This is a genomic window from Planctomyces sp. SH-PL14, assembly GCF_001610835.1.
Lineage (GTDB): Bacteria > Planctomycetota > Planctomycetia > Planctomycetales > Planctomycetaceae > Planctomyces_A.
The window spans coordinates 5847143-5904240 of record NZ_CP011270.1; the positions used below are offsets into that span (position 1 = coordinate 5847143).

Annotated in this window: 48 protein-coding genes (2 of these 48 running past the window's edge); 21 read left to right on the forward strand and 27 right to left on the reverse strand. The window is 66.2% G+C overall.

The genetic code is table 11. The features are described 5' to 3' along the window. The 3 genes from VT03_RS22480 to VT03_RS22490 form a co-directional block, all read right to left on the reverse strand. Positions 1 to 1169: the start of a M56 family metallopeptidase gene (locus VT03_RS22480; RefSeq protein WP_075095079.1), read on the reverse strand. The gene continues 2131 nt to the left of window position 1, outside the view; 1169 of the gene's 3300 nt are visible here — the first part of the coding sequence; it begins with the start codon at positions 1167 to 1169; its stop codon lies off the left edge, out of view. Continuing rightward, entirely contained in the window at positions 1166 to 1579 is a 414-nt protein-coding gene (locus tag VT03_RS22485) for a BlaI/MecI/CopY family transcriptional regulator (RefSeq protein ID WP_075095080.1), read from the reverse strand. Before VT03_RS22485 ends, VT03_RS22480 begins: the two co-directional genes overlap by 4 nt. A 483-nt stretch (positions 1580 to 2062) precedes the next feature. Continuing rightward, the gene (locus tag VT03_RS22490; RefSeq protein WP_075095081.1) at positions 2063 to 2890 is read right to left on the reverse strand and encodes a hypothetical protein; all 828 of its coding nucleotides are present in this window, start codon (positions 2888 to 2890) and stop codon (positions 2063 to 2065) included. A gap of 577 nt (positions 2891 to 3467) precedes the next feature. Here VT03_RS22490 and VT03_RS22495 point away from each other — a divergent pair. Further along, positions 3468 to 4901, forward strand: a complete 1434-nt coding sequence (locus VT03_RS22495) for a neutral/alkaline non-lysosomal ceramidase N-terminal domain-containing protein (protein ID WP_075097236.1) — start codon at positions 3468 to 3470, stop codon at positions 4899 to 4901. Positions 4902 to 5474: 573 nt separating this feature from the next. Beyond that, a complete protein-coding gene (locus VT03_RS22500; RefSeq protein WP_075097237.1) occupies positions 5475 to 7193 on the forward strand; it encodes an ABC transporter ATP-binding protein/permease in 1719 nt (572 codons plus the stop codon). Between the two features lie 111 nt (positions 7194 to 7304). Here the strand turns inward: VT03_RS22500 and VT03_RS22505 are convergent, their stop codons facing one another. From VT03_RS22505 to VT03_RS22515, 3 genes are all read right to left on the reverse strand, one after another. Further along, positions 7305 to 7781: an SRPBCC family protein gene (locus VT03_RS22505; protein ID WP_075095082.1), complete on the reverse strand. Its 477-nt coding sequence runs from the start codon at positions 7779 to 7781 to the stop codon at positions 7305 to 7307. Positions 7782 to 7914: 133 nt separating this feature from the next. After that, complete coding sequence (locus VT03_RS22510) at positions 7915 to 8811, reverse strand: hypothetical protein (protein WP_075095083.1); 897 nt, start codon at positions 8809 to 8811, stop codon at positions 7915 to 7917. Between the two features lie 665 nt (positions 8812 to 9476). After that, the gene (locus VT03_RS22515) at positions 9477 to 10082 is read right to left on the reverse strand and encodes a DUF3365 domain-containing protein (RefSeq protein WP_075095084.1); all 606 of its coding nucleotides are present in this window, start codon (positions 10080 to 10082) and stop codon (positions 9477 to 9479) included. 130 nt (positions 10083 to 10212) lie between these two features. Between VT03_RS22515 and VT03_RS22520 the strand changes: the two genes are divergently transcribed. Beyond that, the gene (locus VT03_RS22520) at positions 10213 to 10425 is read left to right on the forward strand and encodes a DUF542 domain-containing protein (protein WP_075095085.1); all 213 of its coding nucleotides are present in this window, start codon (positions 10213 to 10215) and stop codon (positions 10423 to 10425) included. A gap of 98 nt (positions 10426 to 10523) precedes the next feature. Here the strand turns inward: VT03_RS22520 and VT03_RS22525 are convergent, their stop codons facing one another. Then, the gene (locus tag VT03_RS22525; RefSeq protein WP_197489050.1) at positions 10524 to 11267 is read right to left on the reverse strand and encodes a type I restriction enzyme HsdR N-terminal domain-containing protein; all 744 of its coding nucleotides are present in this window, start codon (positions 11265 to 11267) and stop codon (positions 10524 to 10526) included. A 650-nt stretch (positions 11268 to 11917) separates the two neighbouring features. Between VT03_RS22525 and VT03_RS22530 the strand changes: the two genes are divergently transcribed. Beyond that, complete coding sequence (locus VT03_RS22530; RefSeq protein ID WP_075095087.1) at positions 11918 to 12775, forward strand: PD40 domain-containing protein; 858 nt, start codon at positions 11918 to 11920, stop codon at positions 12773 to 12775. A 13-nt stretch (positions 12776 to 12788) separates the two neighbouring features. Here VT03_RS22530 and VT03_RS22535 read toward each other — a convergent pair whose 3' ends face one another. The 10 genes from VT03_RS22535 to VT03_RS22580 all read right to left on the reverse strand — a co-directional run bounded on the left by VT03_RS22535 (position 12789) and on the right by VT03_RS22580 (position 22597). Next, positions 12789 to 13151, reverse strand: coding sequence for a hypothetical protein (locus VT03_RS22535; RefSeq protein WP_075095088.1), 363 nt, complete (start codon positions 13149 to 13151; stop codon positions 12789 to 12791). A gap of 163 nt (positions 13152 to 13314) precedes the next feature. Further along, complete coding sequence (locus tag VT03_RS22540) at positions 13315 to 15108, reverse strand: UvrD-helicase domain-containing protein (RefSeq protein WP_075095089.1); 1794 nt, start codon at positions 15106 to 15108, stop codon at positions 13315 to 13317. A 574-nt stretch (positions 15109 to 15682) separates the two neighbouring features. Further along, positions 15683 to 15910, reverse strand: coding sequence for a hypothetical protein (locus VT03_RS22545; RefSeq protein ID WP_075095090.1), 228 nt, complete (start codon positions 15908 to 15910; stop codon positions 15683 to 15685). Continuing rightward, the gene (locus tag VT03_RS22550) at positions 15907 to 17394 is read right to left on the reverse strand and encodes a bifunctional DNA primase/polymerase (RefSeq protein ID WP_197489051.1); all 1488 of its coding nucleotides are present in this window, start codon (positions 17392 to 17394) and stop codon (positions 15907 to 15909) included. The genes VT03_RS22545 and VT03_RS22550 overlap by 4 nt, the downstream gene beginning before the upstream one ends. 351 nt (positions 17395 to 17745) lie before the next feature. Continuing rightward, on the reverse strand, positions 17746 to 18258 hold the full coding sequence (locus VT03_RS22555; protein WP_075095092.1) for a hypothetical protein: 513 nt from the start codon (positions 18256 to 18258) through the stop codon (positions 17746 to 17748). A gap of 75 nt (positions 18259 to 18333) precedes the next feature. Further along, complete coding sequence (locus tag VT03_RS22560; protein WP_075095093.1) at positions 18334 to 18579, reverse strand: hypothetical protein; 246 nt, start codon at positions 18577 to 18579, stop codon at positions 18334 to 18336. Beyond that, positions 18576 to 18809, reverse strand: a complete 234-nt coding sequence (locus tag VT03_RS22565; protein ID WP_075095094.1) for a hypothetical protein — start codon at positions 18807 to 18809, stop codon at positions 18576 to 18578. Before VT03_RS22565 ends, VT03_RS22560 begins: the two co-directional genes overlap by 4 nt. 725 nt (positions 18810 to 19534) lie before the next feature. Next, entirely contained in the window at positions 19535 to 20500 is a 966-nt protein-coding gene (locus VT03_RS22570) for an aldo/keto reductase (protein ID WP_075095095.1), read from the reverse strand. 59 nt (positions 20501 to 20559) lie between these two features. Next, entirely contained in the window at positions 20560 to 21582 is a 1023-nt protein-coding gene (locus VT03_RS22575; RefSeq protein WP_075095096.1) for a dihydrodipicolinate synthase family protein, read from the reverse strand. Continuing rightward, positions 21569 to 22597 carry an NAD-dependent epimerase/dehydratase family protein gene (locus VT03_RS22580; RefSeq protein WP_075095097.1) on the reverse strand — a complete coding sequence of 343 codons (1029 nt, stop codon included), beginning with the start codon at positions 22595 to 22597 and terminating at the stop codon, positions 21569 to 21571. The genes VT03_RS22575 and VT03_RS22580 overlap by 14 nt, the downstream gene beginning before the upstream one ends. A gap of 442 nt (positions 22598 to 23039) precedes the next feature. Here VT03_RS22580 and VT03_RS22585 point away from each other — a divergent pair, with 442 nt between their 5' ends. Together VT03_RS22585 and VT03_RS33725 are read left to right on the forward strand one after the other, a co-directional pair. Continuing rightward, positions 23040 to 24371 (forward strand): right-handed parallel beta-helix repeat-containing protein, encoded by a 1332-nt coding sequence (locus tag VT03_RS22585; RefSeq protein ID WP_075095098.1) that lies wholly within the window; start codon positions 23040 to 23042, stop codon positions 24369 to 24371. A gap of 89 nt (positions 24372 to 24460) precedes the next feature. Further along, positions 24461 to 25663, forward strand: coding sequence for a terpene cyclase/mutase family protein (locus tag VT03_RS33725; protein WP_075095099.1), 1203 nt, complete (start codon positions 24461 to 24463; stop codon positions 25661 to 25663). Positions 25664 to 25809: 146 nt separating this feature from the next. On the opposite strand, the gene VT03_RS22595 is transcribed toward VT03_RS33725, so the two are convergent. After that, positions 25810 to 26856, reverse strand: a complete 1047-nt coding sequence (locus tag VT03_RS22595) for an AraC family transcriptional regulator (protein ID WP_197489052.1) — start codon at positions 26854 to 26856, stop codon at positions 25810 to 25812. A gap of 137 nt (positions 26857 to 26993) precedes the next feature. Between VT03_RS22595 and VT03_RS22600 the strand changes: the two genes are divergently transcribed. Continuing rightward, positions 26994 to 28052 carry an aldo/keto reductase gene (locus VT03_RS22600; protein WP_075097238.1) on the forward strand — a complete coding sequence of 353 codons (1059 nt, stop codon included), beginning with the start codon at positions 26994 to 26996 and terminating at the stop codon, positions 28050 to 28052. 513 nt (positions 28053 to 28565) lie between these two features. Further along, complete coding sequence (locus VT03_RS22605; protein ID WP_075095101.1) at positions 28566 to 29642, forward strand: NAD(P)-dependent alcohol dehydrogenase; 1077 nt, start codon at positions 28566 to 28568, stop codon at positions 29640 to 29642. Positions 29643 to 29750: 108 nt separating this feature from the next. Here the strand turns inward: VT03_RS22605 and VT03_RS22610 are convergent, their stop codons facing one another. After that, positions 29751 to 30605 carry a class I SAM-dependent methyltransferase gene (locus VT03_RS22610; protein ID WP_075095102.1) on the reverse strand — a complete coding sequence of 285 codons (855 nt, stop codon included), beginning with the start codon at positions 30603 to 30605 and terminating at the stop codon, positions 29751 to 29753. A gap of 408 nt (positions 30606 to 31013) precedes the next feature. Between VT03_RS22610 and VT03_RS22615 the strand changes: the two genes are divergently transcribed. The 4 genes from VT03_RS22615 to VT03_RS22630 are packed head-to-tail and all read left to right on the forward strand — an operon-like array spanning position 31014 to position 33455. Then, positions 31014 to 31649 carry a hypothetical protein gene (locus VT03_RS22615; protein WP_075095103.1) on the forward strand — a complete coding sequence of 212 codons (636 nt, stop codon included), beginning with the start codon at positions 31014 to 31016 and terminating at the stop codon, positions 31647 to 31649. A 9-nt stretch (positions 31650 to 31658) separates the two neighbouring features. Further along, the gene (locus VT03_RS22620; RefSeq protein ID WP_075095104.1) at positions 31659 to 32399 is read left to right on the forward strand and encodes a glycosyltransferase family 2 protein; all 741 of its coding nucleotides are present in this window, start codon (positions 31659 to 31661) and stop codon (positions 32397 to 32399) included. After that, positions 32396 to 32719 (forward strand): hypothetical protein, encoded by a 324-nt coding sequence (locus VT03_RS22625; protein ID WP_075095105.1) that lies wholly within the window; start codon positions 32396 to 32398, stop codon positions 32717 to 32719. Before VT03_RS22620 ends, VT03_RS22625 begins: the two co-directional genes overlap by 4 nt. Continuing rightward, positions 32706 to 33455 carry a glycosyltransferase family 2 protein gene (locus tag VT03_RS22630; protein WP_197489053.1) on the forward strand — a complete coding sequence of 250 codons (750 nt, stop codon included), beginning with the start codon at positions 32706 to 32708 and terminating at the stop codon, positions 33453 to 33455. The genes VT03_RS22625 and VT03_RS22630 overlap by 14 nt, the downstream gene beginning before the upstream one ends. 549 nt (positions 33456 to 34004) lie before the next feature. On the opposite strand, the gene VT03_RS33730 is transcribed toward VT03_RS22630, so the two are convergent. The 3 genes from VT03_RS33730 to VT03_RS22645 form a co-directional block, all read right to left on the reverse strand. Beyond that, positions 34005 to 34529 carry a hypothetical protein gene (locus tag VT03_RS33730; protein WP_156514696.1) on the reverse strand — a complete coding sequence of 175 codons (525 nt, stop codon included), beginning with the start codon at positions 34527 to 34529 and terminating at the stop codon, positions 34005 to 34007. 492 nt (positions 34530 to 35021) lie between these two features. Then, positions 35022 to 35648 (reverse strand): HAD family hydrolase, encoded by a 627-nt coding sequence (locus VT03_RS22640; RefSeq protein WP_075095107.1) that lies wholly within the window; start codon positions 35646 to 35648, stop codon positions 35022 to 35024. 201 nt (positions 35649 to 35849) lie between these two features. Then, positions 35850 to 36869, reverse strand: a complete 1020-nt coding sequence (locus VT03_RS22645) for a WavE lipopolysaccharide synthesis family protein (protein ID WP_075095108.1) — start codon at positions 36867 to 36869, stop codon at positions 35850 to 35852. A gap of 670 nt (positions 36870 to 37539) precedes the next feature. Between VT03_RS22645 and VT03_RS22650 the strand changes: the two genes are divergently transcribed. The 7 genes from VT03_RS22650 to VT03_RS22680 all read left to right on the forward strand — a co-directional run bounded on the left by VT03_RS22650 (position 37540) and on the right by VT03_RS22680 (position 47960). Beyond that, the gene (locus tag VT03_RS22650) at positions 37540 to 38412 is read left to right on the forward strand and encodes a sulfotransferase family 2 domain-containing protein (protein ID WP_075095109.1); all 873 of its coding nucleotides are present in this window, start codon (positions 37540 to 37542) and stop codon (positions 38410 to 38412) included. Positions 38413 to 38847: 435 nt separating this feature from the next. Further along, positions 38848 to 39390, forward strand: a complete 543-nt coding sequence (locus VT03_RS22655) for a sigma-70 family RNA polymerase sigma factor (protein WP_075095110.1) — start codon at positions 38848 to 38850, stop codon at positions 39388 to 39390. Beyond that, on the forward strand, positions 39387 to 41216 hold the full coding sequence (locus VT03_RS22660; protein ID WP_075095111.1) for a FecR domain-containing protein: 1830 nt from the start codon (positions 39387 to 39389) through the stop codon (positions 41214 to 41216). The genes VT03_RS22655 and VT03_RS22660 overlap by 4 nt, the downstream gene beginning before the upstream one ends. 56 nt (positions 41217 to 41272) lie before the next feature. Next, the gene (locus VT03_RS22665; RefSeq protein WP_075095112.1) at positions 41273 to 44494 is read left to right on the forward strand and encodes a DUF1549 domain-containing protein; all 3222 of its coding nucleotides are present in this window, start codon (positions 41273 to 41275) and stop codon (positions 44492 to 44494) included. A 113-nt stretch (positions 44495 to 44607) separates the two neighbouring features. After that, entirely contained in the window at positions 44608 to 46068 is a 1461-nt protein-coding gene (locus VT03_RS22670; RefSeq protein ID WP_075095113.1) for a DUF1501 domain-containing protein, read from the forward strand. Positions 46069 to 46366: 298 nt separating this feature from the next. After that, positions 46367 to 47416, forward strand: a complete 1050-nt coding sequence (locus VT03_RS22675) for a DUF1559 domain-containing protein (RefSeq protein ID WP_075095114.1) — start codon at positions 46367 to 46369, stop codon at positions 47414 to 47416. A 121-nt stretch (positions 47417 to 47537) separates the two neighbouring features. Beyond that, a complete protein-coding gene (locus VT03_RS22680; RefSeq protein ID WP_075097240.1) occupies positions 47538 to 47960 on the forward strand; it encodes a hypothetical protein in 423 nt (140 codons plus the stop codon). A 332-nt stretch (positions 47961 to 48292) separates the two neighbouring features. Here the strand turns inward: VT03_RS22680 and VT03_RS33735 are convergent, their stop codons facing one another. Then, complete coding sequence (locus VT03_RS33735; protein WP_075095115.1) at positions 48293 to 50095, reverse strand: HEAT repeat domain-containing protein; 1803 nt, start codon at positions 50093 to 50095, stop codon at positions 48293 to 48295. A gap of 433 nt (positions 50096 to 50528) precedes the next feature. Here VT03_RS33735 and VT03_RS22690 point away from each other — a divergent pair, with 433 nt between their 5' ends. Next, complete coding sequence (locus VT03_RS22690) at positions 50529 to 51305, forward strand: hypothetical protein (RefSeq protein ID WP_075095116.1); 777 nt, start codon at positions 50529 to 50531, stop codon at positions 51303 to 51305. A 22-nt stretch (positions 51306 to 51327) separates the two neighbouring features. On the opposite strand, the gene VT03_RS22695 is transcribed toward VT03_RS22690, so the two are convergent. Together VT03_RS22695 and VT03_RS22700 are read right to left on the reverse strand one after the other, a co-directional pair. Further along, positions 51328 to 51843, reverse strand: coding sequence for a hypothetical protein (locus VT03_RS22695; protein ID WP_082846445.1), 516 nt, complete (start codon positions 51841 to 51843; stop codon positions 51328 to 51330). 74 nt (positions 51844 to 51917) lie between these two features. Further along, entirely contained in the window at positions 51918 to 52979 is a 1062-nt protein-coding gene (locus VT03_RS22700) for a DUF1559 domain-containing protein (protein WP_075095117.1), read from the reverse strand. Between the two features lie 610 nt (positions 52980 to 53589). Between VT03_RS22700 and VT03_RS22705 the strand changes: the two genes are divergently transcribed. Continuing rightward, a complete protein-coding gene (locus VT03_RS22705; RefSeq protein ID WP_075095118.1) occupies positions 53590 to 54657 on the forward strand; it encodes an NAD(P)H-dependent flavin oxidoreductase in 1068 nt (355 codons plus the stop codon). Between the two features lie 389 nt (positions 54658 to 55046). Here VT03_RS22705 and VT03_RS22710 read toward each other — a convergent pair whose 3' ends face one another. Both VT03_RS22710 and VT03_RS22715 read right to left on the reverse strand, forming a co-directional pair. Then, the gene (locus VT03_RS22710) at positions 55047 to 55802 is read right to left on the reverse strand and encodes an SDR family oxidoreductase (protein ID WP_075095119.1); all 756 of its coding nucleotides are present in this window, start codon (positions 55800 to 55802) and stop codon (positions 55047 to 55049) included. A 123-nt stretch (positions 55803 to 55925) separates the two neighbouring features. Beyond that, positions 55926 to 57098: the 3' portion of a TAXI family TRAP transporter solute-binding subunit gene (locus VT03_RS22715; protein WP_197489054.1), read on the reverse strand. The gene runs 138 nt beyond the window's last position; only the last 1173 of its 1311 coding nucleotides appear in the window; its start codon lies beyond the right edge, outside the window; the stop codon is at positions 55926 to 55928.

The window sequence follows — 57098 nt, forward strand, 5'->3', positions numbered from 1 at the left end:
AAGGGGGAGATTCCGGCCGCGGCCAGTGCGGCCGCGGCGACGAGGATCCGTCCCCGGCGGCTGAGGCGCGCGGCTCGGTCGCGGCGGTGGTGGAGGAGTCCGGCGATCCGGTGTTCGAGCCGCCAGGGGGCGTCGAGGAAGCCGACCGTGGCCGGTTGCGGACGGGCGGTTGAGATCGACTGGGCGAGGTTCAGGAGCGTCCGGCTGTAGGAGACGGTATCGGTGGTGGTGAGGACCGCGTTGTCGCAGAGCTCTTCGCGAGCTCGGGACAGGGCGCGGTTCAGCACGTGCGTCAGGGGGTGGATCCACAGGAGAGCGGCCGCGACGTTCTGGAGCAGGACGATGGCCTGGTCTCTACGGCGGATGTGGGCAAGTTCGTGAACGAGAATGTTCCGGATCTCGTCGGGAGTGAGGCGGCCGACGAGGCGGGCCGGCCAGACGATCCGCGGCGTGGGCCAGCCGGCGGCGACGGGGCCGGCGACTCGGTTCGAGATCACGAGTTCGGCGTGCCGCGGGCCCTGGAGGGCGGCGAACGTTGTGGCGAGCGCGGTGTCTTCGTTGCTCGTGGCTTCGCGGAGCAGGGCGGCGAGGCGGGTGCAGGTCCACAGGAGCCGGGAGAGCAGGAGTGCCGTTCCGGCGCCCCACACGGCAAGGAGGCCGAGCAGGAGTGGGCGAAGGAGGGACGTGTTGCTTCCGGCCGCTCTGAAAGAAGCGGGTAGGCTCTGCATCGGTTGGGGCGAAGTGCCGTCGCTCGTTGTTGGAGTGAGGGGGGCGTCGACTGTGATGCCAGGTTGCGGCGCGGCGACGCGTGGCAGAGGGGGGCTGGTGGCGGCGCCGAAGGAGGCGGTCGGGGCAATGGCGGCTGCGGGTTCCGCGGGAGGGCTGGCGGTGGTAGCGGACTGCGATACCAGGGGCTCGGAATGAGCGGTCGCTAGCGTGGGGACCTTCAGCAGTCCGAGGTTCGAGCCGGGGATGAGAGCCGCGAGGGCGGGGCTGAGGAGCAGGAGGATCAGCCCGAGCAGGAGGGCCGCGTGCCGCGTGGCGGGTTGGCGACGGAAGGGAGCCGCGATGGCGAGGAGGGGCGTCGTCTGGACCGTGACGAGCAGGAGGATGTTGGCGGCCCATGTGAGAAGGGCTTCGAGACGGCCGGGGTCTGAGGTGATGCTCATAGCGCCTTCCTTCCGCGTTTGGGGGTGGGCTTAGGCGTGGCGTTGTCGATGAGGGCCCGGATGCGTTCTTTCTCGTCGTCGGAGAGGCCGCGGTATTCCATCATGGCCATGAGCATGTTTTCTGGAGAGCCGGCGAAGAGGTGGTCGATCATCCGGGCGACGCTGGCTCCCAGCGACGTGGTCCGGGGGCGGGCGGCGGAGTAGAGGAAGAGGCGGCCCTCTTCGCGGTGGGTGAGCCAGCCTTTCTCCTCGAGGCGGACGATGAGGGTCTGGACCGTGTTGCGGGCGACGTCCCGTTTTGGCGAGAGGGTGGTCCAGACCTGGCTGACGGTGACTTCCCGTTCGGCCCAGACGATTTCCATAATTTCACGCTGGGCGTCCGTGAGCGGCGGCGCGTCTTTCTTGGCCATGCGGCGATCCTGAGGATGGGTGCCTACAGAGTGTAGGTGACGATTACCTACAAGGTGTAGGTGAGTCAAGATCGTATGATTCGTCCTTGCCGGCGCGGCCGTTCGACGAGGATTCATGGCAGGGCACGGGCGGCCGTTTTGGTAGGCCGCCGTTGGAGAGACTTCTTTCGTCCCTGACGGGACTGCCCTGTCGGGGTGCGAGGCGTGGACCCACCCTTGAAAGGGTGGGCTATTTTCGGCCGTCCCTGCGGGACTTCCTGCGACGAGAACTTCCTCACACCGGACCGCTGGCTTTGGGAGCGCCGCCGGTTGATGTAGGGGCATCCGGCACGGCGTCCGCGTTTGGGCACGCGCTCCTACAGACATCTCTCGACGGCCAGGCCTCCGGCGGGCAAGGGGCATTCTGCCCCCTGCACCCCTGACCAGGGTACCCCTGGACCCGGTGAGGCGCTGAGCGTTGGATATCCGTTCGCCGAAGCGGCCCTAGTCGCCGGCAGCAGTCTCCGACGTCGTGCGGTAGACATACTCCGTCTTCGTCATCGCCTGCGGATGCGCCCAGTCCATCCTCTGCAGCGTGCTGAACAGCTTGCGGGCATTGCGCGAGAGCGGAGCCGTGAAGGATTCCTCGTTGTCGTCCGAATCACCGTCGTCATCCTTCTTCGCCGGGTAGCGAAACGAGAACTCGGTCACGAGCGGGCGGCCGGTCGGTCCGTTCGACCACAGGATCAACGCCACGTCGATCTTCTCACCGAGCAGGTTCAGCCCCTTCTCCTCCAGCACCCGCTCAAAGGCGCGGATGCCATTGACCGGGGTCAACCGCGTTGAGGATGGACAGATCATGCCGTCGCGACGGAGCTGCCCGAGCGCCGGGAACAGTTTGGCAGCCTTACCGAGCGAATCCGGCCCGGCCCCCGCCTGATCGATCTTGTTCGAATGCGAATACCGCGACCGGAACGGCGGTGCGATGTCCTCTTCGAACTTCACTTCGTCTCCGGCAGCGTTCGTCGAGACATCCGCGCCGGCCGCTTCATAACGGTCTTCCGTCCGGTACTTGAGCGTGTACTCCGCCTTGCCGTTCTTCTTCGTCCGTCGACGCAGCACGTACCCGTTGGCCCGGATCGTATGGTCCTCTGTATCGAGGAACTCGACCGTCCGCTCCTTGGGCTCGCCGAGCGAGCCGGTGAAGTTCAACCCGAGCGGGACGACGAACTCCTTGACCTCGCTCCAGAACCGCTCCGCCCCCTCCTTCCAGTCGCGGAATGAGCGCTGGTCCAGCATCAGCTTGTATTCGCGCGATTTGACGAGAAGCATGTCCGCCTCCTTCGTTGGCCCCGGCCCTTGACCCGATGAGAATGACCCGCGCGAGACGCGGGAACGTGGATGATGATCCTCAATCCCGGTGGGGAATGCATCTGCGGGCAAGACACGGGAGGGCCGCGAGCGTTGACCGCTGGGCCTGTCTCTCGGAGTCGAAGCCATCGCGCCGCAGACCGGGAGGGCGAAGCTCCTGCTGAGCCGCAAAGGTTCGTAAACGCAGTCTCCTGTCGCCCCGGCCCTCCCTGTCGGGCCTCCTTCTCCTTTGAGCAATGTCTTCAGCAACCACGGCTCGTTTCAGACGGGAGCCAGGGGCGATCGGGCGCGTTCTCCACCGCCGCGGCTCGGCTGGAGCCTCGCCCTCCCGGGGGCATCCTCTTTGGGACCGCGCACTCGATCGCTGGTGGACACACGGTGCTGATTTCAGATCAAACAACGTTGATGTAGGCTTCGGGGCGAGCTCGCCAACTTCGTTCCCCTTTGGCTCTGCGTGACAATGTTGTTTAAGACTGGCTCTCTCGTCCGCCTGGCGGCTGTCCTCTGTGTTGTTGTCGTGAGTGGGGCGTTCGTGCCCATGACTCATGCTGCGGACCCCGCACTCCGTGTCGGCGTGGCACAGGTGGAGATCACGCCGCCTGTCGGGTTCCCGATGGCCGGCTACTACCACGAACGACTCGCCCAGGGGACCGCCAATCCGCTGTGGGCCAAGGCGATCGTCTTCCAGGACGGACCCGTGCAGGGGGCGTGGGTGGTGTGCGACCTGACCGGCGTTTCGATCGACCTGGCGACGACCGTCCGTCGCCGCGCGGCGGAGAGGACCGGGATCCCCTTTGAGAACATCGTCGTCTCGGCTACGCACTCTCACACGGCGCCGGACTACTACCGTGCGCTGTATCGCCACCTGGGACCGGCCGAGGAGATCAAGACCGACACCGATCGCGAACGGGCCGCGTATACGGGGCGGCTCGTCGACGCGATCGCGCAGTCGATCGCCGATGCTCAGAAGGGGGCTATCGCCGCGAAACTGCGGAGCGGGTCGGCGACGCAGGAGACGCCGGTGTCGTTCAGCCGGCGGTTCGTCATGCGGGATGGCAGCCAACAGACGTGGGTGGGGCTCAAGCATCCGGAGGCGGTCCGGTGTGCCAACCCGATCGATCCGGAGATCGGGCTCCTTCAGATCCGCCGCGCTGAGGACGATGCGCCGACCGGGCTTGTCAGCAACTTTGCGCTGCACCTCGACACCGTTGGCGGGCACATGTGGCATGCGGACTATCCCTATGCCATTGAGCAGGCGGTGCGGAAGGAGTTGGGGGAGAAGGCGGTGTCACTGTTCGGGACCGGGTGCTGCGGGGACATCAATCATGCGGATCCGACCGGGGCGGCGCGGCGGACGGCGGAGGCGATTGGCTCGGCGTTGGGGACGACGATCTGTGGGGGGCTGGCGGGGCTGAAGGAGGTTGAGAAGCCGCGGTTGACGGTGGCGTCGCGGCGGGTGGATCTGCCGCTGGAGCCGGTGACGCCGGCGGAGGTGTTGCAGAGTCTGGAGCTGGTGAAGGCGGCTCAGGCGGGGCAGACGGTGCCGTTTCTGGAGCACGTGCTGGCGTATAAGCGGCTGATGCTGGATCAGTTGTTGCGGAAGGAGCCGACGGTGGATGGGACGGGGCTGGTGTCGTTGGGGTTGTCGCGGACGTGGCGGGGGGTGGGGGAGTCGTTGCCGATTGATGTGACTGTGTTTGGTGTGGGCGACGATGTGGCGATTGTGTTTTTGCCGGGTGAGGTGTTTGTGGAGTTGGGTTTGGCGATCAAGCAGGCGTCGCCGTATCGGACGACGATGGTGGTGGAGCTGTCGCAGTGTGTGGAGACGATTTACATCCCGACGCGGGCGGGTTCGGTGGGTGGTGGGTATGAGGTGACGAATTCGTTGGTGAAGCGTGGTTCGGGGGAGATGTTGGTGGAGGCGGCGGTGGGTTTGTTGCGTGAGTCGCGGGCGGGGGCTTTGAAGCCTTGAGGAGTGCTTCGCGAGAATGAGGCTCGGTGGTCGTTTGTGGCCGCCGGTTGCGGGCCCATCTTGCGGGAGCAAGATGGCTACATTGGGTCCAGGGGCACCCTGGTCAGGGAGTGCAGAGGGGAGAATCCCCTTTGCCCGCCGGAGGCTTGGCCGTCGGGAGATGTCTGAAAGAGGGTGTGTCCAAACGCGGACACCGTGCCGGATGCCCCCTCACTAACCCGCGGGGATGCAAAGCGAGCGGTGAGTTCTCGACGCCGGTTTCACAAAGCCGTCGCCCGTTATATTCGACTGTTCCTCATGGAAGCGCCTCCGGCGGCAAGGGGGCGAGGCCCCCTTGACCCCAGCTGCCATGGCACGTTGGGTTTGAGCGAATGGGTGCTGCGCCGGCCGGGATGCGGTCCGCGGAACAAGTCGCGCCGGTCACTTCTCTTACGGGCCGAACTCCCTTCGCTTCGCTGCTAACAACACGGATGCCATCAAATCGCATTCATCCATCGTCTGCGGCACAACTTTTGAAGCAGCTGGGAGATGCCGAACGCGACCAGAACGTTTCCATCCCAGGTTCCACGCCCCGTGAGCAGCCCGCGCGACAGTACCTTCAGCCGCCAATCCCTGTCGTGGCTGCGGCAATGCCTTTGGGATTTTCTCAAGTCGACCTCCGGTCCGCGGGCCCGGTCCTGGCTCATCGCACTGCTCGTCTGCATCCTGCTCATGAACGGGATGAACGTCCTCAACAGCTTCGTCCTCCGCGAATTCATGTCCGCGATCCAGGGACGGAACTGGCCCCACTTCCAGTGGTACGCCTGGACCTACGCCGTGGTCTTCGGCATCTCGACGCTGATCTCCGTCTCGATGCGGTTTGCCGAAGAACGCCTCGGCCTCCTGTGGCGGGACTGGATGACGCGGTCCCTCACCTCCACCTACATCGACGGCAAGATCTATCTCCAGCTGCACGCGGACACCGGACTGACGAACCCCGACCAGCGGATCTCCGAAGACGTCAGAGCCCTGACGGTGACGACGCTCTCGCTGGCGCTGATGATCTCGAACAGCACCGTGGCGGCCCTGTCATTTGCCGGGGTGCTGTGGGCCATCAGTCCGATGCTGTTCGTCGTCGCCGTCATTTACGCGCTCGTCGGCTCCGCCCTGACCGCGTATCTGGGGCGGCCGCTCGTTCAACTCAACTACCAGCAGTCCGACTTGGAGGCGAACTTCCGCGGCGAGCTGATCCACGTCCAGCGGTCCGCGGATGCGATCGCGCTGGCCGGCTACGAGGGGCGGAGCCGGCACAGCCTTCTCGACCGGATCGAGCGGCTGGTGGCGAACTACCGCAAGATCATCTCGGTCAACCGCAACGTCGGCTTCTTCACGACGGGTTACAACTACCTGATTCAGCTCGTGCCGATCGTGATTGCCGCGCCGCTGTTCATTGAGCGGGAGGCGGAGTTCGGCGTCATCGGACAGTCGACGATGGCGTTCTCGACGATGGTGACGGCGCTCTCCCTGATCGTGACGCAGATCCAGTCGATCTCCGCCTACGCGGCGGTGCTGAGACGGCTTGGGGAGTTCGCGAACAACGCCTCGCAGGCGATGGAGAAGCGGAAGGTGGGGTGCGTGGGCTGCAAGTCCGAGGCGGACTGCTTCCGGTTCCACGACGTGACGCTGCGGTCATCGCTCGAGGATGGGGAGGTGCTGGTCCGCGACCTCGACCTGACGATCGAGAAGGGGGACCGGCTGTTGATCTCCGGGAATCACGCGGCACAGCAGGCGCTGTTCCGGGCGGCGGCGGGGTTGCCGGTGATCGGGACCGGGAGCGTGGTCCGGCCGCCGGAGGGGCGGGTGGCGTACATCCCGGAGAACCCGTTCCTGCCAGTGGCGACGCTGCGGGACATGCTGATTTCACCCGACGACAAGACGACGACCGATGACGAGATGTGGGCCGTGCTGCGTCAGCTGGGGCTCGATACGGCGATTCGTCGGGACGAGGCTGGGGCGACGCGGAACTGGACGGATCTGTTGACGCTCAAGCAGGAGCAGCTGGTGGCGGTGGCGCGGGCGATCCTGGCTCGTCCGGACTTTGCGTTGATCGACAATCTGGCGTCGGCGCTGGATGGGGTGACGGAGCGGCGGGTGTTGAAGCTGCTGCAGCGGCGGGGGATCACGTGTGTTTCATTTGGTGTGCAGTTGCCGACGGTGGAGTTTCATGATCGGTATCTGGAGTTGGGGGACGGCGGGACGTGGCAGTTGACGGAGGTGACGCCGGAGTTGGCGGCGGAACGGGATCCGGTTTGAAGAGCCCCGGGTCCAGGGCGGTCAGCCCTGGCCGCCGGAGGCACTCCTGTGAGGAACGGTCCAAGCCGCAACGGACACGGTAGGTGCCGGGGAAAGTTTTCGAAGGGGCACTCACTCCGTCGTTGCAACGTACCCGGTGCGGATCTCAGCCAGGTTCCGGGCGATAGCGCGTCGCAGGAGCAGCGAAATCAGCCAGAGGACGGGCCTCGCCGCGGCGGACCTGGGATGCAGTGTGAAGGACCGCACAACGCGGGTTCCGACTGCGACGCGTTCGAAGGTCCAGGCTTCCTCGAAGCGGGTCGCGAGGCGGGAGAGGGGTGGGGAGAAGTCGACCATGTCGAGCCGGAGGCGCGTGGCGGGATTCCACTCGACGATCTCTTCAGTGTGCGTGGAGCCATCGGTGTTAGTGACGCGGATCCGGGAGCCGACGACCTGAGGCGTGCGGAGGGTGAATTCGGCGGACCGGATGCCCGGGAGCGGCCCGTAGCCATGGAAGTCCTTCCAGCGGTCGACATCGAGGATCTGGTCCGCGATCGCTTCGGGCGGCTGGGGGAGGGTGTCGGTGCAGGAGAAGGAGACGGGTTTCACGGAGGGTTGTTGTGGCGCCCCTTCTGGGCTTTGGACTGAGTGGTGGCGCCGATCCTGGGGCGTTGCCCTTAGCTCTGTTGTTTCACGCCGCTGGTGTGGACCCGGTGCCGATCATCCGGGACGTTTCCTTATCTCACTTCGGGCCGCCGGACGGGAAGGAGCCGCTCTCGTCGGTCAGCACAGCCGGCTGCTTCTCGACTCCGTAGAGGAAGTCGTAGGGGCGATCCCGCTGGTATTCCCAGGTCGGGCTTTCCCATACGGTTCGTTCGCCGCGGCGGAGGCGGAGGGCTGAGCCGGTGAGGCGGGCGGGGGCGAGCGTCCAGGAGGCTTCGCCGGTGCTTTCGTTGCGGCGAAGCTCGATGAGCACGAACAGCTCGGGGTCGGTCGCCATGACGAAGGCGAAGATCGCGCCGTCGACAGCGCCGGGGGTGTTCTCGGGGTAGCGGTAGAGGGGCTGTGAGAGGAGGCGGAGGTCGGTGTCGGGCTGGGGGTCGTCTCCGATGATCGAGGCCTGCAGCTCCGCGGCGAGATCGCGCATGTTGCGGAGGCGGGCCGTGCGGGAGGGGCCGGGTTTGGGGGTGTCGGCGAGGGGGAGCCATTCGACTCCCGCTTCTCTGGGGGACCACCACGGTTTGTCACCCAGCGTGGCGGAGACGGGGACCTGGGTGAGGCTGTGGAACTCGTAGCAGAGGGCCCGTTGGGAGCGGTCTTTGGGATCGAGGGCGGACCAGACGCTGCCGATGACGCTGGGGCGTCCGGCATTGGTCCAGAGGTGGATCGTGCCGTGCTGGGTGTCGCCGCGGATCGGGTTGGTCCACGTTTGCAGCGGGGTAGGGACGAGGGTGAGCGGGACGGTGTCGTTGTGGTGTTCCGCGACGGAGAACTCCGCGGCCCGCTCGCGGTAGAAGGTGTGCCAGCGGCGGACTTGAGCGACGTCGCCGGAGTCTTCGTCGCTGGAGGCCGGGTGGCCGAGCGTGATCGCGAGCAGCGCGGCGAGGAAGGGGACGCAGACCGTGAATTGTCGCCTCATCGTCCACCTTGGGGATTCGGTGCGGTGAATCGGCGACGGGTGAGGTCGGCCGGTCAGCGCACGGGACAAGTGGCCACGGAAGCAGTTGGGATGGCGTTAGCTTGGCAGAGTGAGTCGTGCCGGGCAACTCGGGCGTCGGGTGCTGCGTGGACCGTGTGGACGTCCTTGCCGGCAGGACTCTGATAGCTCAAACCCAACGTGCTGCGGCCGCTGGGGTCAAGGGGGTCTGTGTTGTTTCTTTGGCCCCCTTGCCGCCGGAGGCGCTTCCATGAGGAACCGTGGTAAGCAACGGATGTCCGTTTTGTGGAACCGGCCTCGAGTGGCTTGCCCGGTTAGATGGCGTTCCGCGGAAGGAGAGTTCTTTCGTCCCTGACGGGACTGCGCGGTCGGGACACGGCGTGGACCCACCCTTGAAAGGGTGGGCTATTTTCGGCCGTCCCTGCGGGACTTCCTTGGGGGAGAGGTCCTTCGCACCGCATCGCTGGCTTGGCGATCCCCGCGGGTTGGTGTGGGGGCATACGACACGGTGTCCGCGTTCGGACACTCACTCCTTCAGACATCTCTCGACGAGAGGGCCTCCGGCGGGCAAAGGGGCGTTGCCCCTCTGCACTCCCTACCAGGGGTTGCCCCCTGGACCCCGGTATGGGCTGCGACGGTGGATGAGGTCATGTGCCAGTGACCGGGATCGTGATCATTAGCGCGGCATGCCGTGTCCGCGTGCTGCGACGGTTCGGCAAATGGCACTTCAAACACTCCGACGTCAACGGCACAACACCGATCTGCCGGTAGACCCCCTCTGCCGTCTCCTCACGCATCAGCTCACCCATCGCCAACGCCTGTACGGCACTCTTCTCAAAATCCGTCTTCGCCTTGTGGTCGACATTCATCGCATCGGCGTCCACCGCCAGCCAGCGGAACTCGACCTGCCGCCGCGTCCCCAGCTCTTGAAAGACATCCCGCAAGAGGAGCGCCGGAATCGGCAGACCCTCGTCTTCCCGGTAGTACGCCTGGTGAATCGCCCGCAACATTTCGTTCGCCAGATCGTGGAGCAGCACCGCCCGATCCCGAGCCTCCTCAACCGTTGGCCGCCGCGGTGTCGGCTGCGACTTCGCGGGCTCCCGGGGCGGCGGTTGCCGCGGCGGCTCTGTCGGCACCGGGGCCGCCTCCGCCGGCGGCTGGGCTCCGACGGACTCGGCATCGGGCTTCATCGCCTCGTTCGCCACAACGACTCCGAGGGCAATCACGCAAAAGGCGGCTCGAAAGATTCGCATGGTGGGGCCTGCTCACGGACAGAATCCGCCGCAGCCTACCCGCTGACAACAAATGTGTAAACAATACTTGTTTAAACAAGTGAATGTCGGGGTGGAAAATTGCTGAGAGTCGCTGGAACCTGAGGACACGATGCCGACCGATGAGGACAACCTGGAGACCAGCGCGACGGACTGGGTCATCGACCACCCGCAGACGACGCCGCTGTTTGATCGGCACGGAGTCGACTACTCGTGCGCCGGGAAGTCGCTGCGGTATGCGTGCCGGCAGGCGGGCGTTGAGCCGGAGGCGTTCCTGGCGGAGCTTCTCGCGATGATCCGCGCCAATGGCCCCGGGACGAATTGATCCGTCGCAGGAATGCTAAGTGCCATCGCGCGGCGTGTCCGCACCGCGATCCAGAGCACCACGAAAGCCCGCCGACGTCGCCTCAAGGAAACAGTGACTCAGTTGTCCTCACCTGCGACGACAGACTCAGCCTTGGACTCGGCGTCGGCCTCTTGTCCGGACGTCGAATCCGATCGATCCGTCGCCGCCTCCGACCGTGCGGCTTTGGCCCGGGCGACTTTGGCGGCCACTCGGTTGATCTTGCGACGAGCTTCGTCCGCCTTGTCTCCTTCCATCACTTCGCGCTTGATGACTTCCGTGGTCAGGACCTGCCGGATCTCCTCGGATGTGATTCGGACATCGGGAGAGACTTTCCGCAGCTCCCGGCGGATCGTGTCGACGATAGTGTCGGAGACGACCATCGCTCCCAGGAAGAAGCGACTCAGGGCCTGCTTCTGGTTGTGATACTCGCCGAGAGCGGACTTCAACCAACCTTCCTTGGCAAACAGGTAGAGGGCTTCAATGTCCTTGTCGGACTTGGCATTCAGTCCGCAGAAGTCGATCGAGACCACGAGCTCGGCGTCGATCGGCTTTGCGAAGGTCAGCTTGTAGATCCGCCACTCGACGCCATTGGTGAGCAGGACCCAGTCGACGCCCTGGTTTGCCGCATAGTCGACCGCCTGTTTGACGTGCGGATCCTTGAGTTCGATTCCGACGGCTTTGACTTCAATGAGTGCCTGGAGATTCCCGTCCAGCTTGGTCGCCAGATCGCAGAACGTTCCGCGGATCGCGTGCTCGGACGTGATCTCGGAGTATTTGTCGTAGCCGAAGATCTCAGCCAGCATGTCGACGATGATCGTCACGGTGTCCGATTCGCCGACGTCACGAGACTTCGCCGAGGAGAGGATTGGCTGAAACCGTTTGATGCCCGCGGAAATACGGTCCGAGATGCGTGATGGGACTGGCATGAAAAGGGCCCCTTCTTGAGTAATTTGTCCCTCTTGGCCGTCTTGGGACGAGGAGTGACGAAATGGCCTCCGCGCTCCCCGGGGACGAATCCCCAAGGCGACCCCGAAACGACCGACACTCCCCCGCTCGGAGAGTCACATGATGCTGGCCGGCCGAAACACTCGCCGGACGAAACAGGGCCGTCTGTTGGTCCGGAGAGCGGAAGCGTTGCTTGCGGCCACTTTAGTCGTCGCGGCGTTCCTTCGCCAACCAACTGCGTGGTACCGTCAACAACGTCGTCGTGAGAGTGGGGGAACCGGCTCAGTTCGACGTCGTGTCCAGGACTGGCTGCTGGAAGCGATTGGAGGAACACTCGCTTGAGGGCTCTTTCGTTGGCCTGCCACGACCACAGTGGCTTGCACCGTTCCTGACTGGAATGCCTCCGGCGGGCAGGGTTCCACCCTGCACCCGGCTCTTCTGGCTGCCCGAGATGGCCTTCCCGGATTGGCGGAGTGCTTTATCGACGACGTAGAATCGCCCACCTCCATCACTCCGGGAGAACGACATGAGAACGCAAGTTCTTGGGGCCGTCGTACTGGGCTTCCTGCTGGCCAGCCGCGCCGTCGCCGACAACGCCGTCTACGTCCTCGAAAACGAAACCGTTCGCGAAGTCGGCAAGATCCCCGGCTACGCCACCATCTGCTCCCCGGAGCTCTCCCCCGACCAGAAGTGGATCGCCGTCGACGGCTGGAAGACGGGGCAGACCAATACCGACGCCCATCTCCTGCTGTTGAATGTGGTGACCGGCGAAACGAAGGACCTCGGGGTCGGCTGCATGCCCTCCTGGTCCGCGGACGGCGATCACCTCGCGTACTCGCGGTACGGTCAGGGAGTCTGGATCCGCTCGGTCGACGGGGAGGAGTCGCATGCGATCGACCGCCGGGGCTGGGGAGCGCAGTGGTCTCCCGACGGTACGAGTATCGCCTACAGCGTCGGAGGCCAGCTCGTGATTCTTGATGGCGCGACCGCCACCACCCGCGACATCTTTCCGCCGAAGGACCAGCCGTACTCGTACCTCTACTGGAACTGCACCTGGTCCCCCGACTCCCGCCGGGTCTGTTTCAAAGGACGGCGGAGCGACGATACGAATGAGTTTGCGATCGTGTCGGTGGACGGCGTCGAACCGGATCTGCGGGTCTGCTGCAGTGCCAAGGACTACAACGAGGACATCGCCTGGCATCCCGATGGAGAGTCGATCGTCATCCCGCGCGCGCCCCGCCCCGGCGAACCCGCGCGGCTCGACCGGTTCCAGCTGGATGATCCGAAGAAGATCGAGCCGGTCCGCGGCCTCCCCCTGGATCGGCACAACAGCGGCATGTGCTGGTCGCGCGACGGGAAGAAGCTGTACTACATCCAGCGGTGAGGGCCGATGCCGGCTAACTCACGGGCACTCCAAACTGCTCCCGCGCCATCCGCTGCGCCGTTGCGAAGAAGCGGCTAGCGTTTGACCAGTCGCTCGACGCACCGAGCGCCTTCCGGCCGGCGTCGGAGAAGACTTCGAGGAGATGGGAGCCCTCGTTTCCGCTGCGGGCCGCTTCCGACGCCGTCGCCGGGGGACTGGTCCGCGAGGTGACGAAGTAGATCGGTTCCTCGGTCTCCCGGTCGTAAACCGCAAGGATGAACAGGTACTCGGCCGGTGCCGGCGAGTGCGTGTTGTCGAACATCAGGATCGTGTGCTGCTCGTCGAGCGGAACGCCCGCGACGCGGTGGATCGGCAGAAGATGCGGCATCTCATCCATGGACTCTTTCTCCTCAATCGGTAGCCCTCAATCAGCCCGCGAGGCCCGTCGGCATGCGGCCGACTGCCCGGAGAACGTCCCTTGATGGAACCAAGTTGGCGCTCGATCGTCAAACCAGAACCCGTTGCGGGCGGGGGCCGGGACCGGTTGTGCGTTGCGTGATTCATGTCGGCAGGTCCATGGCATAGCGGGCGTCCCCTTCTTGGAGGAGCGTCAGGCGGTGTCGGGCTCGGGTGACGCCGACGTACTGGACACGCCGTTCTTCATCGGCCCCCGCGGTGGTCTCCATCCCCCGGATCACCTGGTGCGACAGTGTGGTCAGGAGGTAGACGTTGTCCGCCTCCATTCCCTTGGCGCTGTGGATCGTTCCGACGAGGACCCGCGGCGACTCGACCGCGTCCGGACCGTAGTCATCGATCGCCCGCAGGACCGCGGCCGCTCCGTCGATGAGCGAGACCCACTCACCGGACTGGATCCTGCGGATGAGGGCTTCCGTCGCTCCCCATTCGGTCAAGCGGCTGGTCTCGATGGAGAGCCATTCGTCGCCGCCGGGTGTCCCGGAGTCTTCCGCTGCGGCGATGCCCGAAGGGGTGGTCTCCTCGAAGCGGGCCTTGGTTCCTCGCACCAGGTTTCCTTCGGACGGGATCTGCCGCACGATCTGACGCCAGGGTCCGAGGGCCATGTAGCCGTCCTGCGCGATCCGGAAACCCATGATCGCCGCCTGCCGCACGGGGGCGTTCCAGCGGTTGGGTTGGCCGGTCGTCGGCAGCCAGGGGATGTGCAGCGCGTCGAGACGACGGGCGATCCGGCTGGCGTGGTAGTTGCTTCGGGCGAGGAGCATGTGGGTGGGGCGGCGGCTGGTCGCTCTGCTGGCCGTGGCCGTCGTGACTCTGTTGGCGTGTTGATCAGGGGGCTGACGCCCCCCGCTCGCCGTTGTGGAAGTGGGGTGGCGGATTTCGTCGCAGATCCGCTCCAGCCATTCGGCCTCCCGCCAGCCTGCGGCCGTGATCTCGCCTCGATGCGGCGCGGGGGCGATCTGCCGGTCCCAATAGTCCGTGCACGAACGCAGGATCCGCCCTCCCAACTGCTGTACCGGCGCGGGGCAGCGCCAGGTTCGCGGCATGACCTGCTGTTTCTTTGCGGGCCAGCCCATGGCGCACCGCGCGTCCGCTCCGTTCCAGCCGTAGATCGCCTGGAACGGGTCGAGGCACAGGTAGATCCATCGCGCCCGTGAGACGAGACGCCGGCTGACCCGGTCGAGGAGCGGCGAGGTGTCCTGCTGTTCGTCGAGAAACCAGACCGGGACGTCGGGGATGTCCCCCAGGGCCGTTGTCTCCCGCGGGCCGCGGGCGTCGCTCCAGCGGACTCCGGCGTACCGGCCCAGGAGGTCGACGAAATCGATCCGTCCGTCGATCCGCTTGGCCTGCTCGTACCTCGCGACGATCTCCCGGCAGCGTGCGAGGTCGGGGGTGCGTTCGTCGCAGTACCTTGCCGGCTCCCAGACCTTTTCCAGCGTGACCAGTCGACTTCTGGCCGTGGACCAGAGGGAGAGGATCCGGTCGGCGTCGGTCCTGGCCGCGAAGACGTCGTCGCCGTTGCCGTAGAGGAGGTCCGGGGTGGTTCCTGTTTCGGAGATCTCCTCCTGGAGCGCGGCGGTGAGCCACTCGCGGTCCTTCTTGTTTCCGGCGAGGAGCTGGTTTCCCTTGATGCCGACGAGTCGGTAGCAGCAGGCATGCAGGGTCTTGAACCAGCCGTGCTGGGCGAGGTCGGCGGGGTCGACGTCGAACTTCGCTCCGGCCCTCCGTGCCGCTTCCAGACAGGCGGCGCGAGTGAAGGAGCAGAAGCCGACATCGAAGGGGGTGTAGCCGCCTGTTGAGAGAGCGGCGTCCATGCGTTCGAGGAGGTAGGTCGTTTTGCCGGTGCCGGCTCCACCGATGATCCGGGCGACTTGAGGCATGGAGAAGACAAGGCGAGCGGGGGGCGTCAGCCCCCTGATCCCGCATTCAACCTAGGAATGGAGCCACAGATGCACACAGATGAGCACGGATCAGAACAGCCAGGAAAATGAGTCCCGGCAGGGACGAAAGAAAACAGCCCCCCGTTTCAACGGGGGGGACGCGACGCGATTTCGATCGAGTCCCGTGAGGGACGGAAGAACACAGCGATGCTCGACATCGATCGTCTCTTTCGTCCCTGCCGGGACTGCGCGTTCTCGGTGCGTCCCATCCCCACCACTGAAGTGGTGGGCTATTTTGGGCCGTCCCTGATGGGACTTCCTGGTCTCGCATGCTGGTGACGTCCGCTTTGCGGGGACCGGTATTGAGGACTCCATCACACCGCATCGCTGGCTCTGTGATCCCCGCGGGTTGATGTGGGGGCATACGGCAAGTTGTTCGCGATTGGACACGCTCTCCTTCAGACATCTCCCGACGGCCAGGCCTCCGGCGGGCAAAGGGGCGTTGCCCCTCTGCACTCCCCACCAGGGTGCCCCTGGACCCGGGGAGGGGCTTGGCTGTGAGCGGTGGTTGTGGCTACCTGAGGGACTTTTTGCCTGACCGTGTGATCCTGTAGAGCTCTCCAATCTTCTGCAGGAATCCCTCCTGTATCAGATGCCTCGCCGCCACCTCCGCCCGCGGCAAGTGATTCGCCTCACCCTCCAACACATCACTCAACTCCTCCAGCGTCGCCAAGCCTCCAACATCCGCCGCGCGGCACAACAAGTCGAACTGGTCATGATTCAATCGCTCCGCCGTCTTCATTCTTCAATCGCTCCCTTCCTGGCCAACGCCTCCAGTGCCCGAACCCCAGCGGCCGACAGCACTCGAAACTTCACCCACCTGGCTCCAAACCGCCGCGTCCGGTCACTCACGCCGCACTCCCGCAGCACCGCATTGATCTCGTTCCGCTCCGGGTAGTCCTTCAGGCTCCCCCCATTCGTCAGCAGATACTCCGTCTTGAACCACAGCGATCCATCGGCCAGCCGGCACGGACGCCCCGCACTATGCGGCTCTTCCGCCGACAGCGCGTGATCGAGATGCTGCGACCAGATCAGGTGCGCCACGACCCGGTCCCGGCACTCCTCGAACGACGGCTCCTCCGTCGCCGCCGCATCGGCCAGCTTCTGCCGCAGCCCGCGCCGTTCCTTCCGGTTCCCGCCCCACAACGAGCCGAACCCGTAGTCGAAGCTGACCCCCTTCTGCCGCAGTGCCTGCTTTTCGACGTGTGCGGCGTTGAGCCACTGGTCGAGGCTGAGCTCGACGAACCCCTCCCACAGCGGACCGAACAGCTTCCACTTGGGGGGATCGGCGTTGACCCGGATTGCTCGCCAGCTCTCAAGCTGAGCCTGCGCGGTCTGATTGCTTCGCTGCTGGCGGCTGCGGGTTTCGAGGGCGAGGGCGTTGTGCCACGTCGCTTCGACGACCATGGGGGCGAGAGGCGGGACGTTCCTTTCGTTCCAGTGGAGGAACTCGCGATGGCGTTCTTCGAGGGCTCGCGGGTTGGTGATGTCGATCTCGCTCATCCACTTGCCGGCGAGGCTGATGGCGGCGTTGTTGCGGCCCCCTTCAGAGACTCCTTGGAGAAGGTCCTGCCAGTAGCGCGGGGGGCGGGCTTTGCGGACGGTTGATGTGGCGGGCTTCCCCTGGTTTGTGGTGGCAGAGGGGAGACCGATGTGTTGGCGGATCCGCTCGATGACTTCGGGCGGGATGGACATGGGGGGGCCGTCGTCGAGGGAGCGGCCGGGGAGCCAGGTGTAGGTCGGGCCGTCGGGGTGGATTGACGGGGGGAAGATGCAGTAGCTCCCTTTGCCGTTGCCGGCTTTGACGTCGATGAGGCCGCGGGTGCCGTCGGCGGAGTGGATCTTCCAGTTGGCGTGGGTGTTGTTGGGGAGTGCGTCGGTCCAGCGGAAGAGGAAGTGGCGGCCGCGTTGGCCTTTGAATTGGGGGGTGTGGAGGTTGATGCCTTGGAAGAGCGTGTTGACGACGAGGTCGACGGCTTCGTCGCTGTCGGCGTCGAGGTCGAGGATCCAGTTTTCAGGCGGCACGGTGGGGTGGGGGCCCATGGTGACGGCGACGTTGGCTTGGGGGGATCGGGTGTACCATTGGTTGATCTGGGCGAGATCCGTGGTGGCGTATTGCTGCCAGGGTTGGCGGGGGAGGAGTGGGGTTTTCTTACGTGGGGCGCAGGGGAAGACGCGGAGGTTTTGGGCGGCGTAGTTCAGCGCTTCGCGAAGCAGAGTTGTCACGATCAAACCCAATATGGCGTTGTCAAAATCCACCGGGTCCAGGGGCACCCTGGTCAGGGAGTGCAGAGGGGAGAATCCCCTTTGCCCGCCGGAGGCTTTGGCCTGGATCGCTCTCTCTGAAGGAGCGCGTGTCCAAGCGCGGACGCCGTGCCGGATGCCCCTACATCAACCCGCGGGGAATCCAGAGCGAGCGGTGAGTTCTCTACGCCGGTACCACAAAGCGGTCGCCAGTTGCGTACCACGGTTCCTCATGGAAGTGGCCTCCGGCGGCAAGGGGGTGAGACCCCCTTGACCCCAGCGGCCGTCGCACGTTGGGTCCGAGCTATGGAAGTCGTGCCGGCGAGAACCCGGTCACTTCGACGAGACGAGACGCGTCACTTCACCCCACTGGAAGACGCTCCGCAGTTCGCGCGGAATCTCGGTGCCGTTCGCCAGCCATTCACGAAGACGGCCTTTCACCGCCGCCGCATCGAAGGTCTCCTGACACAGGTCAGCCAGGCCAAGCTGACGCAGGACGGCACAGACGGTTTCCTGCGTGACGCCATCGCGGTCCGCCTTCTTCTGGCAGAAGAACTCGCGGCGGGTGTGGATGTTGAACCGCTCGACCTTGTTCTCGAGGAACGGGACGTCGATGTTCGCCGAGGCGAGACCGTCCGCCGCCATGTCCTTGATGAGTGGCTCGGCGAGCCGGTCCTCTTCGGCCCGGACGGACTTGAGGGCGTCGTCCAGAAGTCGGCGGAGAGCGCCGAGCGTGGCGAAGGCTCGCAGCCGTTCGGTCACGGACCGGGCGGATTCGACCTGCGAGACCGCCTGGGAGTAACAGGCGAGGGCGTCAGCAACGCGGGGGAGGACTGGAGTGGTCATGGAAAAAATGTCCGAGTGTCAGGTTTTGAGTTTTCCGTGGTCAGCAATCAGTCAGGGGGCGGTGACGGACCGGGGCTATGCTTCCTGTCCCGTGGCAGCTGGCATTTCTTGTTTCATTGTCCACAGGCGTTCAGCGGCTTCCCGCAGCCTGGGCTGGTCCACCCGGGCCGTGGTCCGCTCCCGCAGTTCCTGGTGGATGCGGTCTTCGATGAGGCCCTCGACGTCTTCGAGGCTGGTGCAGTGGCGGATGTGGTGGAGGCCGATGCTGGTCGTTGGGAGACGGGCGATCGGTTGCCAGTCGATTTCGATGAAGGTCGTCATGTCCGCAGTCCTTCGATGGCGAGGCCGAGTGTGTGGGCGAGGTGGGCGGCGCGGCGTTGCCAATAGGCGCGAGTGTCAGGTCCGCTGCGGTGGTCCTCGGCGAGGAGTTGCGATTCGCGGAGGTCCCGCACAAGGGCTTCGCGGTTCACTGTCTGAGGTGGTGGGCGGTAGTCGCGCGGGATCGGGACGGCGTAGCCGGCTTCGAACTCGCACCGGGCGCGGTGGTCCATGGACGGATCCCCAGGGAAGGAGCGGCCGTGTCCGCTCAATCGGACCGCGGCGGGAGCGTGATGGAAGAAGGGGCGTCCTTGCCCCGAATGGCGGGTCCATGCCGGGACGGGACCTCGTTGTCCCGATGGAGACGTGGCCGCGGAGGACACCCCGCGGCGGCAGTCGGGTTCGGTCGGGGTCTCCCGGACCGTTCCTCGTCACGCCTCACACCCTTTCAGCCCTGGAAACTGCGGTTTCCAAATGGACGAGGAGAAATGCGGCCCGGGAGAATTTTTGCGGTGACTGCGTGGTGATTTGTTGCCGCGACGCGCGGGGCGGCAGAATGCGGAGCCCGTGAATGGTTCAGCAGCGAGCCGAAAGAAGTCCCGTCAGGGACGAAAGAGAATCGCCCACCATTTCAATGGTGGGTTTCAGCGATGGAATCGGACGAGTCCCGTCAGGGACGGCAGAGGACTGTGGCCGCGCGTCAGCGATGAGTCCGGTCGGTTCTTTCGTCCCTGACGGGACTCGTTCGAGCTGACGTGCCGTGGCCCCCCCGTTGAAACGGGGGGCTATTTTCGGCCGTCCCTGTCGGGACTTCAGAGGGAACTGTCTGCGCATCGGCCCCCCGCAAGGCCGGCGAACCGCGCTTCCGTGACACGCGGTTCCTCGTGTCCGATGGGCCCCTGCCGACTATCTACCTTCCGTCTTCCGCCTTAAGCCTTCCGCCTTAAGCCTTCCGCCTCTACTCATAGATCGGGAAGAACGTGCCGAAGGCGGGTTCACAGAAGTCGCCGGGGTCGTTGAAGCGTCGGCGCTGGTCAAGGGCCGTGATCGCCTGCATCTGGTCGGCCGTCAGAGCGAAGTCGAACAGGGCGAGGTTCTCGCGGAGACGCTCGGGCTTCGAGGTCTTGGGGACGATTGACGTGCCCCGCTGGACGCCCCAGCGGAGGACGACCTGGGCCGGCGTGCGGCCGACGGCGTTGGCGATCTCGGTCACGACCGGGTGGTTAAGGACCGAGTCGTCGGTCGTGGCCATTCCGAGCTGGACGTAGGAGGGAGCGCCGAGCGGGGAGAAGCCGGTGACCGCGATCCCTTCCTCGCGGCAGAAGCGGAGGAGCTTCGTTTGCGCGAGGTACGGGTGCAGCTCGACCTGCAGGACCGCGGGGTGGATGCGGGCTTCAGTGAGCAGGTCCCGCAGGAGGCTGACGCCGTAGTTGCAGACACCGATGTGCTTCACGAGACCGTCGTCGACCAGTTCCTCCATGGCCTGCCACGTTTCGTAGAGCGGGATCGGCTCGGCGATCATGCGGGGCTGGGCCGCCGCGGGATCGTGGACCCAGCCCGGGGGATACCGCTCTTCGAACGGGACGTACCGCAGGGCGATCGGGAAATGGATCAGGTAGAGGTCGAGGTATTCGAGGCCGAGGTCGCGGAGGGTCCGCTCGACCGCCGGCCGGACGTGCTCGGGGTCGTGGTAGGTGTTCCAGAGTTTGGACGTGACCCACAGGTCCTCGCGGCGGCAGAGGCCGGCGTCGAGCGCCCGACGGATGCCAGCTCCCGCTTCCGCCTCGTTGCCGTAGTCGCAGGCGGAGTCGAGATGCCGGTAGCCGGCCCGGATCGCCTCTTCGATGAGGTCGGCCACCTGGTTGCGGTCGATTTTCCAGAGACCCAGGCCGACGGGGGGGATGGAGATGGGGGGAGAGGGCATCGTGTGTCCTTGGGAAGTATCAGGTGACAAGTATCAAGTATCAGTGGAGGGGCTGACCGCTATCCGCGTAGCCATTCGTCTCGATGTTCTGCGACGAACGCGTCGTCGTTGAGGTGGGCGTAGGCTCTGGTGACGCGGTCGATTTCGGCGGATTGGCCGGGGCTGAGGCCTTCGTTCTCGTCGAGACACCAGATCCCTTCGAGGAGGCCCTGGCGGCGGAGGACTTCGTGGAGGCCGGCGATGCAGCCGCGGAAGCTGTTGGCGGCGTCGAAGAAGGCGGCGTTCGAGTCGGTGACTTCGACGCCGAGCCGCATCCGTTCCGGGGTGGCGTTGGCGTTGCGGCAGTCTTCGAGGAGTTCGACCGCGCGGCGGGTCCAGACGGACCAGTGGCCGAGGAGGCCGCCGACGATGCGGCGTTCGGTGTTGCCGATCCGGAAGGGGGTGACGAAGTCGGTCACGATCGCGTCATCGTTGCCGGTGTAGAGGGCGATGTCGTCGCGGCCGGCGTCGATGACAGCGCGGATGACGTCGAGCGTCTGGTAGCGGTTGAACGGGGCGATCTTGATGGCGACGACGTTGGGGATCTCGGCGAAGCGCCGCCAGAACGAGTACGGGAGGATCCGGCCGCCGACGCTGGGCTGGAGGTAGAAGCCGACGACCGGGATCGCTTCGGCGACTGACCGGGCGTGGGCGATGAGTTCATCGTCGGTGGCGTGTCGCAGGGCTCCGAGGCTGAGGAGGCCGGCGTGGTAGCCGTGCTTTCGCAGGAGGGCGGCTTCGTTCAGGGCTTGGGACGTGGGGCCGCAGAGGCCGCCGATCCGGACGAGCGGGCGTGTCGAGCGCTGCATCTCTTCGGCGGCGAGGGCGAGGACCGGTTCGAAGAGGCCGAAGCGGGGTTCGCGGATGGCGAACTGAGTTGTGTGGACTCCGACCGCGAGGCCGCCGACGCCGGCCGCGATGTAGTAGCGGGTGAGGGCGCGTTGGCGTCGTTCGTCGAGCCGCCGCTCCGCCGTGAGAGCGAGCGGATGGGCGGGGATGGCGAGGCCGCGGCGGAGGTGGGAGCGGAAGTCAGAATCGTCCATCGTGCACTTCGAAGTGGGTCGGTTTGCCGATTGTGGTGCCGCCCCGCTGGAGCCAGTGCGCGGTGGCTTCGATCATTTCGTCGATCGAGACGGCGGGGGGGCCGAAGAGGTCGTAGGAGCGGGAGGCGTCCCAGATCCAGGCGGTGGGGCCTTCGGTCCCGGTGATGCGGGCTTCGCGGCCGACGGCCCGGCCGAAGCGCTCGGCGAGCGTGCGGACTGAGAGTTTTTCGAGGCCCGTGACGTTGAGGGCGAGGGGCGGGGATTGGGTGTGGGCCAGCGACTGGATGGCGCGGGCGCAGGCATCTCCCTGCCAGATGACGTTGACGTAGCCCATGGAGACGTCGACGGGTTCGCCGGCCTGGACCTTCTGGGCGATGTCGAGGAGGACGCCGTAGCGGAGGTCGATGGCGTAGCAGAGGCGGAAGAAGAGCAGGGGTGTGCGGGCGGTGCGAGCGAAGTGGCCGAAGAGGCGTTCGCGGCCGACGCAGGAGTTGGCGTATTCGCCGGGTGGGGTGAGGGGGGTGTCTTCGGAGGCGCCGGGGCCGTCGGCGGGGACGAGGGGGTAGACGCAGCCGGTGGAGAAGACGACGGTTCGCGATTGGGAGAATCGCTGGGCGACGTAGGCGGGGACGAGGGTGTTCATGGCCCAGGTCGTTTCGGGGGCGTCGCTGGTGCCGAACTTCTGGCCGGCGAGGAAGAGGACGTTGGGGACTGAGGGGAGGGCGGCGACCGCGGTGGGATCGAGGAGGTCGCAGCGGATGGTTTCGATGCCGTGTTGTTGGAAGTCGGCGAGGGTGGACGGGGAGGAGAAGCGGGCGACGGCGATGACGCGGCGGGAGGTGTGGCCTAACTCATCGAGGGTGCGGCGGAGCATGCGGGCGAGGGTGGGTCCCATTTTGCCGCTGGCGCCGAGGACGATGAGGTCGCCGTCGAGGTGTTGGAGGGTGTGGAGAGTGGCGGTGGTGGGTTGGGAGAGGGTTTGGTCGAGGTCTGTGAGGTTGTGGATGGGGTGCATGTGGGGAATATAGGAGATTGGCTTCCTTACGAGTGAGGCTCAGCCGGGTCCAGGGGCACCCTGGTGGGGAGTGCAGAGGGGCAACGCCCCTTTGCCCGCCGGAGGCCTGGCCGTCGAGAGATGTCTGAAGGAGTGAGTGTCCAATCGCGGACGCCGTGTCGGATGCCCCCTCACCAACCCGCGTCGTTCACGGACCGGTTGCTGAATGACAACGGAGTCCTCAACGCCGGTTTCACAAAGGGGACATCCGTTGTTTACCACGGTTCCTCACAGGAGTGCCTCCGGCGGCAAGGGGGCGGGGCCCCCTTGACCCCAGTGGCCGTAGCACGTTGGGTTTGAGCTGTGGACGCTGTGCCGGCGAGGACGTGTGTCCTGGTCGTGTGATTGACTACACTCGGCCAACGCTCGCGGTCATCGGCCCCGCCCACAGGAGAACGTCCTGATGTCCCCGCTCTCGCGCCGCTCCTTCCTCGCCTCCACCGCCGCTCTCGCCGGAGGCGTCGCCAGTCTCAGGTCATCGGCCGCGGCCGACGACCGCCCCCCCGTCACCGCCCCCCGCGCGACCTCGTTCGATGCTCGCGTCGAACCGAACTGGGACGAGTGCCTGTCTATCTCCGTCGGACCGAAGGATGCGGACATCGTCGGCACCAGCCATCGCGCCGTGCAGGCCGCCGTTGACTACGTAGGATCTCTCGGCGGCGGCACCGTCGTCCTCCGTCCGGGCAAATACGTCCTCCGCGGCGCAGTCCACCTCCGCTCAAACGTCCGAATTCAGGGGACCCCCGGCGAAACCATCGTCACCAAGATCCCGTCGCGCATGTGCAAACTCGCCGCCGACTCCGACTGGTACGATCAGGAACTCACCCTCGCCCCCGGCCACGGCTTCGAAATCGGCGACAGCATCTGCCTCCGCATGAAGAACGCCCACAACGGCAGCCCCCAAGTCCTCAAGCGGCGACTCGTCGCCCGCTCCGGCGATCGCTTCAAGCTCGACCGGGCCCTTAAAGAAAACGTGTGGGAGGCGGGAACGCCGACCGTCCACGCCCTCTTCCCGCTCCTGACGGGGGAAGAGATCGAACAGATCGCCATCGAAGGCCTCGTCCTCGACGGCGACAAGGCCAACAACGACAACCTCGACGGCAACTACGCCGGCTGCGTCTTCCTGCAGGACTGCCGCGACATCGCCATCCGCCGCGTCGAAGCCCGCGACTACAACGGCGACGGCCTGAGCTGGCAGATCTGCCACGACGTGATCGTCGAAGACTGCCGCTCGACCGGCCACACCGGCCTCGGCCTGCACCCCGGCTCCGGCTCGCAGCGGCCGCTGATCCGCCGCAATCATCTCGCCGGGAACTCGATCGGCCTTTTCTTCTGCTGGGGGGTGAAGTTCGGACTGGCCGAGGAGAACACCTGCGACGGCAACCGCGTCGGGATCTCGATCGGCCACCGCGATACCGACAACCTCGTGCGGAACAACGTGGTCACCAACAGCGGCGAAGTGGGCCTCCTGTTCCGTCCCGAGCGGGGACCGGGCTTCTGTGCCCATCGCAACCGCATCGAGTCCAACCGCTTCGAGAACAACGGCGGCCGGACGGCGGCGGCGATCGATATTCAGGGAGGGACCGAGTCGGTGACGCTCGTCGGCAACACGGTCAGCGAGACCCGCGCGGCCGAAGAGCGGATCGGCATCCGCCTCGGCGACCTGACCCGCGACATCCGCCTCGACGGGAATACGGTCACCGGCTTCGCGCGGGATGTCGTTCGACCGGCGTGACCACGGGATCGGCGGCCACAGCGGCTCGGTCTGATCTTCCTTGGGCCTCCCGGACATGGGACACTGTCGATGTTCTTGGGGAGGGGCCGATGAGATCTGTCGCATTCATCTCGATTCGCCACGAGGAGCGGAGCCGGCGGAGTCTCCTTCGCCAGTGGGGCAGCTTTCTGGCGGTGCTGGTCGCTGCTGGCGGTTCGATCTGGTCGAACGCCTGCGCCGCGGATCCCAACGTGCCGAAGGACGCGCCGCCGGAAGCCCGACCGCGAACGCCGAGGGAGGGGATCGACTCCGCGCTCGACTGGCTGGCGCGGCATCAGCTTCCCACCGGCCACTGGAGTTTTCAGGACCTCCACCTCCAGTGCGAGGGGGACTCCTGTACGCCGCTGGTCGGCGAGGACCGCAGGGACGCGGGATCGGTTCGCTCCGATCCCGCGGCAACCGCCATGGCGCTGCTGCCGTTCCTGATGGCGGGCGAGTTGTCCGGAGACGCAAAGCCGCATCAGAAGGCGGTTCTCAAGGGACTGCGGCGGCTGGTCCGGTTTCAGAATGCCGAGACCGGCGCTCTCTACGGCAAGACCGGCGGCGGCTCCCGGATGTATGCGCATGGGCTGGCGACGCTGGCGGTGTGCGAGGCGTACCGTCGTTCGCAGCGGGAGGAGTTCAAGGAGCCGGCGCAGAAGGCGGTCGAGTTCATTCAGAAGTCGCAGCATCCCGGGCAGGGGGGCTGGCGGTATTACGTGGCGGGGGAAACGCCGACCGGCGGGGACACCTCCGTCTTCGGCTGGCAGATGCGGGCCCTGGTCTCGGCACGGGCCGGGGAACTCGATGTGTCGCCGAAGTCGCGGGAACTCATGACGGTTTACCTGCGGGTGGCGTCCGGGGGCCAGCAGTCCGGGCTGTTCGCCTATGAACCCAAGGGGCCGTTCAGTCCGTCGATGACGGGGGTCGGTCTGCTGTCGCTTCAACTGCTGGAGCAGCAGCCGGCGGACGAGACCGTGGCGGAGGCGGTCGCCTACCTGCGGCAGCGGCCGCCGGGACGCGGGGCGCCGGACTGCTACCGGGACTACTACGTCACGGACGCAATCCGACGCAGCTCTCCGGAACACTGGCCGGAGTGGCGGGAAGCGATGCGGAAGGCGCTCCTCGAAACGCAGGCCCGCGAAGGCTGCCCGCGGGGAAGCTGGAGTTCGCTGGCTCCCGTCCGCGATCGCTGGTCGGACCTCGGGGGGCGGCTGATGGTGACTGCCTTCAGCACCATGACGCTCCTGGAGTGCGAGGAAGCGAGCCCGTGACGGCGGTGCGTTTTCGGGACGTTTGCCTGCGCGAGGGAGGAAGAGGAGTAAGCCACAGATGAACACAGATCAACACGGATAAAGGCAGGCAGGCCAACCTCCCATCTGTGTGCATCTGTGTTTATCTGTGGCTCAACTCCTTCGCGTCACTCCAGGGTCGTCGCCGCGAAGGTCTCGAGGCCGAGCATGCCGCGGACGCGGATCGTTTCCTCCTGCGGCGTGGCGCCGAAGAACCGCTTGAACTCGCGGCTGAACTGCGAGGGGCTCTGGTAGCCGGTCCGGCTCGCCGCGACGCCCGCCGTGAGACCTTCGAGGGCCATCAGCATCCGGGCTTTGTGCAGACGGATCGTCTTGAAGTACTGCAGCGGGGATGTCGCGGTGACCGCTTTGAAGTGGTGGTGGAAGGCCGAGACGCTCATCCCGGCGCTGCGGGCCAGGGCGGGGACGTCGATCGCGTCGGCGTAGCGGGCGTGCATCCGCTCAAGGGCCCGCTGGATCACGCTCATCCGGCCGTTGACCGCGATCAGCGACCGCAGCGCGCCCCCCTGCTCGCCGCAGAGGACGCGGTACGTGATCTCGCGGATGATCTGCGGGCCGAGGATCCGGGCTTCGGCCGGCTGCGTGAGGCATTCAAGGAGCCGGACCGTCGCCTCGCTCAGTGCGGCGTCGAGCTGCGTGGAGTACATGCCGTGCGTGTGGGGGCCGTCTTCGCCCGCGGCGGGCGGCGGGGTGTGTTCCATCTTGAGGAGGAGGTCGCTCAGGACGTGGAGGTCGACTCCGATCGAGACCGCCAGCAGCGGGCCGTGCGTGGCGACCTCGGTCTCGCACTCGAACGGCATCGGGACCGAGAGGACGAGGTAGTTGTGCGCGTCGTAGGTGTAGACCCGGTCGCCGAGATAGCCCCGCTTCCGGCCCTGGCCGACGACCACGATGCTCGGCTCGTAGAGGACCGGCGTGCGGGGGATCGACTGGCTGGACCGCATGACTTTCACGCCGTCGAGGATCGTGGACCCGATGCCGTCGCTGGTCGCGAGGGTGCCGAGGAGCTCGGTCAGGCGGCGGTTGCTGGCGGTGAGGTCGTGCATCGCTGAGAGGTCGCGGAATCGCGGGACGGAGGGGACGTACGGACGTGGCATCCGGACGTGGCTGCCGGTCAGGACAGCATCGGGACGGATCGGCGGTCGTGCATCCAAGAATCCGGGCGGCTGGAGAATCAGGCAAGGGATAGGCAGGTTTCGGCCTAGTTGGGCTCTGCTTTCTGGAGTTTCATGTCCACCGTCCCGCGATGGTGCGGGATGACCGATACGACCGCTCAGTTGAGGGGAAGACGATGGACTACGCGACACTGGGACACACGGGACTGCTCGTTTCGCGGCTCTGCTTCGGGACGATGACGTTTGGCGACGGGACCGGGATCTTCGGCGCGATCGGCAACCAGGGGCAGGCCGAGGCGGATGGCCTGGTGAAGGCGTCGATCGACAGCGGGATCAACTTCTTCGACACCGCGGACATCTACACTGAGGGGCAGAGCGAGACGATCCTGGGGCAGTCGATCCGGAACCTGGGGATCGCCCGCAAGGACGTGGTCCTGGCGACGAAGGTCTACGGCCGCGTCGGACCGGGGCGGAACGACATCGGCGCGTCCCGCGGGCACATTCTGGATGGCGTCGAGGCGAGCCTGCGGCGGCTGCAGACCGATCACATCGACCTGTACCAGATCCACGGGACCGATGCCGTGACCCCCGTCGAGGAGACCGTGCGGGCCCTCGACACGCTCGTTCAGCAGGGGAAGGTCCGGTACATCGGCTGCTCGAACTGGCAGGCGTGGCGGATCGCCAAGGCGCTCGGGATCTCGGAGCACCGGAGCCTGGCGAAGTTCGACACGCTGCAGGCGTACTACTCGATCGCTGGCCGCGATCTGGAACGGGAGCTCGTGCCGCTGCTGGAAGCGGAGCGGATGGGACTGATGGTCTGGAGTCCGCTGGCCGGGGGATTGCTCTCCGGGAAGTACAGCCGGGAGAACCAGAAGCCGGCGGGGTCGCGGCGGTCGCACTTCGACTTCCCGCTTGTCGACAAGGAGCGGACGTGGCGGATTCTGGATGCCATCGCGCCGATCGCGAAGGCGCACAACTGCAGTGCTGCCCGGGTCTCGCTGGCGTGGCTGCTTTCGAAGAAGGTCGTGACGTCGATCATCATTGGAGCGAAGCGGCTTGATCAGCTTCAGGACAATCTGGCGGCGGTCGAGCTGAAGCTCAGCGACGAGGAGTTGCGGACGCTCGATGAGGTGAGCACGCTGCCGCCGGAGTATCCCGGTTGGATGTTGCCGGTTCAGGGGCACGACCGGCTGGGCGTCCCGGATCGGCCGATCTGGGAGACGATGGGGAAGTGATGTTCTTGGTCCGCGGCCGTGCAGAGAGCGTCCCAGCCGCGACCCGCACGCCATGCAAGTCGGGTCCAGGGGCACCCTGGTGGGGAGTGCAGAGGGGCAACGCCCCTTTGCCCGCCGGAGGCCTGGCCGTCGAGAGATGTCTGAAGGAGTCCGTGCCCAGACGCGGACGCCGTGCCGGATGCCCCCACATCAACCCGCGTCGTTGACGGACCGGTTGCTGAATGACGACGGAGTCCTCCACGCTGGTACCACAAAGCGGACGTCCGTTGTGTCCCACGGTTCCTCAATGGAAGTGCCTCCGGCGGCAAGGGGGTGAGACCCCCTTGACCCCAGTGGCCGTCGAAAGTTGGGTTTGAGCTAACGGAGCTCAGCCGGCAAGCACGCGGTTCGAGGCAGCGGGACAAGACCGCGACCTCCCGCGCCTCAGTAAACACTCATTGGAGAAGCCGGCGGCGAGACACTCTGCCCGCCGCGTTGTTTCGACTTCCTGTTTCGTGTTGGAGAGTTCGTTCCATGTCGACCACTGCTTCCCGTCCTGCCCGTGCCTATGCGGCTCAGAGTGCTGAATCGCCACTCGCGCCCTTCGGCATCCGCCGCCGTGCGCCGACCGCGCACGACGTCGCGATCGAGATCCTGTACTGCGGCGTCTGTCACTCGGACCTGCACCTCTGCCGCAATGAATGGGCGGAGAGCAACTTCAACGCGGTCTACCCGGTGGTGCCGGGGCATGAGATCGTCGGCCGGGTCGTCGAGGTCGGCCCCGCGGTGACCAGGTTCAAGAAAGGGGACATCGCCGCGGTCGGGTGCATGGTCGACTCCTGCGGTACGTGCCCGAGCTGCAACAAGGGAATGGAGCAGTACTGCGAGACCGGCTTCACGCTCACCTACAACAGCCCGGATAAGCACCTCGGCGGTGTCACCTACGGCGGCTACTCCGAGAGCGTCGTCGTCGATGAGGCGTTCGTCCTGAAGGTCCCGCCGCACCTCGATCTGGCGGCGGCCGCGCCGCTGCTGTGTGCGGGGATCACGACCTACTCGCCGCTGCGGCACTGGAATGTCGGGCCGGGGAAGAAGGTCGGGATTGTCGGCCTCGGCGGGCTGGGGCACATGGGGGTGAAGTTCGCCCGGGCGATGGGGGCGCATGTCGTGGTCTTCACGACGTCGCCCCACAAGTCGGAAGATGCCCGGCGGCTCGGGGCCGACGAGGTCGTGATCTCGAGCGACGCGGCCCAGATGGGGAAGCACTTCCGGAGCTTCGACTTCATTCTCGACGCGGTCTCGGCCAAGCACGACGTCAACGCCTTCGTGCAGCTCCTCCGGCTCGACGGGACGCTGACGATGGTCGGAGCGCCGGAGAAGCCGCTGCCGGTCCAGGTCTTCAACCTGCTGATGGCCCGCCGGCAGATTGCCGGGTCGTCGATCGGCGGGATTGCCGAGACGCAGGAGATGCTCGATTTCTGCGGCGAACACAACGTCGTCAGCGACGTCGAGGTGATCGCGATCCAGGAGATCAACGCCGCCTACGAGCGGATGCTGAAAGGGGACGTCAAGTACCGCTTCGTGATCGACATGGCGTCGCTGAAGGGGTGACCCGCCCCGCGGAGGCCGCCAAAACGAAAACACCGCCATCGATGCGATGGCGGTGTTTCGTGTGAGTCTCTCGGAGACCGCGGCCGGTGATGGCCCGCGGTCGGCGGATTAGACCGGCTTGTAAATCCGGTCCCGCAGGCCGGCGGTCTTGGAACCGCTGACGAAGAGGTGGCCGAACGGGTACTCGTACTGCTTCTCGAGACCCGGGTAGGTCCCGATCTCGATGAACTGGAAGCGGACGTCGTTGAACAGGGCGCGGAAGTCGTCGTGGACTTCGTGGAGCTTGTCCGCGGTGACCCAGACGTCGGCGGCGGAGTTGGTGCCGACGGCGTTGACCTTGTCTTCCGACCAGGAGGCGTGGTTCTGCGGAATCTGCGCCGAGGTGATCTTGGGGTAATACTGGAACTGGATGCTGACGACGCCGTTGGGCTTCAGGGCGCGGTGCATCGACTGCAGGATCGAGCTGCGGATCGACCGCACGCAGATGTGCTGGAAGCAGAGGACCGAGAAGACGAAGTCGTAGCTGGCGGCCGGGGCGTCGCCGCAGTCCTGTCCGCCGCTGAGGAAGAACTTGGAGCCCGCCTTGGAGAGCGTCTCACTGTTCTTGGCGAAGCCCAGCATCTCCGGGCTGATGTCGACGCCGTCGGCGGCGAAGCCGGAGTTGACGAGTTCTTCCATGTTGCGGCCGACGCCGCAGCCGTAGTCGAGAGCCCGGAAAGCCCCCTTCTTCGGGATCTCGAGGAACTCCTTGCGGACCTCGGTGATGTCCGCGCCGCGGACCGTCGCGTTCCGCTCGGCGTAGTCGTTCAGCATGTAGGCCAGGGTCGACTTCGAAGCGGCGCGAGCCTCGGCGTAGTTCGGGTGAACGGCCGCTTCTGCTCCCTCACGGGTCGTGGCGACCGTGGCATAACTGTTCCTCTGCATCTTCAGATACGTCGCATTGCCAGCAGCCGAACCGGCCATCACACACCTCGTCGGGAATAGGAAGCACGAGCCGCCGCAGTCGCGACGCAAACTCTTGCTCAGTCGTGCGGGTCACCCTACGCCTGCCGTTCGACCCCTGACAAGAGGCTTGGGCGGGGAAATCGATTGCCGCGCGCCCGGAGGGTTGACGGATCGCTACCGGGAGCGAAGGAAGCGGTCGCACCGCGGCCTGGCGCCAAGATACGGAGGGGAGCGAAGGGGGCGGGCCGAGCGGCGGCGAGGGGGTTCGACGCTCCGTCTATTCCGTCCGGAACGGATCTCCCGGTCGGGGGACGGAGCCGGGGAACCCTTTCTCCGCGGCGCGGCGGGTCGTTCAAGGAGGGGCTTGTGCGCCCTCCCCCGAGCGGCAAACATGCCTGCGGGAGATCGAAGTGCAGGGGGGATCCGTTGGACGTTCTTTGCCATCGCGGGTACTGGAAGGGGCCGGAGGAGAAGAATACCGAGGCGGCTTTCCGCCGCGGCTTTGCTCTCGGGCTCGGGACCGAAACCGATCTGCGGGACGACGGCCGGGGGGGAATCGTCATCAGCCACGATCCGGTCCGGGACGGCTCGACGATGACCTTCGAGGCGTTCCTGGCCCTGCACGGGGAATACGGCCATCCGGGGCGGCTCGCTCTCAATATCAAGGCGGACGGCCTGGCCCGGTCGGTCCGCGCGACGCTCGACCGCTTTCCCGGCGTGAAGGCGTTCGTCTTCGATATGAGCGTGCCGGACGCCCGCGAGTATCCGCGGTCCGGACTCCCGCTCTTCTCCCGTCTCAGCGAACAGGAGCCGTTCCTCTCGTGGGCGGGCTCCGCGGCGGGAGTGTGGCTCGATGGCTTCGACGGGGTCTGGTACGGTGAACCGGTGATCGGCGAGCACCTGGCCGCGGGGCGGTCGGTGTGTCTCGTCTCCCCGGAGCTCCACCGCCGCCCGCCGGAGGAACTGTGGTCCTGGCTCGCCGCTTCGCGGCTGACGGGCCATTCCGAACTCATGCTGTGCACGGACCTGCCCGAAGAGGCGCTGGCCCGATTTTGCCGATAAGGGGGACGTATGAAGATCCTGGTCCCGATGGCGGGAAGAGGCGTGTCGGGGGACAAGTTCCTGTTCGGCAAGAGCCTGGCGGAGATCGCCCAGAGCACGCTGATCGAACTCGTCACCGAGAATCTCAAGGGGATCGAGGGGGCGGAGTTCGTCTTCGTCATCAGCGAGGACGACGCCCGTCAGCACCACCTGCGGGAGGTCCTGCAGCTCCTCTGCCCGAAGTGCGAGATCCTGGTCACGAACCGGGAGACCGGCGGCGCGGCCTGCACCGCGCTCCTGGCGATCGATCACTACTCGCCGGACGAACCGCTGATCATCGCCAACGGCGACCAGATCATCGACACGCCGCTGCAGAAGGTGGTCGAGGACTTCCAGCGGCGGGAGCTCGACGGCGGGATCATCGTCTTCGACGCAGTCCATCCGCGGTGGTCTTACGTGCGGGTCGACGAGTCGGGTTATGTGGTCGAGGCGGCGGAGAAGCGGCCTATCAGCCGCCTGGCGACGGCCGGCTTCTACTACTTCCGCCGCGGCCGGGACTTCATCGACTCGGCGTTCGCGATGATCCGCCGGGACGAGAGCGTCAACGGGCGGTTCTACGTCTGCCCGGTGTTCAACCAGATGGTCCTTCAGGAGCGGCGGATCGGGATCTTCTCGATTCCGCGGAGCGCCTATCACTCGCTGGCCACGCCGCGGGGGATTGCCGCTTACAACATGCTGCTCTCGGGACGGAAGGAGTCGACGGCCCGATGATCGAGTCGCATCTGGACAAGATGGTCAAGGGGTGGTTCATCGGCAGTTTCACGCCGACCCTGCTCGACACGACCGACTTCGAAGTCGGCGTGAAGGCGTACAAGGCGGGGGACCGCGAGGGGAGCCATCATCACAAGATCGCCACGGAGTACACCGTGATCGTCAGCGGCCGCGTCCGGATGTGCGGCCGGGAGTGGGGCGAGGGAAGCATCATCATCATTGAGCCGGGCGAGTCGACGGCGTTCGAATCGCTGACCGACTCGGTCACGGTCGTCGTGAAGGTCCCGGGTGCCAGGAATGACAAATATGTCGACGAATGACGTGCTGAATATCGTGGTGCCGATGGCGGGTCGCGGGAGCCGCTTTCAGACGGCGGGGTTCGCCCTGCCGAAGCCGCTGATCCCGGTCCGCGGGAAGCCGATGATCCAGTTTGTCATCGACAACCTGCGGCCGTCGCGCCCGCACCGGTTCATCTTCATCACGCTGCGGGACTTTGCCGAGCAGTTCGGTCTGGACGAGAAGCTCCGGGTCTGGGCTCCGGGGTGCGAGGTGCGGTTCCTCGACGCCGTGACGGAGGGGGCGGCCTGCACGGTCCTGACGGTGAAGTCGCTGATCGATTCCGACGCGCCGCTGATGATCGCCAACTGCGATCAGTACGTGGAGTGCGCGATGGACGATTACCTGGCGGCGATGGACCAGCCGGGGACGGACGGGCTGATCATGACGATGTGGGCGGACCATCCGAAGTGGTCGTACTGTCGGTTCTCGCCCGAGGGGCGGGTGACGGAAGTCGTCGAGAAGCAGGTCGTTTCGAACGAGGCGACGGTCGGGATCTACAACTACAAGCACGGCCGGGATTTCGTCCGGGCGGCGGAGCAGATGATCGCGGCGAACGAGCGGGTGAACAACGAGTTCTATGTCGCTCCGGCGTACAACGTGTTGCTGAAGGAGGGGCAGGAGATCAAGGTCTTCAATGTCGGGAAGGAGTACGACGGGATGTTCGGGCTGGGGACGCCGTTCGACCTGGAGAAGTTCGGAGAGTTGCGGCCGGCGTGATTTGTCCCTGGTGGGACGATTCTGTTTTGCTTTCGAGGCCCGCGGATCAGGTGATCCGCGGGCTTTTGTGTTCTGTGGCCGAGCGTAAACTCAGTGCTCGGCGGACGCGGTCACCTGTGTAACCCGACGTCAATCCCCCGTGGGGGCAGGCGACGGAAGTGCGACGGCAATCTTGCGATCAATAGCCCCCACACGTTGGAGGCGCGATCGGTCCGAATCGCTGCAACTCGGCCTCGCGAGAACGCAAGCCGGAAATACCTCTTCCCCGAATTCGCCCTTCGTTTGGTCGCCAACGTGAATGACAGCATCTTCGGCGGACGAGCCGGATACCAGAAGTGGCCGCTCCGCCACCAAGGGCCCACTTACCAAGGCCGCTCTGCGGGCGGTGGACTTTGTGGACACTGGACTGCACACCGCCGGTCGACGCACCGCCGGTGTGCAGCAGCGATTCATGAGTGCCGAAAGAGGAGCGACCGGAAGCCTCAACGCGAGCAAGACACGCCTACCGCGATCGACCGCGTGTTGTGTCCCGCCGCCTGAGCTCCCTCATCAGAGGGGACGAAACGAAATGGTAACCAGCGCATCGTCGTAATCGTCCTGCCCCGCGTCTTCAAAGCCTACGACCAAGTCACTCTCGTTACGGACAAAGACTCGCTTGGGGCTTTGAAACCATGGCCGCCGACCACTCGGTGGACCATTCTTGTGCCAACCGGTCACAATATAAACCCCGCTCTCCCGGAGCTCCAGTTCCTCCAAGCTGCGGGCATAATTTCCCCGCTCGGCCATCAGCTGATAGTCCTGATCGACGTCATAGATCATGACGGCGTTCTCATACCAAGCCCGGCAACTGAATCGGCAGATTGCCCGTCGGTTTGATGCGACCGAAAACCGTTCAGCCCAAGCAAAAGTCAGGGCCTGATTTCTTTCGGGACCGAAGTTACTGGCCGAACGAAATGCCGCCGCAGCCGTGCTGCTGTCCTCAGTTCGCCCGCCCTCATCTAGATCGACCAAACCTTTAATTGTTTCCAAAGCGGACAAAACCTTGTACTTCTCTTCTTTGCTAAAGTTGCCCATTTCATCGCTCCGAAGAATTGGATATGCGATCCTTCGCCTCTGGCCCGAGACGCGATTTAAGCGTAGAAGCCAAGACGTATCAGTTACGCCCGGCTATCCGACGCGGAGTGTAGCGGAAGCACTTGACTGACACCAGAAAGAAAAGGACGCCGCAGCTGATATTAACAGGAGGCTCAATTCCAGGTCGCTCAACACAAGACGCGTGATTGCGAGTTGCAACCGCTGCGAAGGAAGCAGCACGTAAATCGGAGCTGATTCGAACAGGTGCCGGGAAGTCCTCCGCGGCGGACTCTCGTTCGAGAACCGGCTGTCCGTTGCGGTTCGCCGAAGGACAACTTCCGGCAAATTGGGCCAATAGTTCACAAGACGGCTTGACCAGTGCATCGCGCAGGAGATCCGCTTCGGCCCTGGTGGGCGAAGCAGGTCGGACCGCACGGGGAGCCACCTTCCGCCGGAACTCTGTTCGATCGACGTGCGAGATTACCGAGGCGGTCAGCGGCCTTCCGAGAGGCCGCGGATCTGACGCAGGATCGCCTCGTGGGAGACGTCATTCACCGTCTCAATCGTCATCACGTTCGCCCCCGCGGCCTGCGCGGCGCGGATGCCGTTGATGTTGTCCTCCAGGACCAGGCAGTCGGTCGGCCGGAAGCCGAGCATCTCCATCGCCTTCGAGTAGATCTCCGGGTCCGGCTTCGCCTTCGAGACGTCCTCGTTGCTCAGGATCACGTCGAAGTAGGAACGGATCCCCGCCTTCTCCAGCATCATGTGCACCGTCTCGCGGATCGAGTTCGAGGCGACCGCAAGGCGATACCCGGCCGACTTCAGCTTGGCCAGCGCGTACTGGTGCGCGAAGACCGGCTTGCAACGCACGTTCACCAGCTCGAACGTGTAGAGCTGCTTGAGGTCCGAGATGAACGAGTGCAGTCCCTGCGGCAGGCCCCGCTCCATCGTCAGCATGGCGAGCTTCTTCTTCGTCGGAAGCCCGTCGTACGTCACCAGGTGGTCGTGACGGCTGATCGCGTAGCCGAACAGGCTGAGGGCCCGGTTCAGCGCCTCGTAATGCCACTCCTTGGCGTCAATCAGCACTCCGTCCATGTCAAAGATGATCGCGCCAATCATGGTCGACTCTTCCCCGCTACCCGTGGTGCGCCACACGGCGGGATTTCCGTCGTGACGACCGCGTCCCGTGGCCCGGCGGCGAACCGCCGACGATCTCCCCGGACGCAACGATCTGATGGACAGTGATTCGTTTGCGGCTGAAGTTCCAGCCGTTCGTATTCGAAAGGAGCGGGCGGCAGCCGTCCGTCCGCCCGGGCCGCACTAGCCTCGCGCGATCCCCAGCCGCCGCTCGATGCGGCCTCGCAGGGAACGGAACCGGTTCCGCCCTTCCCAAGCCAGGAGCCGCATCCAGTTGCGGTACTTCGGCAGGTCCGGGACCAGCATCGAGAACGACCCGCGGCGCGAGATCCGGCCGTAGGTCTGCAGCCACTGGCGATACGTGTAACAGGTCTCGGGCAGGAACCGCTTCAAGAGGCCGGGCTTGAGCGGAACGACTCCGAGCTGATGGGGCGTCTGCAGCACGAAGTTCCCGGCGATGTACCGGTCGGTCTCTTCCACGATCCCGGGATGCATGTGCGAGATGTGGTCGCACTCGACGGTCGTGTGCTGGCGGAGGAAGTGCAGCCAGACGTATTGCTCGGGGAGGTACCGGAACCAACGGTACGTCCGCTTGGTGTCGGGCGCTTCGAGCTCCTGCCAGCGGCTCTCGGGGGTGAGGGCCAGGGGGGCGGACCACAGCGCCCGGAGGTCGTCCGTCCAGCCGAGCTGGATGATGTCCGACGGATGGTGCGCGAGATGGCCGAGGCCGGGGTACGGAATCCGCGGGTCGCGGCTGTAGTGCGTGCAGCCGACGATGCGGTTCTTGACGAAGCGGTAGGTCTCGCCGCCGAAGTCGAACCGGCCATAGCCGTTCAGGATCCGGTCGTTGGCGAACTCGCAGTCGGTGCGGCACTTGATCGCGTAGGGACGGGTGGCGGCCTCGAGTCCGCGGCGCGTCGAGAACAGCATGCGGTTCATGTTGTTCGGGAACTGCGAGCCGTCCGGACCTTCGACGGAGAAGCCGCCGGGGTCGCTGTTGAGCTGAGCGATGTCGTACTCGAGGCCGTCGAGGTTCGTCCCTTCCCACGTCGAGAGGACGATCTCCGCTCCGGGGAAGCAGCGGCGGATGCTGGCCAGCACCCGCTGGGTCACGCGTTCCTGGACGGGGAGGTCGGGCGTACCGACCACGGGACCTTGAACGACGATGGAAACCGACTGCGGTGAGAGCTTGGACTCGTTCACAAAGATTCCCGGGACACGTCGCGGTTTGGGCTTGGCGAGTCAGCCGTAACTACGGGGCGATCGTATCCCCGGTCTCGACGACGGGCCATTCGCATTTCCGCGGTTTGAACGAAATCTTCCCGGCTCGCGGACCGGTGCGGGCGCGCGTGTTGCGTTCTTGCAGCAATCTTCGCGCCCGGGGGTGTGGGAGAAGCGGTGATGCCGGCGGCGCGGGAGAGTGGACGCGGCCTGCGGCGGACGTTTCCCCTTTTCAACAACGGAGGCGGTTGCATGGGGCCGCGGGGCAGTGGCGAAATCATGACATTTCCGTTTGCCGGGGTCGGAGCGCGCAGTAGCGTGGTGAGTGCCCAAAGGGATGGCATCGCGGTTCGCGAATGATGCGACCGGGTGAGTCGGCTGGACATCGGTTCCGGCCTGGAGGGATTCCTGGACGGACTGCGCCCGGATGGGTCGCGGCGTAAGTCGTCGGAAGGTTGGTCGCCGGTGTTGCCGCCGCTCGATGCGGAGACCCCGGTGAGACGGTCGAGGCGTGAGCCGGATCGGCCGGTCGGTATGGCCCGGGAGATGCAGCCACTTCGGATGCGCCGGACCGCATCCAGGAGCAGACGTCGGTTCTGTCGGCCGGCGTCGGCATCATCCGGTGGTATGAGAAGAGAAGAGGAATTGCACGATGACGGACTCCGGTGAGTTGCCGGTCATTTTGTTCCTTCACATTCCGAAGACGGGCGGGACGAGTCTGGACACCGGCTTCCTGCAGTCCATGATCCCTCAGGATGAGCGGCTGTGCGAGACGGACCAGTTCGTGGACCGGCACCTCGCGCAGCGGCATCTGTTTCATGAGATGGAGCTGCTCACCAAGGGGCTCAAGGTTCCGTACAGCGCGGTCTTCTCCCACTTCGTCCAGCAGTATCTCATCAACCCGTATCTGCGGTACTACGCGGGGCACATCAGTTACGGGGCGCATGTGGCGATCCCCCGGCCGTGTCTGTACCTGACGCTTCTGCGCGATCCCGTGGATCGCGTGGTGTCGCAGTACCGGCTGTATCGCTCGCTGGGGATGTTCACCGGGACGATGCGGGAGTACATCCGGTCGGGCCGGCTGGAGGTGGACAACTACCAAGTCCGGTGTCTGTCGCTGCACGGGTGGAGTCGGGACGTCGTGACGCCGGACATGTTCGACGAGGCGAAGGAGACGCTGCTGACGCGGACGTTGTTCTCGGTGACGGAGCGGGTCGACATTCTGTTGAAGAAGGTGTGTCAGCGCTTCGGGTGGGCGGCGCCGGAGGAGACGCCTTATCTGAACAAGACGCAGGCGGGTGAGTTGATTCATTGCGGCGGGGGGAACCGCTTCATGGACACGGCGGAGCTGATCCGTCCGGATGATCTGCGGGAGTTGGCGGACAAGAATGCGCTGGATCGTGAGTTGCATGCGTTGGCGAAGGCGAATCTGGAGCGCGGGCTGAGGCCGGATCCGGTGGTCAGCGAGACCGCGGCGGCCGCCGATCCCGAGTCCGCTGATCTGGCGGGTGCGCTGCAGGGCTAGTTAATAACCGGGGTCCAGGGGGTCACCCCTGGTGGGGGATGCAAGGGGGCAACGCCCACTTGCCCGCCGGAGGCCCTCTCGTCGAGTGATATCTGAAGGAGATTGTGTCCAAGCGCGGACAACGTGCCGGATGCCCCCACATCAACACGCGGGGATTCCAGGGCGAGCGGTGAGTTCTCAACGCCGGTTCCACAAAGGGTACATCCGTTGTGTCCCACGGTTCCTCACAGGAGTGCCTCCGGCGGCAAGGGGTGGCCCCCTTGACCCCGGCTGCCGTAGCACATTGGGCTTGAGCTATCGGCGCCGTGCCGGCCAGGACGTCCTTCGAATCAAAAAATTCTGATTTTGACCGGTAAGTTCCACCGGCCGCCGGACGATCTCTCCTGAGGCGCCTCCTCGTCGAGACGCCCGGAGACTTCCCGGCAGACTCTGGCGTTGGACGCAACCCTCCCATCGAACGAGGTTTACGAAGAGTTCCTCGCTCTCTTTGCGCGCCATCAGGACCGCCTCTTCGCCTACGTCTACACCCTCCTGCCACACCGGGCCGACGCCGAAGACGTCTTCCAGCGCTGCAGCCTCATCCTCTGGCGGAAATTCGCCGAGTACGACCGCGAAAAGGACTTCCTCTCCTGGGCCTGCGGCGTCGCCTTCTATGAAGTGAAAAACTTCCTCCGCTCCGCCGAACGCGAACGCCTGCAGTTCTCGCCGGAACTGATGGAACAGCTCGCCGTCGCCCGCACCGAACAGATGGCCCGGTCCGGCGACCGCCTCTCCGCTCTCCGGGAGTGCGTCGATCAGCTCAAGGCTGCCGATCGCGACCTCGTCGCCGCCTTCTACGGAACGAGCGAACAGCTCAGTGCCTTCGCCGCCGCCAGCGGCCTCGCCCTCCAGACCGTCTACAACCGCCTTTCCCGCATCCGCCAGATGCTGATGAAGTGCGTCGACCGCCGGCTCGCTGCCGAAGGAGCCGTATCATGAGTCCCGACCGCTCGCCCGATCCCGTCTTCGAACTTCAGGAACTCCTCGACGCCCTCGCGGCCGAGCGGCTGACCGACAGCCAGCACGCCCGCCTGGAGGAACTCCTCCGCGGCAGCCCCGAGGCGCGGCGGGCCTACTGCGACTTCATCGACCTCCACCTGGGGCTGCGGCGGATCCTGGGGACCGAGGTCGAGATCAATCCTGCGGCGGATGTGGCGGCGGCGCTCGCGGGATCGCTGCCGCAGGTGGGACGGGAGCCGTCCGTCTCCCGGAATGCCGCGCGGCTGGGGCGGCGGACGTGGATCATCGGCGGCAGCTTTGCGGCCCTCCTGCTGGCGGGGGTCTGGGTCGGAACGACGCTGCAGCGCGGCGTCGCGACCGTTCGGCCCGGGAAAGGCAACCTGGCTGGGGCCGACAACCGGCCCGCGACGGCAGCCGGCACCGGAACGGTCGCTGCGCCGGAGACGACGAATGAGGGGAACGCGACCCCCGGCGCCGCGAACGACAGGCTGATGGTCGGACGGTTCATTGCCAACGCATGGCTGGCCCGGACCGCGGGGGCGGTCCTGTTCGGCGAACTGACCCCGCCGGTCGGATCGAACCTGCAGCGGGGACACGAATACGCCCTCATCGAAGGACAGGTCGAGATCGCCTTCTCCTGCGGAGCGACCGCGATCGTCACCGCGCCGGCCGCGTTCGTCTGGGTGTCGGCGATGCGGCTCGATCTGCGGGTCGGGAAGTGCTCGGTGCACGCTCCGGACGGAGCCGAGGGCTTTGAGGTGACGACGCCGCAGACCCGCGTCGTCGATCTCGGGACGCGGTTCTCGGTCCGGGTTCACGAGTCCGGGGACTCGGACGTGCAGGTCGTCGAAGGGCTGGCGGAGGTCCATGAGGCCGAGCGGCCCGAGGCGGCGGCAGCCCGGCTGGCGACCGGCGAGGCGCGGCGGTACTCGCTGCGGGAGCCGGACCGCTCCCGCCAGATCGGCTTCGACAAACAGGCTTATGAGTCGGGGTTGCCGGACCGGGTCATCTCCTACACCGCGTCGAAGACCGTCGACGGGCGGGTCGAGAACCTCGAGAGCGTGAAGGTCCAGCGGAGGGGCATCGAGCGGGAGTACCGCGTCGAGGAACTGATCCCGGTCGACATCATCCACTTTGCGAGCAGCGTCTCGGCTTCGAACCTGGCGGTCGCCGGGAACTTCAAGGGGACGACCGAGGCGGCGATGCGGCGGGACAACGCCCTCAACACCGGCCTCATCAACCCCGGGATGTCCCGCGAGCCGCTGACGAGCGATCCGGTCTTCCCCGACCCGCGACGGGCAGCGACACCGGCGGACGGCGCCGCCAACGGCGATGCCGCTACGCCCACTCCCGTTCCGACACAGGGGATGGCGTTCCGCTTCGACCGGCCGGTCGTCAACAGCGCGGGGCCGGATGTCGTGCTGTTTGAGATCCAGTCGGCGGTCTATCCGCCGCCGGGGGACGCGTTCCACATCAGCCCCCTCCAGTTTGCCCCGGGGCTGCGGTCGCACACGATCCGCCGCTTCGACATCACGATGGCCTCCGCCGAGGCCCAGCCGGTCGCGCTGTTCGCCGTCGGGTCGATGGCCAAGACCTCCAGCAACCTCGACGAACTGCGGCGGCAGAAGATCCTCACCTCGCGGCAGACGATGCAGTTCCGGGCCCTGGCGGTCGGGATCGACCTCTCCGACCTCGGCTACCCCGCGGGAGCCTCGGTCGAGGGGTTGTTCCTGCAGGACGCCGGGGATGACAAGCACTACGTGGACCCGGTGTGGATTGGCGGGTTGCCCGCGGAACGGGACTAGGGACGAGGCCCCGGCGGCGGACGAGTCGAATCGGACTTCGGTGAACTCAGAGCGATATGCGAACGAATCTGTTGATTGCGGTGCTCCTCCTCCTGCCGACCTCCGGCCGGGGGGCCGATGCGCCCTCTCCCGAGCACCTGCGGTTCTTTGAGAGCGAGGTCCGGCCGCTGCTCGTGCGGCGGTGTCTGGAGTGTCACTCCGCCGAGAAGACCAAGGGGGGGCTGCGGCTCGATTCGCGGGCCGGGATGCTCCAGGGGGGGGAGTCGGGCGACGCCGCGGTTGTGCCGGGGAAGGCGGATGACAGCCCGCTCGTGCAGGCGATCCGGTATGAGTCGTTCGAGATGCCCCCCGTCGGCAAGCTCCCCGAGCGGGAGATCGAGATCCTGACGAAGTGGGTCGCGATCGGAGCCCCCTGGCCGGGCGAAGACACCGCGCTGATCCGCCGCGAGGACAGCGACAAGCTCACCGCCGAGGACCGCCAGTGGTGGGCCTTTCAGCCCGTCAAAGACCCGCCTCTGCCCGAGGGGACCGAGCCGCAGGCGATCGACCGCTTTGTTCACGCGAGGCTGCGTCAGGAGAAGCTGAGTCCGGCTCCCGAGGCGGACCGCGTGACGCTGATCCGCCGCCTGTCGTTCGACCTGATCGGACTGCCGCCGTCGCCCGAGGAAGTCCGGGCCTTCGTGCAGGACGACGCGCCGGATGCCTATGAGAATCTCGTCGACTCGCTCCTCAGCCGGCCGCAGTACGGCGAGCGGTGGGCGCGGCACTGGCTCGACCTCGTCCGCTACGCCGACTCCGACGGCTACCGCATCGACCACTACCGGCCGAACGCGTGGCGGTTCCGCGACTACGTCGTCCGCTCGCTGAACGCCGACAAGCCGTACGACCGCTTCGTGCAGGAGCAACTCGCGGGGGACGAGATGTTCCCCGGCGACCCGGATGCGCTCGTCGCCACCGGGTACCTGCGGCACTGGATCTATGAGTACAACAGCCGCGACGCCGAAGGACACTGGGCGATCATTCTCAACGACATCACCGACAACGTCGGCGATGTGTTCCTCGGCCTGGGGATGCAGTGCGCCCGCTGCCACGATCACAAGTACGACCCGATCCTCCACAAGGATTACTACCGGCTGCAGGCGTTCTTCGCCTCGCTGATTCCCCGCGACGAGACCGCCCCGGCGAGCGACGCCGACCGGCAGGCCTACGACGAACAGCTCCGGAAGTGGGAAGAGGCGACCGCCGAGATCCGGGCCAAGATCGAGGAGCTGGAAGCCCCGGTCCGCAAGGCGGCCCGCGACAGTGCCGTCGGCCGGTTCCCGGAGCGGATCCAGGCGGTCTACTGGAAGCCGGACGGCGACAAGCTGCCGTACGACCACCAGCTTTCCGCGCTGATCGAGCGACAGGTCGAGTTCGAATACGAGCGGCTCGATACCCGCTTCAAGGGGGAAAAGAAGGAGCAGCTCATCGCCCTCAAGAAGCAGCTCTCCGCCTTCGACAAGCTCCGCCCCGCGCCGCTCCCGGTCGTCATGGCGGCCCGCGACCTCGGCCCCGCCGCGGCCCCGACCTTCATCCCCGGCAAGGCGAAGGACCCGATCGAGCCCGGCTTCCTGACGCTGCTCGATCCCGCCCCCGCCAGCCCGGCGGCGCTGCCGAACTCAACCGGCCGGCGGACCGCGCTCGCCCGGTGGCTGACCCGATCCGAGCATCCGCTCACCGCGCGAGTCCTCGTGAACCGGGTCTGGCAGCAGCACTTCGGCCGGGGGCTCGCCGCGAACGCGAGCGACTTCGGCAAGCTCGGCGAGGCTCCCTCACATCCCGAACTCCTCGACTGGCTGACGACGCAGTTCGTCCGCGGTGGCTGGAGCATCAAGGCGCTGCACCGGCTGATCGTCACGTCGGAGACGTACCGGCAGTCGAGCACGAATCCACAGCTCGCCCTCTGCCGCGAGGTCGATCCGGAGAACCGTCTCCTGTGGCGGGCCAATACCCGCCGGCTCGATGCGGAGCAGATCCGCGACTCGATCCTGGCCGCTTCGGGACAGCTCAAGCTCGGTGTCGGCGGTGAAGGGGGGAACGGCGACAGCCCGCGGCGGACCCTCTATGTCCGCCAGATGCGGAACGCCCGCGACCCGCTGCTCGACGCCTTTGACCTGCCGCAGTTCTTTGCCAGCGAGTCCTCCCGCAACACGACGACGACGCCGGTCCAGTCGCTGATGCTCATCAACAGCCCCGAGCTCCTGCGGTACGCCAGCCAGCTCGCCGACGGCGTGTGGGGGACCGCCTCGACCGACCCGTCGCTCCGGATCAGCGATGCCTGGTGGCGGGTCTACGGCCGGGCGCCGACGTCCGACGAACTGGCGGCGGCGACGGCGTTCGTCGCCGAGCAGGCCGAGCGGATCGCCGGCGGCGCGCAGGAGCGGGCGACGACCGAGATCGCGACGGGGAAGATCCCGTACCGCGACGGCCAGGCGGTCCTGATCGGGACCGATCCGAAGCAGAAGCGGCTCCGCGTGCCGCACTCCTCGATGATGAACGGCGACCACGATGACGCGGAGGGGAGCGACTTCACCGTCGAAGGGTTCTTCCAGCTCCGCTCGGTCTACGACACCGGAGCGGTCCGGCCCCTCGTCTCCAAGTGGGCCGGCGCGGGGGACCAGCCGGGGTGGTCGCTCGGCGTGACCGGCAAGGGGTCCCGCCGCAAACCGCAGACGCTCGTTGTCCAGATCCACGGCCGCAAGCTCAGCGGCACGTTCGGCGAGGCGGCGGTCTTCTCCGATCACCTCGTCGAGCTGAACAAGCCGTACTTCGTGGGGGCCGTCGTGCGGCTGGCGAAGGCCGGTGGCAAGAGCGGTGGCAAAGGCGAGCCGGGGTCGATCACGTTCTACCTCAAGGACCTGTCGAACGACGACGAGCCGCTGCAGACGGCGCAGGTCGCGCATGACATCACCGGCGGGTTCGACAACGAGGAACCGCTGTCGATCGGCTGCCGCAGCCGCGGGCAGGAAGGGTTCGACGGCCTGATCGACGACATCCGCCTCACCGGCCGGGCCCTGGCTCTCAACGAACTCCTCTACACCGCCGAAGGGGTGGCGAAGGGGACGCTCGGGTACTGGCAGTTCGAGGTTGAGCCGGGGGTCCTGCAGGACAGCTCGGACAGCCGGCTCAACATCCAGTGGACCGCGGCCGAATCGCCGAGCAACGACCCGCGTCGGCGGGCGTTCGTCGACTTCTGCCACGCGCTGCTGAACTCGAACGAGTTTTTGTACGTCGATTGATTCCAGCGGTCAGACCAACACCAGCCCGAAGCGCAAGCGAGGGGCGACGGCGAAATCCCTCGCTTGCGCTTCGGGCTGGTCTGGGACACGTTTCGTTTTTTGTGAGTCCTGACATGAACCGACTCCCGCATATCGAGATCCCCGCCACCCGCCGCGACTTCCTGACCCGCAGCGGGGCCGGTTTTGGCGCCGTGGCGCTCGCCGGGATGCTGGGGAACGCCCGGGCGATGGCTGCGCCGTCGGGGTCCCCTTCGGCCGCTCCGGTCGCGCCGAAGAGCCCGCTCGCTGCGAGGAAGCCGCACTTCGGGGGGACCGCCAAGAGCGTGATCTTCCTCTTCATGGAGGGGGGGCCGAGTCATCTCGATACCTTCGACCCCAAGCCGCTTCTCAATGAGCTGGCCGGGAAGCCGCTGCCCGAGAGTTTCGGCTCCGTGATCCTGGCGATGGGGGAAGCCCGGGCACCGCTGCTCGAGTGCAAGCGGACCTGGAAGCAGCACGGGCAGTCGGGGCTGTGGGTCTCCGACTGGCTGCCGCACACGGCCCAGATGGTCGACGACATCGCCGTGATCCGCTCCTGCTGGGCGGAAGGAATCAACCACTCCTCCGGCGTCTGCCAGATGAACACCTGCTCGATCCTCGGCGGGCGGCCGTCGCTGGGGAGCTGGGTCAGCTACGGCCTGGGGACCGAGAACCAGGACCTCCCGGCGTACGTCGTGATGCAGGACAACCGCTCGTCGGTCGTCAACGGGCCGCGGAACTGGAGCGCGGGGTTCATGCCCGCGGTCTATCAGGGGATCCGGCTCTCCGAAGGGACCGAGCCGGTCCCGAACCTCAAGAACCCCGAGGCGATCTCGACCGCTCAGCAGCGGGCGAAGCTCGAATTCCTCAACGGCCTCAATCGCGGTTACGCCGGCCAGCATCCCGAGCAGAGCGAGCTCGACGCCCGGATCGCGAGCTACGAGCTCGCCTTCCGGATGCAGGCCCAGGCCCCCGAGGCGGTCGACCTCTCGCAGGAGACGCTCGAGACGCAGCGGCTCTACGGGCTCGACGACAAGGAGACGGAGCCGTTCGGCCGGCTGTGCCTGCTCTCGCGGCGGCTGGTCGAGCGGGGTGTCCGCTTCGTCCAGCTGTACAGCGGCGCGGGGAGCAAGTGGGACGCGCACTCCGGGATCGAGGCGAACCATTCGAAGCTGTGCCGCGGGACCGACCGGCCCGTGGCGGCGCTGCTCAAGGACCTCAAGGCCCGCGGCCTGCTCGACGAGACCCTCGTGATCTGGGGGGGCGAGTTCGGCCGGACGCCGATGTCGGAGCAGGGGAACGGCCGCGATCACAACCCGACCGGGTTCACGATGTGGATGGCCGGCGGCGGAATCAAAGGGGGGCAGGCGATCGGGACGACCGATGAGCTCGGCCTCCGGGCCGTGGAGAACAAGCTCCACGTCCGCGACCTGCACACCTCGATCCTGCACCTCCTGGGTCTCGGGAACCTCGACCTCACGTATATCCACAAGGGCCGGCCGGAGAGGCCGACGATCAACGAAGGGGAGTTCTGCGAGCAGCTCGTTCGCGGATGACTCCGGTTCGCTGATTCCGGGACGCGGTCTTGCCGTGGTCCGGCGAACGTCCTCGTGTGCGCTCGATTTGCTTCGGGCGCTATCGACGGACGTTGCGACCGCGCGCGCATAATTAAAACTCGTCCCGATCGGCATTAACAGGATTTAGTTAAAAGTTGTCTGATTGGCGATCCTCTGTTGATTGACTGGCCGGTCGTCGTTTATAGGATCGTGTCAAATGCGGTGCCTGCTTTTCCACGGTCCGGGGTTCTGACCCGGTTCGATCCATTCTCACTTCCTTTCGTTCCCGGAGTCGCTCATGACCCCTCCGCCCGCTGTCGTTGTGTCCCCCGCGCCCCGTCGGACGCGGAAAACGCCTGGTTTTACGCTGATTGAGCTGCTGGTCGTCATCGCGATCATCGCCGTGCTGGTGGCGATCCTGCTCCCGGCGGTGCAGCAGGCCCGCGAGGCGGCGCGGCGGTCGCAGTGCCAGAACAACCTCAAGCAGCTGGCGCTGGCGGTCCATAGTTATACCGAGACGTTCGGCGTCCTCCCGCCGGCTTATGTTCATCAGCGGGCGGCGACATCCATTACCGGGGACAATCACGGGCACTGGGCGTGGTCGGCGCTATTGCTCCCTTACGTCGAGCTTTCGGGTCTCTATAACAAATTGAATGTCGGTGGGCAGACGCCGAGTCAGGCGCTGGTCGACAGCCGCGACGAGATGCGGAAGAACTACGGCGTCTTCCGCTGTCCTTCGGACAACGGTCCGGCCTTCCATGACACCGGGACGAGCCTGGGCTACACGATCTCGCTCGTGAGCGGGGCGGGGGACACCGGCCTGTCGGTGACGAACTACGTCGTCTCGAACAACACGAAGAACGTCCGTCAGCGGCGGGCGACGAACGGCAAGGACGGGACGACCGGCGCGACGGGGCCGTTCTGGATGGACAGCAGCTGTGCGCTGCGGGACTTCGTCGACGGGTCGAGCAACACGCTCCTGATCGGCGAGCGGGCCTACAAGTCGAACAGCATCCTCATGAATGCCGGGATGCTGTTCTGCGTCCGGGACTACAACGGGCTGGGGCCGTCGTCGCAAGACATCACGAGCCCGGCGGCGAACCAGGGGCTGATGTCGATTGCCGGGAGCGTCCATGAGGGGATCAACCCGGTGCTGACCGCCGTCGATACGTTCCGCAGCCAGTCGTACAGCAGCCGGCACGTGGGCGGGGTGCACTTTGCGTTCGGGGACGGGCGGGTCGCGTTCCTGAGCGAGAACATCCAGAACAACATGGTGACCAACGGCACCGACAGTGTGCTGGAGGCGCTGGCGGGGATTGAGGACGGCGTGGTCGCTTCGGAGTACTGAGCGCCGCGGGTGTCATGAGCAAGGCGGGCCGGCCTTGGCCGTGGGGGCGGGACTGTTCATCGGAGCGGATGGCGGTCCCGCCGCCCGGCCTTTTCTTTTCGTTTTCCTGGAGGAGTGGCTGATGTTTCGTAGCGGCATGCGCTGGCCGTGCGTGGGAGCGGCTGTGGTTGTGGCGGGGATGGCGGCGGGGTGTGGTTCGGCCGGGCCGGAGATTGTGCCGGTGTCGGGGATCATCAAGCTGGATGGTCAGCCGCTGGATCAGGCGACGATCCTGTTCGTGCCGGAGAAGGGGCGGACCGCGGTCGGCCTGACCGATGCGAGCGGGACGTACCGGTTGCAGTTTACGGAGGACCGGTGGGGGGCGTTGCCGGGGGCGCACAAGGTGATGATCACGACGGAGCGGGCGCAGTCGGGTGGGGAGGGGAGTCCGGTCGTCCCCGGGCGGAAGGAGTTGTTGCCGAAGAAATACCATGCGGCGACGGAGTTGACGGCGGAGGTGGCTGCGGACAAGAAGTCGATCGATTTCGATCTGACATCGAAGTAGTCGGACCGCGTCCTTGCCGGCACAGCGTTGTTAGCTCAATCCCAACGTGCCATGGCGAGCCGGGGTCAAGGGGGTCTCACCCCCTTGCCGCCGGAGGCGCTTCCATGAGGAACCGTGGGACGCCACGGACGTCCCCTTTGTTGTACAGGCGTTGAGGACTTACCGCTCGCCTCGCAAGCGCCGCGGGTTGGTGAGGGGGCATACCGCACGGTGTCCGCGCTTGGACACTCACTCCTTCAGACATCTTTCGACGAGAGGGCCTCCGGCGGGCAAAGGGGCGTTGCCCCTCTGCACTCCCCACCAGGGTGCCCCTGGACCCGGTGAGGTGAGAGTTATCTCTTGCGCCGAGAGATCGACTTCGCCACCGACTCCATCGTCCGCTTCACCGTCGCATCCCCCTCCCTCGCAATCTGCGCCTCCAGCGCCGGCAACGACTTCGACGTCCCCACCCCCCGCAACACATCCGCCGCCGCATACCGCACATCCCGGTCCGGATCACTCAGCCGCGGAATGAGCACCCGCTCACTCGCCTCCTTCTCATCCCCCATCACCATCTTCACCCAAGTCCGCAACGACCGGTTCCCGAGCAACTCACCACACAGATCCAGCGTCTTCTCCCGGTCGATCGCCATCATCGCCTTCAACACCTTCGTCGCCTGGTACTCCGGCACCCGCAACAACAACTCCCCCAACCCCGCGAACTGCTCCGGGCCGGACCACTTCAACAACGCCTCCATCGTCACCCGCTCCGGATCGACCTTCGCCATCGCGAGCAGCTTCTCCGCAACATCGGGGCGGCCCGCATCCCGAGGCGTCTCCTTCAAATACTCCAGGGCCTGACGCCGCACCGCACCATCGGTCGAATCCACGTTCCTGATCGCTTCATCGATCGACTTGGGACGCAGGGCCGCGACCCGGGCATCGTGCGCCGCCTGATCCCCCTGCCGCGGCCGGCGGATGTCGGGCCCGGGCAGACCGAAAGGAGGCGCTCCGGGCGGGGGGATGTAGCCGGGGGGCGGCATGGTCCCCGGCGGAGGCATGAAGCCCGGCGGAGGGACAAACCCGGGCGGCGGCATGGATCCCGGGGGAGGCAGGACGCCGGGAGGAGTGAACGGCGGAGCGCCGGGGGGCGGGGGAACGAACATGTCGCTCTCGGTCGGATCCGGCGCCCCTCGCGCGGCGGGCGGTCCGTTCCCGGGAGCGACGGCCGGGGCGATCCGCGGAGCCTGGCCGTTGTCCACCACCGCGATGGCCGGCTTCGGCTTTCCGACGTTCCCCGCGAGGTAGGCCCCCAGCATCTGGATCGGCATGAGGACGACAAGCGACCCGATCACGGTCCCCAGACCGCCGGCGAGCAGCCAGACCGCCCGCCGGGTGTGCGGCAGCGTCAGGATCGCGTAGCGGATGAAGTAGAACGGGAAGAGGAAGAACAGGCAGAAGCCCGGCTCGTTCTTCCAGACATACCGGAAGGCGGACCACCAGGACATCAGCACCATCCCGCAGCCACCCACAAGGCCAATCAGGAGCGAGATCACCGCCAGCGGGGGATACCAGCCGCCGATGAACGCCATCAGGACCCACAGCACGAGTCCGATCTGGACCGCCGGCCGATCGAGCCAGAGCCGCTCTACGAGCGATGGCTTCGCGAAGATCTCCAGCGGGAGCGCCTCCAGTTCTCCTTCCCCTTCATCGGGGACGACCCAGCCCCGCGGGGCCGCGGCGGGCCGGGTGGGGGGAAGGCCGCAGCGGTGGCCCCAGGCCCGCAGGCTGTTCTCGGGCCCCTGTCGGTACCGCTTCATCACCCGCTGCGTGGGGAAGACGGTGATTCCGTCGGGAAGGTCGAGGTGGACCTTGATCTCCATCTCGGGGTCGTCGGGATCGCCGACCCAGGTGCCGCCGACTTTCATCCGCACGACTTCGCCGGCGTAGGCGCCGATCGCCATGAGCCGGATGCCGAGTTCGCGGGCCAGGAGTCCTTTGGGGCGGGCCTGTCCGCCAGGCGCCTGTTCGTCGAAGAAGCGGTCGAGCTCGGCGAGGCTTTCCGGTGAGAAGTCGATCTTGTAGCCGGCTTTGTGGAGGAAGGCGCCGATCTGGAGCGCGTAGGAGGCCATGAGGTCATCGATCGAAACGGCCATGCCTGCCTCGTGGGGTCAGGGCCGGGCGCGAGCTGGGGAGGATGAGGTTCCGGGTTGTGATCGTGCGGGCGCACGGGGATCGGAACGTTGCCTCAGAACAGTGTCGACGCCGGCCGCAGAAGTGGGGGCATCATGACTTCCGTCGGCGGCGGGCATCAAGCCCGCTGGCTCGAGCGGCGTCCTTGCCGGATCGGCTCGATAGCTCAAACCCAACGTGCGACGGCAGCCGGGGTCAAGGGGCCAAGAAACAACACAGGGCCCCTTGCCGCCGGAGGCGCTTCTGTGAGGAACTGTGGGACACAACGGACGTCCCCTTTGTGGAACAGTTGATTGCCTTCGCCGTGAGTGGGCTCATCCCGCGGGAGCGAGATGGCTACATTGCGGGACGTGATTCCCGCGTCTCATTCTCGGCAGCCGTTCCCAGGGACACGCGATGTCGACCACCGCCGACGAACTCTTCCAGGACGAGCTCACGCGCCGCGGTCTGAAGTTCTCGATCGCCGATGACGGGCAATACGAGATCGCACTCGGCGAAATGGACGCGTCCGTGAGCCTCGCGAACATCCGCCGTGATTTCGAGCGCGACGGAGATCCGGCGGCGATTGCCCGGTTCGTGGAGCAGCTTGTTCGCCGTCAGCAGCCTGCCCGACCGGGCTGGCCTGAAGTCAAACCGCTTCTTCGCTACTCCCTGGAGCCCTCGGACTACGACGTCGATTTCAGCCAGATCCTCCACGAAGGACTCACCGAGAACCTGCTGAAACTCTTTGTGTTTGTCTCGGAGGACGGATCCCGCATCTCATGGATCGGGACGCCCCATCTGACGGAGTGGCAGGTTTCGCGGCAGGAGGTCATGGCGCTGGCCAACGCGAACATGGATCAGCTGGCCGGGGAGACGACGCTGGAGGTCGACGAGATCGACGGCGTGAAGCTCGGGATGCTGTCGGCGGAGGAGACGCCGTTCAAAGCGTCGCTGATTCTGTCTCCGCGATTCCGGGAGATTGTGGAGCCGACGCTGGGCTGGCCCGTGCTGGTTGTCGTACCGGTCCGCGACTTCGTCTATGTCCTCGCCCGACAGAACATCGACTTCCTGGGACGCCTGGGGGGCGTGGCGCTCCGCGAGTACCAGGAGTCGGGACACCCCGTGACACTCGAAGTCCTGGAAGTCAGCGACCAGGGGCTCAAAGCAATCGGCACCTTCGCCGATTCGTAGCCGGTACCCCGCCAGCGGTCCTTCAGTCCTTCAGCTCAAATCGCAGCTCCTCCGCCCCCTCTGCCGAGATCTCCACCGTGAGGCCGGACTTCGTCGGGTCGGCGTACTTGGCCGGGATCAGCGACTTGGGCTGGGGAACGGAGCGGCGGGCCTTCTTCTCATAGACTACGTCGTCCTGCGAGATCTTCATCAGCGTCACGCGATACGCCCCCGGGACGGCACCCGATTCGGGAGGGAACGCCTTGAGGTCGAACTTCCCCTCCGCATCAGTCGTCGCGGCCGCCGCGTACTTGTGGGCGCTCGGCTGGAACACCACGACCGCCTCCGGGACCGGCTCGCCGCGATAGGTGACGACGCCGTGCGCCGGGACCGTCGCCGGCCGGTCGGTCTTCGGGCCGCCGCCGCAGCCGGTCAGCACCACGACCGCCAGCAGCCCCGTGAGAACGGACGTCGTTCGCGGACGCGCATGACGCCGGGACGGGGAGGCCGAAGCGGCGAGGTCTGCGGAAAGACCGGTGCAGGTGGGGCGGGCGAACATGAGCGGGGAGACCTTGGGGGGAGAAGCACCCCGGACGTTGCGCCGGGGCGTTCCTTCAATGCCGGCGGGCGAACTTAGAAGTCCGAGAGGAGCTCTCCGCCGCCCCGCGTGCCGAGGTTCCCCCACACCCCGTACGCGCTCTTGCCGGAGCCGGGCGACGTCAGGTCTACCGTGCAGCTCTGGAAGCCGCTCGTCGGCAGGACCGCCCCCTGGTTGCCGGTGTCGATGTTGTCGCCGATGAACCGGACCGCGCCGTCCGCCATCAGGACCTGGACGCCACCCGCGTGCAGGCTTCCCGCGTTGAAGATCCCGAAGCCGCCGTTGCTCCGCGAGTTCCGCGTGAAGCAGCTCGACGAGTTCGGAGGAACCGACGTCGAGAACGTGGAGTAGATCGAGGCCCCGTCACCCCAGCGGTAGCCCCGCATCGCGTCAGAGTTGTGGGCCCCGCCCGGATAGGTCTTGAGGGCCGCGTTCCACAGCGCGGTGCAGGCGGCCGGGCTGATCGCGTTCGCCGGGAGGAGCGTATTGGCCACGATCCCCGGGCCGTTCGTCGACGTGGGGGCGACGATCTCCGACATCGCGATCGTGTTGCTCGAGCCGTCCGTGACGCTGCTCAGGTTCAGGCACTGCACGTGGGCGAACAGGCCGCGGCTGTCCAGCGGGCGGTTGCAGCCGAAGTCGTTCCCCGCTTCCCCGTCGCCGACGCAGAACACGTAGTTCCGCTTGCCGCGGGTGTTGCCCGCGTTGACCGGGTCCGTCATCCCGGCGTCGCTCGGGCAGGCCATGACGCCGATCTTCTTGGTCCAGGGGGCGTTGTTGCTCCACGGGCGGTTGTTCGCCGGTAGAGCTTCGACTTCCCGGGCCATCCCCCCCTGCTCGATGTACGGGAGCAGCGCGATGAAGCCGGACATCCGGAGCGCCTCTCCGCCGGTGAAGGCAGGGAAGACGTTGGCGACGTCGTGGTAGTTGTGGAGCGCGAGGCCGAACTGCTTGAGGTTGTTCTTGCAGCTCGACTGGCGGGCCGCTTCCCGCGCCTGCTGGACGGCGGGGAGGAGCAGGGCCACGAGGACGGCGATGATCGCGATCACGACCAGCAGCTCGATCAAAGTGAAACCGGATTTCGAACGTCGCGACATGAGATCGAACCTAACCCTCTATCGAGTCGAATACCGGCGAAAGCCCGCCGGTCCTGCCGATGCGCCATTCGCATCAACGGGGCCTGACGTTCCCAGGGCCCGCATCCCGCAGCGGTCCTCCGGCGTCCCAGGTATGTCGCAGAGCGCCCCCCGCCGTTACGCCCGAAAACCCGCTTTTACACAAACTTAACCAGCCAGCGTCCCGCTGGACCGGATGGCCGTGGAACGATGGGTTTGAGCGGATGGATGTCGTGCCGGCGAGGGCGGTTTTCGAGCTGGTGAGAAAGGAATCCGAGCGGTGGGAAGGTTGGAATAAGGCTTGGCTCATGGATGGTGTTGCGCAAAGCGTCGTTGATGATCGCGAAACGGGAGGGCGAAGCTCCTGCTGAGCCGCGCCGGTTCCTGACCGCGTCAACACGGCCTCAGGTCACGACGGACATTCTTCCGGCCATGTCGAGGAGACGTCGTTTGCGTCCACCACCGTTGCGGCTCGGCGGGAGCCTCGCCCTCCCGAGGCCTTTGCACCGACTTCCGAATGCCCGTTTGAAGAGCGGCATTCTCACGCGGGCTGATGTGGGCTAACACTGTGTCGGTGCGACGGAGACTCCACTTGGACACGTTCCTTCAGCGACTCGGGATCGAGCGGCCGATCATTCAGGCTCCCATGGCCGGGGTCTCGACGCCGGAGATGGCGGCCGCGGTGTCGAATGCGGGAGGGCTGGGCTCGATCGGGGTTGGGGCGGTCGATGCCGAGGGGACGCGGCGGATGATCGCCGCTGTTCGATCGAAGACGGACCGGCCGTTCAACGTCAATGTGTTCTGCCATCGGCCGGCGGTCGCGAATGCCGCTCGCGAAGCGGCGTGGCTGGCGCGGCTGGGGCCGGAGTTCGCGCGGTACGGTGCGAAGCCGCCCGCGCGACTGACGGAGATCTATGAGTCGTTTCTGAACGACGACGCCCGGCTGGCGGTGCTGCTCGAGGAGCGTCCCGCGATCGTCAGCCTTCACTTCGGCCTTCCCCCGCGGGAACGCATCGACGCCCTTCGCACGGCGGGGATCATTCTTCTCGCGTCGGCGACGAGTCTCGCCGAAGGACGTGCCGTTGCCGCCGCGGGAGTCGATGCCGTGGTCGCGCAGGGATACGAAGCCGGCGGACATCGCGGCGTGTTCGATCCCGATGCGGCGGACGACTGCCTCGGGACCGTGGCCTTGACCCGGCTGCTGGCGACCCGGCTCGACCTGCCGGTCATCGCGGCGGGAGGGATCATGGACGGAGCGGGGATCGCGGCTTCGCTGATGCTGGGGGCGGTCGCCGCGCAGCTCGGGACGGCGTTCGTCGCCTGTCCGGAGTCGTCGGCGGACGCAGGCTACCGGGCCGCGCTCCTCGGCCCGCCGGCGGAGCGGACCGTCATGACGAGAGTCATCTCGGGCCGTCCCGCCCGCTGTCTGGCCAATCGCTTCACGGCGCTGGAGCAGGAGGGCGTCCGGGATGCGGTCCCGGAGTACCCGATCGCCTACGACGCGGGGAAGGCGCTGCATGCCGCCGCCAAGGCGACCGGCGAGTTCGGCTACGGAGCCCAGTGGGCCGGGCAGGGGGCTCCGCTGGCCCGGGTGATGCCCGCCGGTGAGCTGGTGAGGCAGCTGGGAAGCGAGACCGAGCGGGCGTTGGCGAGCTGTTGAGTGTCCGCGGGCTGCCGATGTGCAATTCAAGATCGTCGGCCGACCGGGTCCAGGGGCGACCCTGGTGGGGGATGCAAGGGGGGCCTGTGTTGTTTTATGGGGCCCTCTTGCCCGCCAGAGGCCTGGCCGTCGAGAGATGTCTGAAGGAGATCGTGTCCAAGTGCGGACAACGTGCCGGATGTCCCAACATCAATCCGCAAGGATCCCGGGGCGAGTGGTGAGTCCTCAACGCCGGTTCCACAAAGCGGACGCCCGTTGTGTCCCACGGTTCCTCATGGAAGTGCCTCCGGCGGCAAGGGGGCGTGGCCCCCTTGACCCCAGGCTGCCGTGGCACGTTGGGTTTGAGCTATCGGAGGCGTGCCGGCGACAGCGGTGTTCGAGCAACGACTTCATCCACGCCCCACGAGCGGCATCTGGGTGGCCATCACCGTCATGAACAGCACGTTCGCATCCAGCGGTAGCCCCGCCATGTAGACGACCGCCCGCGCGACGTGCTCCGGATCCATCCGCGGCTCGACCATCATGGTCCCGTTGGCCTGCGGGACGCCGTTCACCATCCGGGCCGTCATCTCGGTCGCCGCGTTCCCGATGTCGATCTGACCGCAGGCGATGTCGTACTTGCGGCCGTCCAGCGACGTCGACTTCGTCAGCCCCGTGATGGCGTGCTTCGTCGCGGTGTACGGCGCGGAGTTGGGCCGCGGCGCCGTGGCCGAGATCGAGCCGTTGTTGATGATCCGCCCGCCCCGCGGCGTCTGCGACTTCATCAGCCGGAACGCCTCCTGCGTGCACAGGAACGGACCCGTGAGATTGACGTCCACCACCGCCCGCCACTGCTCGAACGTCAGGTCCTCCAGCGGGACCGCCGGCGCGCCGGTGCCGGCATTGTTGAACAGCACATCAAGCCGACCGAAGGCCCCCGCCGTCTGTTCAAAGAGCGATCGGACGGACGCGGGGTCGGTCACGTCCACGGCGACCGGCAGAGCCGTCGTGCCTGCGGGAGCGAGCGCCGCCGTCGCCTGGAGTGTCTCCAGCCGCCGGCCCGCCAGAACGACGCGGTAGCCTTCTCCGAGCAGGGCCAGCGCCACCGCGCGGCCGATCCCGGACCCGGCTCCCGTCACCAGTGCAACTTTCCCTGCGTCGGCCATCACACCTTCCCGTTGTCCGTTGGAACTGTCCCCTGAAACCGGGTGCCGACGACAGTGACGAGCTTCTGCTCCGCGGTCCAGAGAGAGCGCCGCGCCAACGTCGTCGGCCACTGTCGACGGCGGTCAGCGGCGCTCCAGGCCATGCAGCACGCTGCGGACATCCGCGATGTGCAGCAGGAAGTTGCGGAGGTCCTCGTCGCTGTTGAGTTTCCCCGCCGAGAACTGCTCCAGGGCCTCGGATTTGAGGCGGCTCAGCGCCCGTTCCTGTTCCAGCGCGGCGGCCTCGTTCCACGCTCCCTGGGCCGCCTGGTCGAGGCAGGCGAGCTCGATCGCGGTTGCCCGGTCGAGCCAGATCTCGAGGCCGACCGCCTTCCGCCGGACTGACCACCGCCACAGGAGGAAGAGGGCGATGGCCGCCGAGACGAGGAAGCTCCGCAGGTTCTCCGCCGCTTCGATCAGATCGTTGCTCAGGATCGGCTCGTTGCGGTTGAGATAGGAGACCGCGCCGGGATGGAGCGAGAACTCCCGCAGCCGCGCCAGCTCGGCGGCGTCGAGGGCCGGGAGGGCGGCGTTGCGTGCGAAATCCCCCTCGTAGAGGACTGACATCAGCCGTGACACGGCGTCGGTCGAGAGATCGCTGCGGACCACGAGGGCCATCGAGGGCGCGACCGTCGGAATGTCCTCGCGCGGTTCAGCAGGATCGGTCTGGTACATGCAGGCGGGGATCGACTCCGAGCGGACCTGGACGTCGATCCGGGAGTACGCTTCCGCGAACGGCAGCCCCTTCAGTCGATAGCCCCGCTGCTGGACGAGCCACTCCGCCAGCGGCGAGGGGAGGCTGGAGACGGTGAAGAGGAGGTCGGGAAGGTCGCCGGGGTCCGCCTGGCGAAGGTTCTCTTCCGAGCGGCTGTCGTCCTGGAAGTCGCCCGGCGCGAGGCCGGCGAAGTCCAGGAGCCTGAGCCCCAGCCGCCGCGTTCCGCTTCCCAGGGGGCCGAGATGAATCCGTTTCCCCGCGAGCGCTTCCCAGTGTTCGTCGACCAGCTCGGGACGGATGAGAACGTGGATCGGTTCGGGACAGAGGATGGCGATCTGCGAGACGCCGGCGATCCGTTCCATCCCCCCCTGGACGAGGGCGGCGTCGATCTCGCCGCGGCTGACTTTGACGAGGCTTTCCTCGGAGCCTGCCGTGGGAACGAGTTCGAGTTGGAGCCGCGCGGCGCGGGCTTCGTCCCGGAGGACCTCGGCGATGGCGTGACGGCGCTTGAGCGGTTGCCCGGCGCTCAGGCGAACCGGGAG

Bases quoted from the DNA above. Each gene is read 5' to 3' on its own strand.
- VT03_RS22695 (WP_082846445.1), bottom strand. From the start codon at position 51,843: ATGTTCGCCCGCCCCACCTGCACCGGTCTTTCCGCAGACCTCGCCGCT.
- VT03_RS22535 (WP_075095088.1), bottom strand. From the start codon at position 13,151: ATGGATGAGATGCCGCATCTTCTGCCGATCCACCGCGTCGCGGGCGTT.
- VT03_RS22710 (WP_075095119.1), bottom strand. From the start codon at position 55,802: ATGGCCGACGCAGGGAAAGTTGCACTGGTGACGGGAGCCGGGTCCGGG.
- VT03_RS22580 (WP_075095097.1), bottom strand. From the start codon at position 22,597: ATGCACCCCATCCACAACCTCACAGACCTCGACCAAACCCTCTCCCAA.
- VT03_RS22510 (WP_075095083.1), bottom strand. From the start codon at position 8,811: ATGAGGCGACAATTCACGGTCTGCGTCCCCTTCCTCGCCGCGCTGCTC.
- VT03_RS22585 (WP_075095098.1), top strand. From the start codon at position 23,040: ATGTCCCCGCTCTCGCGCCGCTCCTTCCTCGCCTCCACCGCCGCTCTC.
- VT03_RS22640 (WP_075095107.1), bottom strand. From the start codon at position 35,648: ATGATTGGCGCGATCATCTTTGACATGGACGGAGTGCTGATTGACGCC.
- VT03_RS22700 (WP_075095117.1), bottom strand. From the start codon at position 52,979: ATGTCGCGACGTTCGAAATCCGGTTTCACTTTGATCGAGCTGCTGGTC.
- VT03_RS22680 (WP_075097240.1), top strand. From the start codon at position 47,538: ATGTTTCGTAGCGGCATGCGCTGGCCGTGCGTGGGAGCGGCTGTGGTT.
- VT03_RS22495 (WP_075097236.1), top strand. From the start codon at position 3,468: ATGACTCATGCTGCGGACCCCGCACTCCGTGTCGGCGTGGCACAGGTG.
- VT03_RS22520 (WP_075095085.1), top strand. From the start codon at position 10,213: ATGCCGACCGATGAGGACAACCTGGAGACCAGCGCGACGGACTGGGTC.
- VT03_RS22605 (WP_075095101.1), top strand. From the start codon at position 28,566: ATGTCGACCACTGCTTCCCGTCCTGCCCGTGCCTATGCGGCTCAGAGT.
- VT03_RS22530 (WP_075095087.1), top strand. From the start codon at position 11,918: ATGAGAACGCAAGTTCTTGGGGCCGTCGTACTGGGCTTCCTGCTGGCC.
- VT03_RS22485 (WP_075095080.1), bottom strand. From the start codon at position 1,579: ATGGCCAAGAAAGACGCGCCGCCGCTCACGGACGCCCAGCGTGAAATT.
- VT03_RS22665 (WP_075095112.1), top strand. From the start codon at position 41,273: ATGCGAACGAATCTGTTGATTGCGGTGCTCCTCCTCCTGCCGACCTCC.
- VT03_RS22660 (WP_075095111.1), top strand. From the start codon at position 39,387: ATGAGTCCCGACCGCTCGCCCGATCCCGTCTTCGAACTTCAGGAACTC.
- VT03_RS22490 (WP_075095081.1), bottom strand. From the start codon at position 2,890: ATGCTTCTCGTCAAATCGCGCGAATACAAGCTGATGCTGGACCAGCGC.
- VT03_RS22620 (WP_075095104.1), top strand. From the start codon at position 31,659: ATGAAGATCCTGGTCCCGATGGCGGGAAGAGGCGTGTCGGGGGACAAG.
- VT03_RS22560 (WP_075095093.1), bottom strand. From the start codon at position 18,579: ATGACGACCTTCATCGAAATCGACTGGCAACCGATCGCCCGTCTCCCA.
- VT03_RS33735 (WP_075095115.1), bottom strand. From the start codon at position 50,095: ATGGCCGTTTCGATCGATGACCTCATGGCCTCCTACGCGCTCCAGATC.
- VT03_RS22670 (WP_075095113.1), top strand. From the start codon at position 44,608: ATGAACCGACTCCCGCATATCGAGATCCCCGCCACCCGCCGCGACTTC.
- VT03_RS22600 (WP_075097238.1), top strand. From the start codon at position 26,994: ATGGACTACGCGACACTGGGACACACGGGACTGCTCGTTTCGCGGCTC.
- VT03_RS33725 (WP_075095099.1), top strand. From the start codon at position 24,461: ATGAGATCTGTCGCATTCATCTCGATTCGCCACGAGGAGCGGAGCCGG.
- VT03_RS22545 (WP_075095090.1), bottom strand. From the start codon at position 15,910: ATGAAGACGGCGGAGCGATTGAATCATGACCAGTTCGACTTGTTGTGC.
- VT03_RS22650 (WP_075095109.1), top strand. From the start codon at position 37,540: ATGACGGACTCCGGTGAGTTGCCGGTCATTTTGTTCCTTCACATTCCG.
- VT03_RS22610 (WP_075095102.1), bottom strand. From the start codon at position 30,605: ATGGCCGGTTCGGCTGCTGGCAATGCGACGTATCTGAAGATGCAGAGG.
- VT03_RS22675 (WP_075095114.1), top strand. From the start codon at position 46,367: ATGACCCCTCCGCCCGCTGTCGTTGTGTCCCCCGCGCCCCGTCGGACG.
- VT03_RS22625 (WP_075095105.1), top strand. From the start codon at position 32,396: ATGATCGAGTCGCATCTGGACAAGATGGTCAAGGGGTGGTTCATCGGC.
- VT03_RS22630 (WP_197489053.1), top strand. From the start codon at position 32,706: ATGTCGACGAATGACGTGCTGAATATCGTGGTGCCGATGGCGGGTCGC.
- VT03_RS22555 (WP_075095092.1), bottom strand. From the start codon at position 18,258: ATGACCACTCCAGTCCTCCCCCGCGTTGCTGACGCCCTCGCCTGTTAC.
- VT03_RS22570 (WP_075095095.1), bottom strand. From the start codon at position 20,500: ATGCCCTCTCCCCCCATCTCCATCCCCCCCGTCGGCCTGGGTCTCTGG.
- VT03_RS33730 (WP_156514696.1), bottom strand. From the start codon at position 34,529: ATGGGCAACTTTAGCAAAGAAGAGAAGTACAAGGTTTTGTCCGCTTTG.
- VT03_RS22540 (WP_075095089.1), bottom strand. From the start codon at position 15,108: ATGCCTCAAGTCGCCCGGATCATCGGTGGAGCCGGCACCGGCAAAACG.
- VT03_RS22515 (WP_075095084.1), bottom strand. From the start codon at position 10,082: ATGCGAATCTTTCGAGCCGCCTTTTGCGTGATTGCCCTCGGAGTCGTT.
- VT03_RS22565 (WP_075095094.1), bottom strand. From the start codon at position 18,809: ATGGACCACCGCGCCCGGTGCGAGTTCGAAGCCGGCTACGCCGTCCCG.
- VT03_RS22575 (WP_075095096.1), bottom strand. From the start codon at position 21,582: ATGGACGATTCTGACTTCCGCTCCCACCTCCGCCGCGGCCTCGCCATC.
- VT03_RS22690 (WP_075095116.1), top strand. From the start codon at position 50,529: ATGTCGACCACCGCCGACGAACTCTTCCAGGACGAGCTCACGCGCCGC.